Annotated in this window: 45 protein-coding genes, 1 pseudogene and 1 riboswitch (1 of these 47 only partly in view); of the genes and pseudogenes, 17 read left to right on the forward strand and 29 right to left on the reverse strand. The window is 71.3% G+C overall.

Features of this window, described 5'->3' with window-relative positions:
- Both lspA and ACZ60E_RS24620 read right to left on the reverse strand, forming a co-directional pair.
- A protein-coding gene (lspA, locus tag ACZ60E_RS24615) for a signal peptidase II (RefSeq protein WP_385836248.1) crosses the window boundary here: on the reverse strand, positions 1-199 show its 5' portion. Its footprint begins 425 nt before the window's first position; only the first 199 of its 624 coding nucleotides appear in the window; its start codon is at positions 197-199; the stop codon falls past the left edge of the window.
- A gap of 114 nt (positions 200-313) precedes the next feature.
- Positions 314-1,405 carry a TraR/DksA family transcriptional regulator gene (locus ACZ60E_RS24620; RefSeq protein ID WP_469443115.1) on the reverse strand — a complete coding sequence of 364 codons (1,092 nt, stop codon included), beginning with the start codon at positions 1,403-1,405 and terminating at the stop codon, positions 314-316.
- Positions 1,406-2,015: 610 nt separating this feature from the next.
- Between ACZ60E_RS24620 and ileS the strand changes: the two genes are divergently transcribed.
- A complete protein-coding gene (gene ileS / locus ACZ60E_RS24625) occupies positions 2,016-5,180 on the forward strand; it encodes an isoleucine--tRNA ligase (protein WP_384809296.1) in 3,165 nt (1,054 codons plus the stop codon).
- A 347-nt stretch (positions 5,181-5,527) separates the two neighbouring features.
- Here the strand turns inward: ileS and ACZ60E_RS24630 are convergent, their stop codons facing one another.
- The 16 genes from ACZ60E_RS24630 to rsmH form a co-directional block, all read right to left on the reverse strand.
- Entirely contained in the window at positions 5,528-6,760 is a 1,233-nt protein-coding gene (locus ACZ60E_RS24630) for a DivIVA domain-containing protein (protein WP_384809300.1), read from the reverse strand.
- Between the two features lie 55 nt (positions 6,761-6,815).
- Positions 6,816-7,100 (reverse strand): YggT family protein, encoded by a 285-nt coding sequence (locus ACZ60E_RS24635; RefSeq protein WP_107017493.1) that lies wholly within the window; start codon positions 7,098-7,100, stop codon positions 6,816-6,818.
- 50 nt (positions 7,101-7,150) lie between these two features.
- On the reverse strand, positions 7,151-7,792 hold the full coding sequence (locus tag ACZ60E_RS24640) for a cell division protein SepF (RefSeq protein WP_384809302.1): 642 nt from the start codon (positions 7,790-7,792) through the stop codon (positions 7,151-7,153).
- 127 nt (positions 7,793-7,919) lie between these two features.
- Positions 7,920-8,654 (reverse strand): YggS family pyridoxal phosphate-dependent enzyme, encoded by a 735-nt coding sequence (locus tag ACZ60E_RS24645; protein WP_469443117.1) that lies wholly within the window; start codon positions 8,652-8,654, stop codon positions 7,920-7,922.
- A gap of 6 nt (positions 8,655-8,660) precedes the next feature.
- On the reverse strand, positions 8,661-9,398 hold the full coding sequence (gene pgeF, locus ACZ60E_RS24650) for a peptidoglycan editing factor PgeF (RefSeq protein ID WP_469443119.1): 738 nt from the start codon (positions 9,396-9,398) through the stop codon (positions 8,661-8,663).
- Complete coding sequence (ftsZ, locus tag ACZ60E_RS24655; RefSeq protein WP_384809308.1) at positions 9,395-10,591, reverse strand: cell division protein FtsZ; 1,197 nt, start codon at positions 10,589-10,591, stop codon at positions 9,395-9,397. Before ftsZ ends, pgeF begins: the two co-directional genes overlap by 4 nt.
- Before the next feature lie 274 nt (positions 10,592-10,865).
- Positions 10,866-11,669 carry a cell division protein FtsQ/DivIB gene (locus tag ACZ60E_RS24660; RefSeq protein ID WP_469443120.1) on the reverse strand — a complete coding sequence of 268 codons (804 nt, stop codon included), beginning with the start codon at positions 11,667-11,669 and terminating at the stop codon, positions 10,866-10,868.
- A 23-nt stretch (positions 11,670-11,692) separates the two neighbouring features.
- Complete coding sequence (murG, locus tag ACZ60E_RS24665) at positions 11,693-12,781, reverse strand: undecaprenyldiphospho-muramoylpentapeptide beta-N-acetylglucosaminyltransferase (RefSeq protein ID WP_384809312.1); 1,089 nt, start codon at positions 12,779-12,781, stop codon at positions 11,693-11,695.
- 6 nt (positions 12,782-12,787) lie between these two features.
- A complete protein-coding gene (ftsW, locus tag ACZ60E_RS24670) occupies positions 12,788-14,146 on the reverse strand; it encodes a putative lipid II flippase FtsW (RefSeq protein ID WP_384809314.1) in 1,359 nt (452 codons plus the stop codon).
- 162 nt (positions 14,147-14,308) lie between these two features.
- The gene (gene murD, locus ACZ60E_RS24675) at positions 14,309-15,766 is read right to left on the reverse strand and encodes a UDP-N-acetylmuramoyl-L-alanine--D-glutamate ligase (protein WP_469443123.1); all 1,458 of its coding nucleotides are present in this window, start codon (positions 15,764-15,766) and stop codon (positions 14,309-14,311) included.
- Complete coding sequence (gene mraY, locus ACZ60E_RS24680) at positions 15,748-16,818, reverse strand: phospho-N-acetylmuramoyl-pentapeptide-transferase (RefSeq protein ID WP_384809417.1); 1,071 nt, start codon at positions 16,816-16,818, stop codon at positions 15,748-15,750. The genes murD and mraY overlap by 19 nt, the downstream gene beginning before the upstream one ends.
- The gene (locus tag ACZ60E_RS24685; protein ID WP_469443124.1) at positions 16,818-18,230 is read right to left on the reverse strand and encodes a UDP-N-acetylmuramoyl-tripeptide--D-alanyl-D-alanine ligase; all 1,413 of its coding nucleotides are present in this window, start codon (positions 18,228-18,230) and stop codon (positions 16,818-16,820) included. Before ACZ60E_RS24685 ends, mraY begins: the two co-directional genes overlap by 1 nt.
- Before the next feature lie 4 nt (positions 18,231-18,234).
- Positions 18,235-19,911: a UDP-N-acetylmuramoyl-L-alanyl-D-glutamate--2,6-diaminopimelate ligase gene (locus tag ACZ60E_RS24690; protein WP_469443125.1), complete on the reverse strand. Its 1,677-nt coding sequence runs from the start codon at positions 19,909-19,911 to the stop codon at positions 18,235-18,237.
- Between the two features lie 87 nt (positions 19,912-19,998).
- Positions 19,999-21,975: a peptidoglycan D,D-transpeptidase FtsI family protein gene (locus ACZ60E_RS24695; RefSeq protein ID WP_469443167.1), complete on the reverse strand. Its 1,977-nt coding sequence runs from the start codon at positions 21,973-21,975 to the stop codon at positions 19,999-20,001.
- Between the two features lie 5 nt (positions 21,976-21,980).
- Positions 21,981-22,526 (reverse strand): cell division protein FtsL, encoded by a 546-nt coding sequence (gene ftsL, locus ACZ60E_RS24700; protein ID WP_469443128.1) that lies wholly within the window; start codon positions 22,524-22,526, stop codon positions 21,981-21,983.
- A 96-nt stretch (positions 22,527-22,622) separates the two neighbouring features.
- The gene (gene rsmH / locus ACZ60E_RS24705) at positions 22,623-23,579 is read right to left on the reverse strand and encodes a 16S rRNA (cytosine(1402)-N(4))-methyltransferase RsmH (protein ID WP_453794094.1); all 957 of its coding nucleotides are present in this window, start codon (positions 23,577-23,579) and stop codon (positions 22,623-22,625) included.
- A gap of 452 nt (positions 23,580-24,031) precedes the next feature.
- Between rsmH and ACZ60E_RS24710 the strand changes: the two genes are divergently transcribed.
- The 4 genes from ACZ60E_RS24710 to ACZ60E_RS24725 all read left to right on the forward strand — a co-directional run bounded on the left by ACZ60E_RS24710 (position 24,032) and on the right by ACZ60E_RS24725 (position 29,669).
- Positions 24,032-24,580: a beta-class carbonic anhydrase gene (locus ACZ60E_RS24710; protein ID WP_384809326.1), complete on the forward strand. Its 549-nt coding sequence runs from the start codon at positions 24,032-24,034 to the stop codon at positions 24,578-24,580.
- Positions 24,581-24,784: 204 nt separating this feature from the next.
- Positions 24,785-25,822, forward strand: a complete 1,038-nt coding sequence (locus ACZ60E_RS24715; protein ID WP_384809328.1) for an AAA family ATPase — start codon at positions 24,785-24,787, stop codon at positions 25,820-25,822.
- Complete coding sequence (locus ACZ60E_RS24720) at positions 25,822-27,174, forward strand: DUF58 domain-containing protein (protein ID WP_384809330.1); 1,353 nt, start codon at positions 25,822-25,824, stop codon at positions 27,172-27,174. The genes ACZ60E_RS24715 and ACZ60E_RS24720 overlap by 1 nt, the downstream gene beginning before the upstream one ends.
- A complete protein-coding gene (locus ACZ60E_RS24725) occupies positions 27,171-29,669 on the forward strand; it encodes a transglutaminase TgpA family protein (RefSeq protein WP_469443131.1) in 2,499 nt (832 codons plus the stop codon). Before ACZ60E_RS24720 ends, ACZ60E_RS24725 begins: the two co-directional genes overlap by 4 nt.
- Positions 29,670-30,028: 359 nt before the next feature.
- Here ACZ60E_RS24725 and ACZ60E_RS24730 read toward each other — a convergent pair whose 3' ends face one another.
- From ACZ60E_RS24730 to ACZ60E_RS24740, 3 genes are all read right to left on the reverse strand, one after another.
- Entirely contained in the window at positions 30,029-30,433 is a 405-nt protein-coding gene (locus ACZ60E_RS24730; protein ID WP_189779038.1) for a DUF3040 domain-containing protein, read from the reverse strand.
- A gap of 278 nt (positions 30,434-30,711) precedes the next feature.
- On the reverse strand, positions 30,712-31,536 hold the full coding sequence (locus ACZ60E_RS24735) for a class I SAM-dependent methyltransferase (RefSeq protein WP_384809334.1): 825 nt from the start codon (positions 31,534-31,536) through the stop codon (positions 30,712-30,714).
- Positions 31,537-32,093: 557 nt separating this feature from the next.
- Complete coding sequence (locus tag ACZ60E_RS24740; protein WP_384809336.1) at positions 32,094-32,705, reverse strand: SAV_6107 family HEPN domain-containing protein; 612 nt, start codon at positions 32,703-32,705, stop codon at positions 32,094-32,096.
- Between the two features lie 197 nt (positions 32,706-32,902).
- On the opposite strand from ACZ60E_RS24740, the gene ACZ60E_RS24745 reads away from it, so the two are divergent.
- The 5 genes from ACZ60E_RS24745 to ACZ60E_RS24765 all read left to right on the forward strand — a co-directional run bounded on the left by ACZ60E_RS24745 (position 32,903) and on the right by ACZ60E_RS24765 (position 39,133).
- Positions 32,903-33,736 (forward strand): ATP-binding cassette domain-containing protein, encoded by an 834-nt coding sequence (locus ACZ60E_RS24745; protein ID WP_469443134.1) that lies wholly within the window; start codon positions 32,903-32,905, stop codon positions 33,734-33,736.
- Positions 33,708-35,798: a YhgE/Pip family protein gene (locus tag ACZ60E_RS24750; RefSeq protein ID WP_469443136.1), complete on the forward strand. Its 2,091-nt coding sequence runs from the start codon at positions 33,708-33,710 to the stop codon at positions 35,796-35,798. Before ACZ60E_RS24745 ends, ACZ60E_RS24750 begins: the two co-directional genes overlap by 29 nt.
- 11 nt (positions 35,799-35,809) lie before the next feature.
- The gene (locus ACZ60E_RS24755; RefSeq protein ID WP_384809340.1) at positions 35,810-36,451 is read left to right on the forward strand and encodes a TetR/AcrR family transcriptional regulator; all 642 of its coding nucleotides are present in this window, start codon (positions 35,810-35,812) and stop codon (positions 36,449-36,451) included.
- A gap of 446 nt (positions 36,452-36,897) precedes the next feature.
- Positions 36,898-37,515 (forward strand): DUF4126 domain-containing protein, encoded by a 618-nt coding sequence (locus ACZ60E_RS24760; protein ID WP_384809342.1) that lies wholly within the window; start codon positions 36,898-36,900, stop codon positions 37,513-37,515.
- A gap of 103 nt (positions 37,516-37,618) precedes the next feature.
- Positions 37,619-39,133, forward strand: coding sequence for a phytoene desaturase family protein (locus ACZ60E_RS24765; RefSeq protein WP_469443138.1), 1,515 nt, complete (start codon positions 37,619-37,621; stop codon positions 39,131-39,133).
- A 52-nt stretch (positions 39,134-39,185) separates the two neighbouring features.
- Here ACZ60E_RS24765 and ACZ60E_RS24770 read toward each other — a convergent pair whose 3' ends face one another.
- The 6 genes from ACZ60E_RS24770 to ACZ60E_RS24795 form a co-directional block, all read right to left on the reverse strand.
- On the reverse strand, positions 39,186-40,184 hold the full coding sequence (locus ACZ60E_RS24770; RefSeq protein WP_453794087.1) for an SCO2102 family sporulation regulator: 999 nt from the start codon (positions 40,182-40,184) through the stop codon (positions 39,186-39,188).
- Between the two features lie 57 nt (positions 40,185-40,241).
- Positions 40,242-41,165, reverse strand: coding sequence for a methylenetetrahydrofolate reductase [NAD(P)H] (gene metF, locus ACZ60E_RS24775; protein ID WP_453794086.1), 924 nt, complete (start codon positions 41,163-41,165; stop codon positions 40,242-40,244).
- 134 nt (positions 41,166-41,299) lie between these two features.
- Complete coding sequence (gene thiE, locus ACZ60E_RS24780; RefSeq protein ID WP_469443140.1) at positions 41,300-41,950, reverse strand: thiamine phosphate synthase; 651 nt, start codon at positions 41,948-41,950, stop codon at positions 41,300-41,302.
- 93 nt (positions 41,951-42,043) lie between these two features.
- Complete coding sequence (locus ACZ60E_RS24785; RefSeq protein ID WP_107017464.1) at positions 42,044-42,415, reverse strand: Rv2175c family DNA-binding protein; 372 nt, start codon at positions 42,413-42,415, stop codon at positions 42,044-42,046.
- 499 nt (positions 42,416-42,914) lie between these two features.
- Complete coding sequence (locus tag ACZ60E_RS24790; protein WP_469443143.1) at positions 42,915-44,144, reverse strand: NAD(P)/FAD-dependent oxidoreductase; 1,230 nt, start codon at positions 44,142-44,144, stop codon at positions 42,915-42,917.
- Positions 44,145-44,223: 79 nt separating this feature from the next.
- Positions 44,224-44,568, reverse strand: coding sequence for an avidin-fold protein (locus ACZ60E_RS24795; protein ID WP_453794083.1), 345 nt, complete (start codon positions 44,566-44,568; stop codon positions 44,224-44,226).
- 51 nt (positions 44,569-44,619) lie between these two features.
- Positions 44,620-44,733, forward strand: a riboswitch (TPP riboswitch).
- Here ACZ60E_RS24795 and thiO point away from each other — a divergent pair.
- From thiO to ACZ60E_RS24820, 5 genes are all read left to right on the forward strand, one after another.
- Positions 44,731-45,939 (forward strand): glycine oxidase ThiO, encoded by a 1,209-nt coding sequence (gene thiO / locus ACZ60E_RS24800; RefSeq protein WP_469443145.1) that lies wholly within the window; start codon positions 44,731-44,733, stop codon positions 45,937-45,939. It overlaps the preceding riboswitch by 3 nt.
- Complete coding sequence (gene thiS / locus ACZ60E_RS24805; protein WP_384809356.1) at positions 45,936-46,142, forward strand: sulfur carrier protein ThiS; 207 nt, start codon at positions 45,936-45,938, stop codon at positions 46,140-46,142. The genes thiO and thiS overlap by 4 nt, the downstream gene beginning before the upstream one ends.
- A 3-nt stretch (positions 46,143-46,145) precedes the next feature.
- Positions 46,146-46,940: a thiazole synthase gene (locus ACZ60E_RS24810; protein WP_366786943.1), complete on the forward strand. Its 795-nt coding sequence runs from the start codon at positions 46,146-46,148 to the stop codon at positions 46,938-46,940.
- A 183-nt stretch (positions 46,941-47,123) separates the two neighbouring features.
- Complete coding sequence (pknB, locus tag ACZ60E_RS24815) at positions 47,124-49,046, forward strand: Stk1 family PASTA domain-containing Ser/Thr kinase (protein ID WP_469443147.1); 1,923 nt, start codon at positions 47,124-47,126, stop codon at positions 49,044-49,046.
- A 94-nt stretch (positions 49,047-49,140) separates the two neighbouring features.
- Positions 49,141-50,010 (forward strand): deoxyribonuclease IV, encoded by an 870-nt coding sequence (locus ACZ60E_RS24820; protein ID WP_384809360.1) that lies wholly within the window; start codon positions 49,141-49,143, stop codon positions 50,008-50,010.
- A 17-nt stretch (positions 50,011-50,027) separates the two neighbouring features.
- Here the strand turns inward: ACZ60E_RS24820 and ACZ60E_RS24825 are convergent, their stop codons facing one another.
- Positions 50,028-50,303: a hypothetical protein gene (locus tag ACZ60E_RS24825; protein WP_469443149.1), complete on the reverse strand. Its 276-nt coding sequence runs from the start codon at positions 50,301-50,303 to the stop codon at positions 50,028-50,030.
- A gap of 57 nt (positions 50,304-50,360) precedes the next feature.
- Here ACZ60E_RS24825 and ACZ60E_RS24830 point away from each other — a divergent pair.
- Positions 50,361-50,564: pseudogene (locus ACZ60E_RS24830) on the forward strand (DUF4396 domain-containing protein); the annotation flags it as partial.
- A 92-nt stretch (positions 50,565-50,656) separates the two neighbouring features.
- Here ACZ60E_RS24830 and ACZ60E_RS24835 read toward each other — a convergent pair.
- Positions 50,657-51,289 carry a sulfite oxidase-like oxidoreductase gene (locus ACZ60E_RS24835; protein WP_469443150.1) on the reverse strand — a complete coding sequence of 211 codons (633 nt, stop codon included), beginning with the start codon at positions 51,287-51,289 and terminating at the stop codon, positions 50,657-50,659.
- 183 nt (positions 51,290-51,472) lie between these two features.
- On the opposite strand from ACZ60E_RS24835, the gene bfr reads away from it, so the two are divergent.
- Positions 51,473-51,952: a bacterioferritin gene (bfr, locus tag ACZ60E_RS24840; protein ID WP_384809366.1), complete on the forward strand. Its 480-nt coding sequence runs from the start codon at positions 51,473-51,475 to the stop codon at positions 51,950-51,952.
- The last annotated feature ends 148 nt before the right edge of the window (positions 51,953-52,100 follow it).

A 52,100-nucleotide genomic window follows, 5' to 3' on the forward strand; every position in this document is an offset into this window, starting at 1 on the left:
TCAGGTCCAGCGCGTACGCCAGGGCGGCGACGGTGAAGAGCACGGCGATCCGGCGCCTGCCCCTGGGCGCCACGGCCTCGTCCGAGGTCGCGCCGCCGTCGGACTGCTCCGGCTCGGCTTCCGCCGCGCCCGGGGTTTCCGGCGTATCCGGCGTATCCGGCGTATCCGGCGTACCGATGATGCGCTCCGCCTCTGCCACGTGAGTAAGTCCCTCGACCTAGGTGCCTGACTGAGCACGAGGGTACGGCACGGTCCGCCGCGGCCAGGTGCCCAGGAGGCACACCGGGCGGATCGGTGCGCGATCAGCGGGACGTCAGTAGCGGCGCTCCTGCTTCTGCTTGCACTCGACGCACAGCGTGGCCCGCGGGAAGGCCTGCATCCGGGCCTTCCCGATGGCGTTGCCGCAGTTCTCGCAGAGCCCGTACGTACCCGCGTCCAAGCGCTCCAGGGCGCGCTCGGTCTGCTCCAGCATCTCCCGCGCGTTGGCCGCGAGGGCCATCTCGCTCTCGCGCGTGATGTTCTTGGTGCCGGTGTCCGCCTGGTCGTCGCCCGCGCCGTCCCCGGAGTCGCGCATCAGCCCCGCCAGGGACTCCTCGGAGTGCGTGATCTCGGCCCGCAGCCGCAGTGCCTCGGAGAGCAGCTCGTCGCGCGCCTCCGTGGCCTCCTCCGGCGTCCAGGGGTCCTCGCCGGGGCGTACCGCGAGCTCGCCGGGCTCCGCCGCGGCCACCCGTGCCTTGGGAACCGCGGTGGGCTTGTCCGCCGCCGCGGCCGTGCCAGAGGTCTTCTTCGCAACCACCGTCGTGGCTCCCGTCGTCTCGGCGGCCTGTGCCGCTGCTCCGTCGGCCGCGGAAGCGACCGCCTTCGTGGCCGTGCGTGTGCCCTTCGCGGCGGCCGCCTTGCGGGGCGCCCGCTTCACCGGCTCGGCGGACTTCCCGGCCGTCTTCTTCGCGGGCGCCGCCCCGCCGACGGCCTTCTCCGCGGAAGCCGCCGTCTCCTCGGAGACCGCGGCCCTGGCGGAAGCCGTCTTGGCCGAAGCCGTCTTGGCGGCGACCGTCCTCCCGGCAGCGGCTTTCCTGGCAGCCACCTTCTTTGTGGCCACCTTCTTGGCAGCCGCCTTCGTAGCGACCGTTTTCGTACGAGGCTTCTTCGTAGAGGCCGGTTTCGCGGCGGCCGTCTCCGTAGAGACCGTCTCTGTGGAGACCGTCTCTGTGGAGACCGTCTCCGTGGAGGCCGTGCCCTCGCTCGCCTCTGCGCTCGTCGTGGAGGCAGCCCTGCTCGCACCGGCGGTCTTCCCGGTGGCGCTCTTTCTGCCGCTGACATCCTCGGCAGCCGCCCCGGAGTCACCGGCCGCCCCCATGGATCTGCCGGACGCCGACTGCTGTACGGCGGTCTTCTTCGCCACCATGGCCGCGGCCCCTTCACATTTTGTGACCTTGCACGCGAATCGTGCTGGGACGATAAATCGACTTGGGTCCCGCGGCAACGGGGCACGCCGCCCGATCCGCCCGCCCCGCGCGTACCGCGCAGCGAGTCTGCAAGCGTTGTGCCCAGCTCCCCGCCGGGTAATCCGCCGCGTCGGCCGTCCCGGGACGCGAACTCCGGCGCGTCGGCATTCGGGTCAGTGCCCACCGCTTCCAGGCGTCGGCGCCCCTCCCCCGCGGGCCCCGCAAAACCGGTCGGCCGCTGTCGGCCCGGCGCCGTACACTGGGCGGAGCGAGAAGCATGGATGGGGACGAGTAGCGGCGTAAGCGGCCAGGAGCGACCCGGGGACGGTGTGAGCCCGGGGGCGAGCGCGACGCGAAGATCACCCCGGAGCCGCCGGAAGAAAGCCGCAGCGAGCCCGCAGCGGCCGGTAGAACCGGTTTCGCGACCCCAATGAGGGGGCCCACCGGCGTGCGGAAAGCGGCGGAGGGCCAAGGAGGGTGGTACCGCGGGAGCGCGCCGCACACGGCGCAGGTGACAGCCCAGCTCTCGTCCCTCCGGACGGAAGGCAGAAGTCCGCCGGAGGAAGTTCGTTGGATACGCAGCCGAGTACACAGCCGCAGTACCGCCAGGTGCCGGCCCAGATCGACCTGCCCGCTCTTGAGCACGCCGTGCTCGACTTCTGGAGCGAGCAGAAGATCTTCGCCAAGACCCTGGAGCAGTCCGAGGGCCGCCCGGAGTGGGTGTTCTACGAAGGCCCGCCCACGGCCAACGGCATGCCGGGCGCCCACCACATCGAGGCCCGCGTCTTCAAGGACGTCTTCCCGCGCTTCCGCACCATGCGCGGCTACCACGTGGGCCGCAAGGCCGGCTGGGACTGCCACGGCCTCCCGGTGGAGCTGGCGGTCGAGAAGGAGCTGGGCTTCAACGGCAAGAAGGACATCGAGGCGTACGGCATCGCCGAGTTCAACGCCAAGTGCCGTGAGTCCGTGACCCGCCACACCGACGCGTTCGAAGAGCTCACGACCCGCATGGGCTACTGGGCCGACCTGAACGACCCGTACCGGACGATGGACCCTGAGTACATCGAATCCGTCTGGTGGTCGCTCAAGGAGATCTTCAACAAGGGCCTGCTGACCCAGGACCACCGCGTCGCCCCCTGGTGCCCGCGCTGCGGCACGGGCCTGTCCGACCACGAGCTGGCGCAGGGCTACGAAACGGTCGTCGACCCCTCGGTGTTCGTCCGTTTCCCGCTCACCTCCGGTCCGCTCGCGGGCGAGGCCGCGCTCCTGGTGTGGACGACGACCCCGTGGACCCTGGTGTCCAACACGGCGGTCGCCGCGCACCCCGACGTGACGTACGTGGTCGTGACGGACGGCCGGGAGAAGCTCGTCGTCGCCGAGCCGCTCGTCGGGAAGTCCCTCGGTGAGGGCTGGGAGACCACCGGCCTGTCCTTCACGGGCGCCGAGATGGAGCGCTGGACGTACCAACGCCCCTTCGAGCTCGTCGAGTTCCCGAAGGACGAGCCCGCCCACTACGTGGTCAACGCGGAGTACGTGACCACCGAGGACGGCACGGGTCTCGTCCACCAGTCCCCCGCCTTCGGTGAGGACGACCTCAAGGTGTGCCGCGAGTACGGGCTGCCGGTCGTGAACCCCGTGCGCCCCGACGGCACCTTCGAGGAGGACGTCCCCCTCGTGGGCGGTGTCTTCTTCAAGAAGGCCGACGAACAGCTCACCGAGGACCTCCAGAACCGCGGTCTGCTCTTCAAGCACATCCCGTACGAGCACAGCTACCCGCACTGCTGGCGCTGCCACACCGCGCTCCTCTACTACGCGCAGCCGTCCTGGTACATCCGCACCACGGCGGTCAAGGACCGGCTCCTCCAGGAGAACGAGAAGACCAACTGGTTCCCGGACTCGGTCAAGAACGGCCGCTACGGGGACTGGCTGAACAACAACATCGACTGGGCGCTGTCCCGCAACCGCTACTGGGGCACCCCGCTGCCGATCTGGCGCTGCGAGGACGACCACCTCACCGTCGTCGGCTCCCGCGCGGAGCTCACCGAGCTGACGGGCAGCGACCAGTCGGAGCTGGACCCGCACCGCCCGTTCATCGACGAGGTCACCTTCGCCTGCCCCCAGGACGGCTGCGGGCAGACGGCCACGCGCGTGCCGGAGGTCATCGACGCCTGGTACGACTCGGGTTCGATGCCGTTCGCGCAGTGGGGCTACCCGTACAAGAACAAGGAGCTCTTCGAGAGCCGCTACCCGGCGCAGTTCATCTCGGAGGCCATCGACCAGACCCGCGGCTGGTTCTACACGCTGATGGCCGTCGGCACGCTGGTCTTCGACAAGTCGTCGTACGAGAACGTGGTCTGTCTCGGCCACATCCTCGCCGAGGACGGCCGCAAGATGTCCAAGCACCTGGGCAACATCCTGCAGCCGATCCCGCTGATGGACCAGCACGGCGCGGACGCCGTGCGCTGGTTCATGGCGGCCGGCGGCTCCCCCTGGGCGGCCCGCCGCGTCGGCCACGGCACCATCCAGGAGGTCGTCCGCAAGACGCTCCTCACGTACTGGAACACGGTCGCCTTCCAGGCCCTGTACGCGCGCACCGCGGGCTGGGCGCCCAGCGCTGCCGACCCGGCCCCGGCGGACCGCCCGGTCCTCGACCGCTGGCTGCTGTCCGAACTCCACGCGCTCACCGACCAGGTGACGCAGGCTCTGGAGTCGTACGACACCCAGCGCGCCGGCAAGCTGCTCTCGGCCTTCGTCGACGACCTGTCGAACTGGTACGTACGCCGGTCCCGTCGCCGCTTCTGGCAGGGCGACAAGGCGGCCCTGCGCACCCTCCACGAGGTCGTCGAGACGGTCACGCGGCTGATGGCCCCGCTGACCCCGTTCATCACCGAGCGGGTCTGGCAGGACCTCGTGGTGCCGGTGTCCGCCGACGCCCCGGAGTCCGTGCACCTGTCGACCTGGCCGGAGGCGGACCTGTCCGTCATCGACCCGGAGCTGTCGAAGCAGATGGTGCTCGTACGCCGTCTCGTGGAGCTGGGCCGTGCCACACGCGCGGAGTCGGGTGTCAAGACCCGCCAGCCGCTGTCCCGCGCGCTGGTGGCGGCGACCGGTTTCGGTTCCCTCGACCGTGAGCTGCACGCGCAGATCACCGAGGAGCTGAACGTGAGCTCGCTCGCGTCGCTGTCCGAGGTGGGCGGCTCGCTGGTCGACACGACGGCGAAGGCGAACTTCCGCGCGCTCGGCAAGCGGTTCGGCAAGGGCGTCCAGGCGGTGGCGAAGGCCGTCGCCGAGGCCGACGCGGCGGCGCTGTCCCTGGCCCTGCGCGAGGGCACGGCGTCGGTGGAGGTCGACGGCGAGACCGTCACGCTCGCCCCGGACGAGGTCATCATCACAGAGACCCCGCGCGAGGGCTGGTCCGTCGCCTCGGACTCCGGGGCCACGGTCGCGCTCGACCTGGAGCTGACGGAGGAGCTGCGGCAGGCGGGTCTGGCCCGGGACGCCATCCGGCTGATCCAGGAGGCCCGCAAGAACAGCGGCCTCGACGTGGCCGACCGGATCGCCCTGCGCTGGACGTCCACGGACCCGAAGGTCATCGCGGCGCTCACCGAGCACGCCACCCTGATCTCGGACGAGGTCCTGGCCACGGACTTCGCCCAGTCCGAGCCGGACGACACGTACGGCCCGCCGTTCACGGACGAGCCCCTGTCCCTGACATTCCACCTCCGCAAGGCGTAACCGCACCCCCAGCGGGCGGACGCCGCCGCGCCCACCCCCACCCCCACCCCCCTGCGGGCATGCGCACCCCAATCCGGCCCCCGCCCCCTGCGGGCATGCGTGCCGCTAGGGGCGGCACGGGTGGGCGCAGCGGCACCCTGCAAGCGCAGGCCCGCGAAAACGGCGTGACCCGAGCACCAGCACCGAGCACCGAAAAGGCCCCGGCCCACCAGAACTCCTGGTGGCCCGGGGCCTTTGCCGTCACCCCCCGCCGTCACCCGCCGCAGAGGCAACAAAAGGGCGGAGCCCCCGGAAAACCGGGGGCTCCGCCCTGAACGCTGCCGACGCCTAAGGCGTACGGGAGGCCGTCAGTTGTCGTCCTCGTCGATCAGAAAGCCACGCATCGGCGAAGGCGCCTGCTGCATGGGCGAAGGCCCCTGCGGCCGAACCGGCGCCATCGGCTGGGTCATGGCCGGCGACATCTGCTGCTGGCCGCCGTAGGACTGCGCACCGGGACCGGGGCCGCCCATCGGGTTGCCACCGTAGGACGGCGCGCTCGCCCCGGCCGGAGCCATGGACGGGCTCGGCGACGACGGAAGCGAGGCGGTCGCCGGCGTACGCGGCGGAGCCAGCGAGTCGTCGGCCTGGGTCTCCAGCTGACGCAGCTGCGACTCCAGGTAGGACTTCAGACGCGTACGGTACTCGCGCTCGAAGCCCCGCAGGTCCTCGACCTTGCGCTCCAGCGTGGCGCGGGCGGACTCCAGGGAGCCCATCGCGACGCGGTGCTTCTCCTGCGCGTCCCGCTCCAGGGCGTCGGCCTTGGCACGGGCGTCGCGCTCCAGACCCTCGGCACGGCTGCGGGCCTCGCCGACGATCTTGTTGGCCTCGGAACGGGCCTCGGCGATCGCCTGGTCGGCGGTCTGCTGGGCCAGCGAGAGCACACGGGCGGCGCTGTCGCCACCGGGGCCCTGACCGGGCTGCCCCATCTGCGGGCCGTGCCCGCCCATCGGACCACCCATGGGACCGCCCATCGGGCCGCCCATCTGCTGGGGCATCTGCTGCTGCATCTGTCCCTGCATGGGGCCGGGACCCTGTCCCATGCCGCCCTGGCCCATCGGACCCTGACCCATACCGCCCTGACCCATGCCGCCCTGGCCCATCGGACCCTGGCCCATCTGGCCCTGACCCATCTGGCCGGGACCCTGCTGGCCACCCTGGGCGCTGGGGCCCGCGGGAAGCTGCGGGGCACCGCTCGGCAGCTGCGGCGGGCCGCCCATGGGGCCGCCCATCTGCTGCGGCGGACCCGATATGCCGGCGGGCACGGGAGCGCCGGGACCGCCGCGCATGCCCTGTGGCGGGCCCTGCTGTTGCTGGGGATCCTGCTGTTCGGGAGGCTTGCGCATGCCCTGTTGCTGGTTCTGCGCGGCGGCGCGTGTGGCGGCGGCCAGCTTGGCGCGCAGGTCTTCGTTCTCGCGGAGCAGGCGGGTCAGTTCGGCTTCGACCTCATCGAGGAAGGCATCGACCTCGTCCTCGTCATAGCCTTCTCGGAGGCGGACGGTCGTGAACTGCTTGTTCCGCACGTCCTCGGGGGTCAACGGCATCTCTTCACCTCAACGTAGTCGTCGGCATCGTCGGCGTTCGGCAAGACCGTATCGTTCACAGCCGGCTCACAACGGAGATCAGGATGTAGACGATGATCATCAGTACGAAGAAGGACAGGTCGAGCGCCACGCCCCCGAGACGTAGCGGCGGAATGAACCGCCGCAGAAGCTTGAGCGGTGGATCAGTGACAGTGTAGGTCGCCTCAAGAACGACCACCATCGCCTTGCCGGGTTGCCATGAGCGGGCGAACTGGAACACGTAGTCCATGACCAACCGGAAGATCAGCACGATGAGGAAACACATCAGCACGACGTAGAGAACCTGCCCGACCACGCTCATGATTCCGTGCGTCCCTCTCCCCTGTTTCCCTGCTGTTCCGGTCCTGCGTCTCAGCTCTGGTTGAAGAACCCGCCCTCTGCGATGCGAGCCTTGTCCTCCGCCGTGACATCGACGTTAGCAGGCGACAACAGGAACACCTTCTGCGTCACCCGCTCGATGCTCCCGTGGAGGCCGAACACCAAACCGGCCGCAAAGTCGACAAGTCGCTTGGCGTCCGTGTCGTCCATCTCGGTCAGATTCATGATCACCGGGGTGCCCTCACGGAAGTGTTCCCCGATGGTACGGGCCTCGTTGTAGGTCCGGGGGTGCAGCGTGGTGATCCTGTACGGCTCTCGTTCCGACACGACCTTGGGCATGATCACCGGTGCGTTCTTCTCCAGGCTTTGACGTTCTTGTGTGATGGACGCCACGGGGGCGATGCGGGCCGGGCGGCCGGATTCCGCGCCCAGCGAAGCGGAATGGGGCACGGGCTCGCGCTGCACCGGTGGATGCACCACTCGTACCGGTTCGTCCCTTTGGGACTGGTGTGCCTGGTGCGACTGATGCGACGGCTCATGCCGTCGGCGGTCCCGCTCGGGCTCCGGGTCAAGCTCGGGCTCGAAGTCGTCATCGGGGTCGAAGCCCCTGCCGTCGTACCCATCGTCCTCCACGAGGCCGAGGTAGACCGCCATCTTGCGCATCGCGCCGGCCATGCTCTGAGTCCTCCGCTCTGTGGTGGATCGGCTGACTGTTGCCAAGTGCCCGCGATCCACGAGGTCGTCTGCCCGCCAGCGGCGGTAATGACCATATTTTCTGCTGTGGTCCGACTTCTTGGCGACGTTACCCGAGCCTGGGGCGGACGCCGAGTACCGCGGTGCCGACGCGTACATGTGTCGCTCCGGCCGTCACCGCGTGTTCGAGGTCCGCACTCATCCCTGCCGAGACCATGTTGGCAGCCGGATGAGCGCGGCGCAGGTCAGTCGACAAATCCATCAGGCGCTCGAACGCCGCCTGTTCACGCCCGGCGTACGGGCCGGTGAGCGGAGCGACGGTCATCAGTCCGTCGAGCCTCAGACCCGGCGCCCGGGCGACGAGTTCGCCCAACTCCTCGACGCCTTCGGCCGATACACCACCGCGCTCCCCCAGTCCACCCTTTCCCGCCGCGGACTGCTCCGCGTCGAGCGCAACCTGGATGAGGCAGCCCACCTCGCGCCCGGTCCGCACCGCTTCCTTGGACAGGGCGGTGACGAGCCTGGCCCGGTCGACCGACTGCACGACGTCGGCGTAACCGACCACGGAACGCACCTTGTTGGTCTGCAGCTGGCCCACGAAGTGCCAGGACAGGGGCAGCCCGGAACAGGCCGCGGCCTTGGGCGCGGCGTCCTGGTCCCGGTTCTCGGCGACGTGCCGCACACCGAGTTCCGACAGGATCCGCACATCGTCGGCGGGGTAGGTCTTGGTGACCACGATCAGGGTCACCTCTTCACGCTTGCGTCCGGCCGCCGCACAGGCGGCGGCGATACGCTCCTCCACGTCCGCCAGATTCCCGGCGAGTTCGCTCCTGCGGTCCGTCATTCCCGATCAGTCCAGCCACACATAGCCCGCGAGCCGGCCGGTGAGGCCGTCCCGCCGGTACGAGAAATGGTCGTCCGACTCGATCGTGCAGACCGGCGACTGCTCCCGGTCGCGCACCCCGAGCCGCTCCAGCTGCGCGTGCACCCCCGCGGTCACGTCGACCGCCGGAGTGCCCCACGTGGTCTCGGCGTACGCCGCGGGCTCGGCGGCCGCGACCTCGGCCCGCATCGCGTCCGGCACCTCGTAGCACCGGCCGCAGACCGCGGGGCCGGTGCGGGCGACGATCCGGGCCGGTTCGGCGCCGAGTTCCACCATGGCACCGACCGCGGCGGGTACGACCCCGGCGACCATGCCCGGCCGTCCCGCGTGGGCGGCGGCCACGACCCCGGCGACGGGGTCGGCAAGGAGCACGGGGGTGCAGTCCGCGGTGAGCACGGCGAGGGCGAGGCCCCGGCGGGCGGTGACGACGGCGTCGACCTCCGGCACCGGGCGCTCGCCCCAGGGCTCGTCGACGACGGCCACGTCGGGTCCGTGGACCTGGTTCATCCAGACGACCCGCGCGGGGTCGAGGCCGAGCGACTTGGCCGCCAGTTCACGGTTGGTCCCTACGGAACCGGGGTCGTCGCCGACCGCCCCGCCGAGATTGAGCTCTCCATACGGAACGGCGCTCACCCCGCCCCACCTGTCGGTGAAGGCGAAGTGCGCGCCGCTCACGGTGCTCACCGAGGAGCGCCGTCCTATCACTTGAGGAAGTCCGGCACGTCCAGCTCTTCCGCCGCGCTGTCGGAGTACGTCCGCGACGGCGGGACCGGCGGGGAGACGGGCGGCAGTTCGTTGCTCGCCGGCTCCGGAGCGGGCTCCGGCGCCTCCTTGGGCGTGACGCTGCCGAGCGAGCCGAAGGACGGGCGGCTGTCGCCCGCCCGCGCCGGCACGGGCTCGTCGCGCTTGGCGGAGGACGAGCCGAGCACGGTGTCCCGCTTGGACGGGGGCTGGCCGCCGTCGAAGCCGGCCGCGATGACGGTGACCCGTACCTCGTCGCCGAGCGCGTCGTCGATGACCGCGCCGAAGATGATGTTGGCCTCGGGGTGCGCGGCCTCGCTCACCAGCTGGGCGGCCTCGTTGATCTCGAACAGACCGAGGTCGGAGCCGCCGGAGATCGAGAGCAGTACGCCCCGGGCCCCGTCGATGGAGGCTTCGAGGAGCGGCGAGGAGATCGCCATCTCGGCAGCCGCCACCGCGCGGTCGTCGCCGCGGGCCGAGCCGATACCCATGAGGGCCGAACCGGCCTCGGACATCACGGACTTGACGTCGGCGAAGTCGAGGTTGATCAGACCGGGGGTGGTGATGAGGTCGGTGATGCCCTGGACACCGGAGAGCAGGACCTGGTCCGCCGACTTGAACGCGTCGAGGACCGAGACCTGGCGGTCCGAGATGGACAGCAGCCGGTCGTTGGGGATGACGATGAGGGTGTCGACCTCTTCGCGGAGTTCCGCGATGCCGTCCTCGGCCTGGTTTGCGCGGCGCCTGCCCTCGAAGGTGAAGGGGCGGGTGACCACGCCGATGGTGAGTGCGCCGAGCGAGCGGGCGATGTTGGCCACCACCGGCGCGCCGCCGGTGCCGGTGCCGCCACCCTCGCCGGCTGTCACGAAGACCATGTCGGCCCCCTTGAGGACCTCCTCGATCTCCTCGCGGTGATCCTCCGCGGCCTTGCGGCCGACGGCCGGATTGGCTCCGGCGCCTAGTCCGCGGGTGAGTTCGCGGCCGACGTCGAGCTTGACGTCGGCGTCGCTCATCAACAGCGCCTGGGCGTCCGTGTTGATGGCGATGAACTCGACACCCTTGAGACCGACCTCGATCATCCGGTTGATGGCATTGACACCACCGCCGCCGACACCGATGACTTTGATGACTGCGAGGTAGTTCTGCGGTGCTGCCACGTCGAAGGCCTCTCGCCTCGATTACGTGTCGTCGCCTCGCACGGTCGCGATCCGACGACTGATGCCGAATGGGACGGTCCGAACGCCGACCCGAACCCTAACGCTGAAGTTTAGGGTTACCAGTGTGCCTGTTCCCTGGACTCTTCCGAACAGGACACTAAGTCGACAAGTGGCGCACGTTCAACGAACACGCCGAACCTCCCGTTTTTCTTTTCACCCTATGTGATCAGCCATGTCGCTGCCCAACCAGGGTGCTGGCCTGCGCAGATGTGCGTCAACTCCCTGATGACGCAGGGGCGGTGGGAACACTCACGTCGAAGTGTCCCGCCCCTGGAGCGGCTTTCATGAGAGCAATGAGCGTATGCGCCTTGGCGCGGCCCTTCTCACCACTGCCCCAGTCGACGGTGCGGTCGCCGCTCAACTCCAGGGTGACGGAGTCGTACGAACGGACCTTGACGACCTGGGTGACACGGGCGACCGCGGCCGGAAGTGAACTGGCCACGAGCACCGCCTCGCGCACCAGCCGGTCGGTGCCGAAGCGGCGCAGGCCCGCCGAGTGGGACGCCGTCAATTCCAGTACGGGTACGCCCTGCGGGGCCCGCGGAACCGTGGCATATCGCACACCCTTGGCGTCCACTTCGACAAACTTTCCGCCCTTTTCGACAATCAGGACCGGCCTACGCTCAGTTACTTTCAGCCCGATTCCATGCGGCCAGGAACGGACGACGTCAACCGAGTCAATTCGGGGCAATTTCCGGAGCAGTGCCGCCTCGATCTCATCGGTGTCGACCGAAATCAACGGCGATCCGACCGGGACGTCGGCCGCCTCGACGACCTGTCCGGCCGTCAGGACCCGCGTCCCGGTGGCCGATACCCGCTCCACGCGCGTCCACTGGGAGCCGTAGAGGATCCAGACCCCGCCCGCGGCGAGCAGGGCCAGACAGACCATCACAACAATGAGCGTACGAGGCCTCGGCGGCCTCTTCAGCCTCTTGAGAAGGGGCGGCCGGGGCGGGCCGGAGGCAGGATCCTGTCGGTCCTGCCGTGCGCCACGTTCGGCGGTGGTCGGTCCGGCCACGCTCCCCTGCCTTCTGCCACGCGCTAGCGGCGTGACGCGATCGCCTCGTACACCATCCCGACGAGCAGGTCGTCGGCGTCCCTGCGGCCGAACTCGGAGGCCGCGCGGGACATCTCGAACAGCCGGTGCGGGTCGGCGAGCACGGGCAGGACGTTGCCCTGGATCCAATGCGGCGTCAGTTCCGCGTCGTCGACCAGCAGTCCGCCGCCGGCCTTGACCACCGGCTGGGCGTTCAGCCGCTGTTCGCCGTTGCCGATGGGCAGCGGGACGTAGACGGCGGGCAGCCCGACGGCGGAGAGTTCGGCGACGGTCATCGCACCCGCGCGGCAGAGCATCATGTCGGCCGCGGCGTACGCGAGGTCCATCCGGTCCACGTACGGTACCGGGATGTACGGGGGCATCCCGGGCATCTGGTGGACCTGCGGCAGTTCGTTCTTCGGGCCGACCGCGTGCAGGATCTGGATACCGGCCTGCTGGAGGTACGGGGCGGTCTGCTCGATCACCTGGTTGAGGCGGCGGGCGCCCTGCGAGCCGCCGGAGACCAGCAGCGTCGGCAGGGAGGGGTCGAGCCCGAACGCGGCGCGGGCCTCGGGGCGCACGGCGGCCCGGTCCAGCGTGGCGATGGAGCGGCGCAGCGGGATGCCGATGTAGCGGGCGTTGCGCAGTTTGCTGTCCGGGGTGGAGACGGCGACCTGGGCCGCGTACCGGGAACCGATCTTGTTGGCGAGTCCCGGCCTGGCGTTGGCCTCGTGGACGATGATCGGGACACCGAGGCGCTTGGCCGCGAGATAGCCGGGCAGGGCGACGTAGCCGCCGAAGCCGACGACCGCGTCCGCCTTGGTGCGTTCCAGGATCTGCTCGGCCGCCTTGATCGTGCCGCGCAGCCGTCCCGGGACGGTGATCAGCTCGGGGGTGGGCTTGCGCGGCAGCGGTACCGCGGGGATCAGCCCGAGTTCGTAGCCCCGTTCCGGTACCAGCCGGGTCTCAAGTCCGCGCTCCGTGCCCAGGGCCGTGATTCCCACGGTCGGGTCCTGCCTGCGCAGGGCGTCCGCGAGGGCGAGCGCGGGCTCGATGTGGCCGGCGGTCCCCCCACCGGCGAGTACGACATGCACCGAAATTCACCGCTCTCCGGACGAACGCGCCGAGGCACGCCGTCGCATCGTGTTCCACTTCCGAGGCCCCCGGACAGCGGAGCCTCTCACCGCAGCCCGCTTTCTGCCAAAGCGGGGTTGCCGCATCGCGAGTGCCGTCCGCGCAGCGGGATCCTCACGCGCGAAGGCGATCAGGAGCCCGATGGCGAACATGGTCGGCAACAGGGCGGAACCCCCGTAGGAGAACAGCGGGAGCGGGACTCCGGCGATCGGCAGCAGACCGAGCACCGCACCGATGTTGATCACGGCCTGAGCCGTGATCCAGGTGGTCACGCCACCCGCGGCGTACCTCACGAAGGGGTCCTCCGTGCGTCCGGCCACGCGGATACCCGCATAGCCTAGAGCCGCGAAGAGTGCGAGTACCGACAGAGTGCCCGCCAGACCGAGTTCCTCACCTGTGATGGCGAAGATGAAGTCGGTGTGGGCCTCGGGGAGTTGACCCCATTTCTCCACACTCGCCCCCAGGCCCGAGCCGAAGAGGCCGCCGGACGCGAGGGCGTAGATCCCGTGCACCGCCTGCCAGCAGGAATCGCCCGGACCCGGTTCGGTGGCGCCGAGGCAGGCGAGGCGTGCCATGCGGTTGGGGCTGGTCCTGATGAGGATGAAGCCGAGGGTCAGCGCGATGGCGAGGACGCCGCCGAAGAGCCGGGTGGGCGCTCCCGCGAGCCACAGCAGGCCGAAGAGGATCGCGGTGAGGATGATCGCCGTGCCCATGTCGCCGCCGAGCATGATCAGCCCGAGCAGCATGAAGGCCACCGGCACGAGCGGCACCAGCATGTGCTTCCACTGGGTCAGCAGCCGCTTCTCCTGCTTGCGGGCGAGCAGGTCGGCCCCCCACAGGACGAGGGCGAGCTTGCCGAACTCGCTGGGCTGGAGCTGGAAGGGGCCGCCGACCGAGATCCAGTTCTGGTTGCCGTTGACCGCGACTCCTATCCCCGGCACCTGGACGAGGATCATCAGGAAGACCGAGCCGAGCAGCATCGGGTACGCGAGCGCCCGGTGCAGCTTGGAGGGCATCCGGGAGGCGGCGAGCAGCAACAGGCCGCCGAGCACGGCCGCGAGGAACTGCTTGCGGAAGAAGTAGCTTCCCGGCAGCGACAGCTGGAGCGCGGTGATCTGGGAGGCGGAGTACACCATCACCAGGCCGAGCACGGTGATCAGCAGGCTGCCGCCGAGGATCAGGTAGTACGCGGTCAGCGGGCGGTCCCAGGCACGGCGTGCGCGGCCGTAGAGGCGCCCTACGGGGTTGTCTCGCGGCGGGCGGGGGGCCGGGGGCCGCCGGGGGGCCCGCTGGACGGGAGGACGCCCTGTACGGCTAGTGGGCACGACGGGCTCCTCTCGGGACGGGAGGGCGTGTGGGTGCGGGACCGCGGGCGGGGCCGCACGGCGCGGCGCCGGCGGCAGAGGGCTGTCGGTCCACCGACCACGATGGCGTCACGTGTCGCTCCCAAGGATCCCGGGCGCCCGGGCCGGCCCGGGGGCCTGCCGTCAGGCGCCCGCGGCGCCGAGTTCGCGGACCGCTTCCGCGAACATGTCACCGCGCTGGTTGTAGTTGGCGAACATGTCCATGGAAGCGCAGGCCGGTGCCAGGAGCACCGTGTCGCCGGCGCGGGCGAGTCGTGCCGCCTCCTGGACCGCCGCGGGCATCGCACCAGTGTCGGTCCGGTCGAGGTCGACCACCGGTACCTCGGGCGCGTGTCGCGCGAGGGCTTCACGGATGAGGGCCCGGTCCGCGCCGAACAGCACGACGCCCCGCAGCCGCTTCGCGGACCGGACGACGAGTTCTTCGAAGGTCGCGCCCTTGGCGAGGCCGCCCGCGATCCACACGATCGACTCGTACGCGGCCAACGAGGCTTGTGCGGCATGCGTGTTGGTGGCCTTGGAGTCGTCGACGTACGCGACGCCGTCCACGTCGGCCACGTGCTCGATGCGGTGGGCGTCGGGCCGGAAGGCCCTCAGGCCGTCCCTGACGGCCTTGGGGGGCACTCCGAAGGCGCGGGCCAGGGCCGCCGCCGCGAGGGCGTTGGCGATGTTGTGCGGGGCGGGCGGGTCGACGTCCGCGATCTCCGCGAGTTCCTGGGCCTGCTTGTGCCGGTCGTCGACGAAGGCGCGGTCGACCAGGATGCCGTCGACGACGCCGAGTTGGGAGGGTCCCGGGGTGCCGAGCGTGAAGCCGACGGCCCGGCAGCCCTCCTCGACGTCCGCCGCGCGCACCAGGTCCTCGGTGGCCTTGTCGGCCACGTTGTAGACACAGGCCACCTGATTGCCCTCGTAGACGCGGCCCTTGTCGGCGGCGTACGCCTCCATGGAGCCGTGCCAGTCGAGGTGGTCGGGTGCGAGGTTCAGGACGGCCGCGGAGTGGGCGCGCAGCGAGGGCGCCCAGTGCAGCTGATAGCTGGACAGTTCGACGGCGAGCACGTCGAGATCGGCGTACTCCTCGTCTGTGCCCAGCACCACGTCGACGATCGGCGTGCCGATGTTGCCCACCGCGGCCGTACGCAGGCCCGCGGCGGCCAGGATCGAGGCGAGCATCCGGGTCGTGGTGGTCTTGCCGTTGGTGCCGGTGACGGCCAGCCAGGGGGCGGCCTTGCGGCCGTCGTGGCCGCGCAGGCGCCAGGCGATCTCGACGTCGCCCACGACGTCCACGCCCGCCTGTTCGGCGGCCAGGAAGAGGGGGCTGCCGGGCTTCCAGCCGGGCGAGGTGACCACCAGGTCGGTGCCCTCGGGCAGCGTGTCGGCGTCCGCGAGGCGTACCGCGATGCCCTGCTGTTCGAGGGGGACGGCCCGCTCCCGGTGCGCCGGGGAGTCGCCGCCGTCGACGACCGTGACCGACGCGCCGAGGCCGGCCAGGGCGCGGGCGGCGCTGATGCCGCTCACGCCGAGACCGGCGACGGTGATGTTCATGCCCTGCCAGGCGGAAGCGGTGGTCACTTCTTGGCTGCCCATCCCGCGTAGAAGAGGCCGAGTCCGACGATGACGCACATGCCCTGGATGATCCAGAAGCGGACCACCACAAGGACTTCGGACCACCCCTTGAGTTCGAAGTGGTGCTGCAGCGGTGCCATCCGGAAGACGCGTTTGCCGGTCAGCTTGAAGGAGCCGACCTGGATGACCACCGACATGGTGATGAGGACGAAGAGGCCGCCGAGCAGAGCGACCAGGATCTCCGTGCGGGAGCAGATCGCGAGGCCGGCGAGCGCGCCGCCGAGCGCCAGGGAACCGGTGTCCCCCATGAAGATCTTGGCGGGCGAGGTGTTCCACCACAGGAAGCCGAAGCAGGAGCCCATGAGGGCGGCGGCGACGACCGCGAGGTCCAGTGGGTCTCGTACCTCGTAGCAGGCGCCCGGGTTGGTGAGGGTCTGCGCGTTGGCGCAGGACTCCTGGAACTGCCAGACGCCGATGAACGTGTAGGCGCCGAACACCATGGTCGCGGCGCCGGTGGCGAGGCCGTCCAGACCGTCCGTCAGGTTCACGCCGTTCGACATCGCGAGGATCATGAACAGCGCCCAGGCCACGAACAGCACCGGGCCGATGGACCAGCCGAAGTCCTGCACGAAGGAGAGTCTGGTGGAGGCCGGGGTGTTGTTGCGGTTGTCCGCGAACTGCAGGGCGAGGACCGCGAAGCCGATGCCGACGATCAGCTGGCCGGCCATCTTCGCCTTGGCCCGCAGGCCCAGCGAACGCCGCTTGACGATCTTGATGTAGTCGTCCAGGAAGCCGACCACGCCCATGCCCGTCATCAGGCCGAGCACCAGCAGTCCCGAGAAGGTCGGCGGCTTCCCCGTGATCACCTTGCTGAGGAAGTACGCCAGCAGGGTGGCCAGGATGAAGGCGATACCGCCCATGGTCGGCGTACCGCGCTTGGCGTGGTGCTCGCGCGGGCCGTCGTCACGGATGTACTGGCCGTAGCCCTTGCGGGCCAGCAGCTTGATCAGCAACGGAGTACCGATCAGGGTCAGGAAGAGACCGATGACTCCCGCGAACAGGATCTGATTCATCATCGGACGGCGACCTCACCCTCGGTGCCCTCGACGAGCGCCTGCGCGACCCGTTCGAGACCGACCGACCGGGACGCCTTCACGAGTACGACGTCTCCCGGGCGCAGCTGACTGCGCAACAGGTCGACCGCCGACTGTGCGTCGGACACGTGCACCGACTCCTCACCCCACGAACCCTCGTTATATGCGCCCAGTTGCAGCCAGGACGCTTCCCTGCCCCCGACCGCGACGAGCTTGCTGACGTTGAGCCGGACGGCGAGCCGTCCGACCGCGTCGTGCTCGGCGAGCGCCTCGTCCCCGAGCTCGGCCATCTGACCGAGCACCGCCCAGGTCCGCCGCCCCTTGCCCATGGCCGCGAGCGCCCGCAGGGCGGCTCGCATGGACTCGGGGTTCGCGTTGTAGGCGTCGTTGACGATAGTCACGCCGTCCGGGCGCTCGGTGACCTCCATCCGCCAACGGGAGAGGGAGCCCGCCTCGGAGAGCGCGGTGGCGATCTCGTCTGCGGACATGCCCAGCTCATGGGCGACGGCGGCGGCGGCGAGCGCGTTCGACACGTGGTGCTCACCGTACAGGCGCATGGTCACTTCGCTGCACCCGGTGGGTGTGTGAAGGCTGAACGAGGGCTGTCCGTTCCCGGTGAGCCGCACGTTCTCGGCCCGTACGTCCGCTTCGCCGGACTCTCCGAAGAGGAGCACGCGTGCTTTCGTACGCGAGGCCATGGCCCGTACGAGGGGGTCGTCGGCGTTCAGGACGGCGACGCCGCCCTCTTCGGCGGGGGGCAGGCTCTCCACCAACTCGCCCTTGGCCTGTGCGATCTGCTCGCGGCCGCCGAACTCGCCGATGTGGGCGGTGCCGACGTTGAGGACGAGGCCGATCTTCGGGGGCGTCAGATCCGCGAGGTAGCGGATGTGGCCGATCCCGCGGGCGCCCATCTCCAGGACGAGGAAACGTGTTTCCCCGGTGGCGCTGAGCGCGGTGAGCGGCAGTCCGATCTCGTTGTTGAGCGAGCCGGGCGTGAAGACCGTCGGCGCCTTGGTCCGCAGCACCTGGGCGATCAGGTCCTTGGTGCTGGTCTTGCCCGCGGAGCCGGTGAGCGCGACCAGCGTCGCGCCGAGCCGCTCCACGACGTGGCGGGCGAGGGCGCCCAGCGCCCGCTGGACGTCGTCCACGACGATGGCGGGCACCCCGACGGGCCGGGTGGCCAGGACGGCCGCGGCGCCCGCCTCGACGACGGCGGCGGCGAAGTCGTGGCCGTCCACGTGCTCGCCCGCGAAGGCGACGAAGAGACTGCCTGGCCCGGCTTCCCGGGAGTCCCTGACGACCTGTCCGGTGACCTGGACCGACGTATCCGGTATGTCGTGGGTCTGCCCGCCGACGACTGAGGCGATCTCGGCGAGAGAGAGGGCGATCACAAGTTCATCCCTGGGTCTTCTGGATAGCTGCGCGGAGCACCTGGCGGTCGTCGAAGGGACGGATCACCCCGGCGATGTCCTGGCCCTGTTCATGGCCCTTGCCCGCGATCAGCACGGTGTCGCCCGGCTGTGCGCGGGCGACGGCCGCGGCGATCGCGGCGGCCCGGTCCTCGAAGACCTGGACCTCTCCGCGCTCGTGCGCCGGCACCTCCGCGGCGCCCGCGAGCATCGTGGCGAGGATGGCGAGGGGGTCCTCGCCGCGGGGGTTGTCCGAGGTCAGTGTGGCGGTGTCGGAGAGCCGGACCGCGGCGGCGCCCATCGGCATCCGCTTGGTCTTGTCCCGGTCGCCGCCGCAGCCGAGGACGATGTGCAGTCTGCCCTCGGTGACCTTGCGCAGGGCCTTCAGGACGGATTCGACGGCGTCCGTCTTGTGCGCGTAGTCGACGACCGCGAGGTACGGCTGTCCGGCGTCCACGCGCTCCAGGCGGCCGGGCACGCCCGGTACGGCGGCGATGCCGTCGGCGGCGGTCTGCGGGTCGATCCCGGCGGTGGCGAGGGCGACGATCGCGGCGAGCGTGTTGGCCACGTTGAAGGTGCCCGCGAGCGGCGACCTGGCGGTGATCCGCTCGCCCTTGGGGCCGATCGCGACGAAGACCGAGTCCATCGGGCCGACCCGGACGTCCTCGGCGCGCCAGTCGGCGTCGGGGTGCCCTTCCGCGGAGAACGTCACCACGGGGACGCCGGCCTCCTTGACGAGCCTGCGGCCGTATTCGTCGTCGAGGTTGACCACGCCGAGCCTGCTGCGCTCCGGCGTGAACAGCTGCGCCTTGGCCTGGAAGTAGTCCTCCATGCCCGAGTGGAACTCCATGTGTTCCGGGCTGAGGTTGTTGAAGACCGCGATGTCGAAGACGCAGCCGTCGACCCGGCCGAGGACCAGGGCGTGGCTGGAGACCTCCATGACGACCGCCTCGACGCCGCGTTCGCGCATGACCGCGAACAGCGCCTGGAGGTCGGTGGCCTCGGGGGTGGTGCGCTCCGACTTGATGCGCTCGTCACCGATGCGCATCTCGACGGTGCCGATCAGCCCGGTGCTGCGGACGCCCTTGAGACCGCCCTCGACGAGGTACGCCGTGGTGGTCTTGCCGGACGTGCCGGTGATGCCGATCTGCAGCAGGTCGCGGCCGGGGTGGCCGTAGATGGAGGCGGCCAGCTCGCCCATCGAGCCGCGCGGGTCGTCCACGACGAGGACCGGCAGGCCGGTGGCGCGGGCCCGGTCGGCTCCCGTCGGGTCGGTCAGCACGGCGACGGCGCCGAGGCCGGCGGCCTGTGTCACGAAGTCGGCGCCGTGCATCCGGGCGCCGGGCAGCGCGGCGTAGACGTCGCCCGGGCGGACGGCGCGGGAGTCATGGGTGATGCCCGTGACCCCGGCGTCGGCCGCGGCGCTCTCTGGGTGGTCCGCACCCAGCTGACCGGTGAGCTCCGCGAGGGGTGTGGCGGGGTTCTGAACCGGTCGCGGCGGCCCCGGATATGTCACAGGGACGCCCTTCTGGGTGGTTTGGGACTGATCAGCGTGTGGCACGGCGGTGAGCGTACCGGGCACACCCCCGCCGGAGCGAAGCGAGGTGCGTGGCGGAACGGGCGGCGGGCCGTCGTTGCCTGGGTCGGGAGTGATCGTTGTCACGAGCTTGTTCCTGGTCGGTGTTCCGGGCGGTGCACGGGGTGTTCCGGGCGGTGCCGAGGGGGGCCGGCGAAGGCGTGCCGGCGTCGGTCAGGGCGTGAAGGTGACGGGAAGTCTGTCGGCGCTGTCCCCGGTGGGCGGTACCTGGAGGGTCTTCAGTGCGAATTCCAGGACCTCCTTGTAGACGGGTCCGCAGATCTGGCCGCCGAAGTAGCTGCCCTTGGTGGCGTTCTGGATGGCGCAGTACACGGTGACGCGGGGGTTGTCGGCGGGTGCGAAGCCCGCGAAGGACGAGGTGTAACCGCGGTAGCGGCCGGTGGCCGGATCCACACGGTTGGCCGTGCCGGTCTTGCCCGCCACGCGGTAACCGGGGATACGCGCCTTGGCGCCGGTGCCCTCCTCGTCGTCCACGACGGACTCCAGCATGTGCGCCAGGGTCTTCGCGGTCTTCTCGCTGACGACTCGTGTCTTCTTGGCCTCGGCGGCCGGGGTGAACTGCCCGTCGGCGCCCTTCGTGCCGCGGACGAGTGTCGGCTCCACGCGTACGCCGCCGTTGGCGATCGTCGAGTAGACCGAGGCCGCCTGCATCGCGTTGACGGACACGCCCTGGCCGAAAGGAATCGTGTACTGCTGGGAGGTCGACCACTGGTCGGCGGGGGCGAGGATGCCCTTCGTCTCGCCGGGGAAGTCCAGACCGGTGTATCCGCCGATGCCGAACTTGCGCAGGTACGAGTAGAGGACCTTGTTGGCCGCCTCCTGGGTCTTGCCGAGCTGTCCGGTGGCCAGGATGGTGCCGATGTTGCTGGACTTGGCGAGGACGCCGTTGAGCGTCAGGTACCAGGTCGGGTGGTCGATGTCGTCCTTGAAGAGCCGGTCGCCGCGGTGCAGCCGGTTGGGCACGGTGACATGCGTGGCGGGGGTCGCGGCGCCCTCCTCCAGGACGGCGGCCATCGACATCACCTTGGCGGTGGAGCCGGGCTCGTACGCGTCCTCCAGGCCCCAGTTGTGCAGGGCTCCCCCGTCGGCCCTGGACAGGTCGTTCGGGTCGAAGCCGGGCGAGTTCGCCATCGCGAGGATCTCGCCGGTCCTGTTGTCCTGCACTATGACGTACCCGCGGTCCGCCTTGGACTTCTCGACCTGCTCGGCGATGGCGTGCTGCGCGGCCCACTGGATGTCGCGGTCGATCGTCAGCTCCACCTCGGAACCGGCCACCGCGGGCTTCTCGGTGGAACCGGCGGTCGGTACCTGCCGTCCGCCGGACTGGGCGTAGCGGATCTCGCCGTCCTTGCCGGACAGGTCTCCGTTGAGCTGCTGCTCGATACCGCCGCCGCCCTTGCCGTCGGCGTTGACCCAGCCCAGTATCCCGGCGCCGAGTTCGCCGTTCGGGTAGACCCGCTTGCTGCTGGGTTCCTGGAGGACGCCCGCCAGGATGTTCGCGGGACCGCCTTCGCCGGCCTTCTCGGCGAGGGTGCTCTTCAGGTCCTTGATCTGCGTCCAGACCTGGGGGGTCTGACGGCGGGCGAGCACTACGTAGCGGGTCTTCTCCGTCCGGAGCTTGCCGGCGAGTTCGTCGGTGTCCTTGCCGAGGATCGGGCCGAGCAGGGCGGCGGCCTGCTCGGGGGCGTCACCGGTCTTCGTCGCCTTCCTGGTGAAGAGCGTGGGGTCGGCGGTGATGTCGTTGGCGTCCACGCTGATCGCCAGGTCGACGCCGTTGCGGTCGGTGATCCCGCCGCGCGCGGCGGCCAGGGTGCGGCTGAGGTACCGGTTCTTCTCGGCCTTGGCGGTGTACTCGCTCGCGTCGACCGCCTGCACCTGGAGGAGCCGTACGACGAAGGCGATCAGTACGAGGGCCAGGGCGAGGCTGACCAGGCGCAGCCGCGGCCGGGGGCTGCCCAGCCGGATGACGCGCGGCGTCTTCGTGCGGGGCGGCGCGGGGCGGCGGACGGGCCGGGCGCCGGGGCCGGGGCGGCGCTGGCTGCCGGGTTTGGCGGGGCGGGCGGACCCGCCGGGTTTCGAGGACCGGGCGGGCGCGGGCACCCTGCGGCGCGGGGGTTCCCTGTCGGACACTTCCGTCACCTGCCGGGAATCGTAGAGGTCGGCGTGGGCTGCGCGGCGCTCTCCGTGGCCGGCTCCGGCGCCCCGGTGGGTGCCGGGGTCCCGGTGGCCGTCGGGGTGGGCTCCGGGGACGTCGCGGCCGGTTCCGGGTCGAGCGCCTCGGGCGGCCGGATCACGGGCACGCGCACGGACGACTGCTCGGCGGCCGCGCTGGGGACACCGCGGACGGTGCCGTCGGGGTTGAGGAAGGCCGGGTCGCCGCCGGGCACCATGCCGAGTTCACGGGCGCGGCGCTGAAGGGCGTCGGGGGCGGAGTAGGCGTCCACGTCCCGCTGGAGCGCCTGTTCCTCGTCGGTGAGGCTCTTGGTGTCCTTCTGGAGGTCGTCGAGCTGGAACGATCCCTCGCTGAGGGCGGAGTTCAGCACCAGGAGCCCGATGAGACCGCCGCCGAGCAGCAGCACGACCAGGAGGACGAAGGGGGTACGGGCGGCCTGTCCGGAGCCGGTCGGGAAGAGCCGCGCGAGCCGGGCCGCTCTCCCCCTCAGTTCGGGTTTCTTATTCACTCACCCTCCAGGTGAGTTCGGGTTCCTGGCCGGTGGGTCCGGATTTCCGGCCCCAGTGCCCGGTGAGTTCGGTCGTCCAACTCACGCACCCTTCCGTCACTCGGCGTCCTCCCTGATGCGCTGCGCCCCGCGCAGCCGCGCGGGAGCGGCCCGCCGGTTCTCCGCGACCTCTTCCTCGGTGGGGAGTTCGGCACCGCGCGTGAGGAGCTTGAGCCGGGGCTGGTAGCGCTCGGGGACGACCGGCAGTCCGGGCGGCGCGGTGTTGGCGGCGCCCGCCGCGAGCACCTGCTTCACCAGCCGGTCCTCCAGGGAGTGGTACGACAGCACGGCGATCCTGCCGCCGACGGCGAGGGCCTTCACGGCGGCGGGGATCGCCCTCTCCAGGACGGTGAGTTCGCCGTTGACCTCGATGCGCAGCGCCTGGAAGGTGCGCTTGGCGGGGTTGCCGCCGGTGCGCTTGGCCGCCTGCGGCAGGGAGTCGCGGATCAGCTCGACGAGCCGCGCGCTGTTGGTGAACGGCTCCTTGTCGCGCTCGCGGACGACCGCGGACACGATCCGCTTGGCCTGCTTCTCCTCGCCGTACGCCCGCAGGATCCGTACGAGTTCGCCGGGCGCGTAGGTGTTGAGCACCTCGGCCGCGCCGATGCCGGTCGTCTGGTCCATGCGCATGTCGAGCGGCGCGTCCTGGGCGTAGGCGAAGCCGCGGTCCGCCTCGTCGAGCTGCATGGAGGAGACGCCCAGGTCGAAGAGGACGCCCTGGACGCTCGTGAGGCCCAGGCGGTCGAGCACGTCGGGGAGTTCGTCGTAGACCGCGTGCACCAGCTCGGCCCGGTCGCCGAAGGGCGCGAGCCGTTCCCCGGAGAGGCGCAGTGCCTCCTTGTCGCGGTCGAGGGCGACCAGACGGGCCTCGGGGAAGCGGGCGAGCAGGGCCTCGCTGTGGCCGCCGAGGCCGAGGGTGCAGTCGACGACGACGGCTCCCGGTGCCTCCAGTGCGGGGGCCAGCATGTCCAGACACCGCTGGAGCATCACCGGGACATGTCGACTCTGGCTCAAGGGGCCCTCTCAGGTCCGCGCGGCCGGTACGCACCGCCGGGTCCCCGCCCGCCCGTGGTCGTCACGGGAGACACCCCTCGGCTTGCCGAAGGGAAGGCCTGCCGGCGCCGGAAGCGTCAGCCGACCGGGAGCGGGAGGAGGCCGAGCCGTACGTACGCGCCGCGCACGCGAGGAGATCCCGGCATGTCGCCGGGCCTCCGGGGTTTAGCAGTCCAGCAGGGAGGACAGCTCGCCTCCCGCTTCGCGTCACTTTAGTCCACGGTGTCTCGCGGTCAATGAACCGGCCTGCGCGTCGCGACTCTCCCCCGCGATCAAGCGAAAACCCGGTGTTTTCCACCCGAACGGGTGCACTCGGTCCACCCTTGTGGGTTACCTCACAACAACGCTCATTGATGTTCTTTGTCCCCTCTCACAGCGGGCCCGAACAGCACGTGCCCCTTACCGTCATAGGTATGACGACTTCCGCATCCGTTCCCACCGAGCCCGAGGCCGCCACGTCCCGCCCCGGCACCGTCACGGACCGCCTCGTCGACGCCAACGAGCGGTACGCCGCCGCGTTCACCGACCCGGGCATGGACGCCCGGCCGGTCCTGCGCGTCGCGGTCGTGGCCTGCATGGACGCCCGTCTCGACCTGCACGACGCGCTCGGCCTCGAGCTCGGCGACTGTCACACCATCCGCAACGCGGGCGGCGTCGTCACCGACGACGTGATCCGCTCGCTCACCATCAGCCAGCGCGCGCTCGGCACCCGCAGCGTCGTACTCATCCATCACACCGGCTGCGGCCTGGAGTCCCTCACCGAGGAGTTCCGCCACGACCTGGAGATGGAGGTCGGCCAGCGCCCGGCATGGGCGGTCGAGGCGTTCCGCGACGTCGAACAGGACGTCCGGCAGTCCATGCAGCGCGTGCGGACCTCCCCGTTCCTTCTGCACTCCGACGACGTACGTGGTTTCGTGTTCGACGTGAAGACGGGCCTCCTGAGTGAGATAGACCCCACCTGACGCCAGTTGGACCCGGCCATAAAGCGCAAGACCCGACATATCACGGCCAGTTATCCACAGGCGGATGACACGAACCGGTAACGGCAACAAGAATGCGTGTGTGGCGTCGCGCGGAACTTTTCAAGCGTGGCGTCCGTGTTCGGGGTGGGCCGGTTCGCATCACAGCGTGTCGGCCCGGAGAAAGAACGGGCCGAGGAGGGCCGGGTGACGACCTATGACGATCGAGCGAGCCTCACAGATCTGACCGCCACTGTGGAGAGAGTCCGCAGTTCGGTGGAGGAAGTGATCGAGGGCAAGCCTGAGGTCGTACGGCTTTCGCTGACCGTGCTGCTCGCCGAGGGACATCTGCTCATCGAGGATGTCCCCGGCGTCGGCAAGACCATGCTGGCCAAGGCACTGGCGCGGTCCATCGACTGCTCGGTGCGACGTATTCAGTTCACGCCCGACCTGCTGCCCTCGGACATCACAGGGGTGTCCATCTGGGACCAGCAGAACAGGGAGTTCGAGTTCAAACCGGGGGCGATCTTCGCGCAGATCGTGATCGGCGACGAGATCAACCGCGCGTCGCCCAAGACCCAGTCGGCGCTCCTGGAGTCCATGGAGGAGCGCCAGGTCACCATCGACGGGCACACCTACGAGCTGCCCAGCCCCTTCATGGTGGTGGCCACGCAGAACCCGGTCGAGATGGAGGGCACCTATCCCCTGCCGGAGGCGCAGCGGGACCGTTTCATGGCCCGGGTCTCCATCGGCTATCCCAGCGCGGAGGCCGAGCTGCAGATGCTCGACATCCACGGCGGGGCCTCCCCGCTGGACGACCTGCAGCCGGTGGCGCACGCGCACGAGATCCTGAAGCTCATCGACGCGGTCCGCACGGTCCACGTCGCCGACCCGGTCCGCCGGTACGCGGTCGACCTGGTCGGTGCCACGCGCAGCCACCCGGATCTGAGACTCGGCGCCTCGCCGCGCGCAACGCTGCATCTGCTGCGCGCCGCGAAGGCTTCCGCCGCTCTCAGCGGCCGGGACTACGCACTGCCGGACGACGTGCAGGCGCTGGCCGTGGCGGTCCTGGCACACCGGCTGCTGCCCACCGCCCAGGCGCAGTTGAACCGTCGTACGGCCGAGCAGGTCGTCCTGGAGATCCTCCAGCGCACGGCCGTGCCCTCGGCGCCCCAGGCGCCGGGCGGCCCGGCGATGGGCCGGGGCACGTCCGCCTTCGGCCAGCAGCCGCCCCGGAGGCTGTGATGACCGGCGGGGGGATGCCCGCGGCGTCGGCCGAGGAGGACCAGGGCGGGATGCGCACGGCTCTCGCCGGGCTCACCACGCGCGGGCGGTCGTTCCTGGCCGCCGGCATCGCGGCCGCCATCTGTGCGTACGTCCTGGGGCAGAGCGATCTGCTCCGGGTCGGACTCCTGCTCGCCGTCCTGCCGCTGATCTGCACGGCCGTGCTGTACCGCACGCGCTACCGGGTCGCCGGCAGCCGCCGGCTCTCCCCCGCGCGGGTGCCGGCCGGCTCGGAGGCACGTGTCCATCTGCGGATGGACAACGTCTCGCGGCTGCCCACCGGTCTGCTGATGCTCCAGGACCGGGTGCCGTACGTGCTGGGGCCGCGGCCCCGGTTCGTACTGGACCGGGTCGAGGCGGTCGGCCGGCGCGAGGTGTCGTACCGCGTGCGTTCGGACCTGCGCGGGCGCTACCCGCTGGGCCCGTTGCAGCTGCGGCTCAGCGACCCCTTCGGCATGTGCGAGCTGACCCGCTCCTTCTCGACGTACGACACCCTCACCGTCGTCCCGCGCGTGGAGCCCCTGCCGCCGGTCCGGCTGACCGGCGAGGCGAAGGGGTACGGCGACGGGCGGCAGCGCTCGCTCGCGCTGGCGGGCGAGGACGACGTGATCCCGCGCGGGTACCGCTACGGCGACGACCTGCGCAGGGTCCACTGGCGGCTGACCGCGCGGTACGGCGAGCTGATGGTGCGCCGCGAGGAGCAGCCGCAGCGGTCCCGCTGCACGGTGCTCCTCGACACCCGGGGCATCGCCTTCGACGGGGCGGGCCCCGACTCGGCCTTCGAATGGGCCGTCTCGGGCACCGCGTCGACGCTGGTGCACATGCTCGAACGGGGCTTTTCCGTACGTCTCCTGACCGACACCGGCACCTCGGTGCCCGGCGAGGGCGCCGACGGGTTCGCCGGGGCCAGCCAGGAGTCGGCGGACGCGGCCGGGCTGATGATGGACACCCTCGCGGTGATCGACCACTCCGACGGTACGGGCCTGTCCCGGGCGTACGAAGTGCTGCGTGGTGGCAACGAAGGACTTCTGGTGGCCTTCCTCGGCGACCTGGACGAGGAACAGGCGTCGGTGCTCGCCAAGATGCGCCAGCGCAGCGGCGGGGCGATCGCCTTCCTGCTGGACAGCGGGGCATGGGTGCGGGGCGCCCCCGACGAACAGGGCGAGGAGCGGCTTCGGATGCTGCGTGAGGCGGGCTGGACCGCTGTGGCCGTCCCACCGGGCGTCGGCCTGGCCGACCTGTGGCGGGAGGCGGACCGACAGCGCAACGGGGTCGCGTCCACGGGCAGCACGGCAGGAGGCGGTGGCTCATGAGCGGGCGCGCGCGACTGGCGCTGTGCGCCGCGGCGGCGACCCTGATGGCGTCCTGCGCCCTGCTGCCGCTGGTCGATCCGGCGTCCTGGTTCCTCCAGGCGGCGTTCCTGGTCGCGGTGCAGACCGGGGTGGGCGCGGCGGCCCGGCGGGTACCGCTCGCACGGCCGCTGACGATCGCGGTGCAGGCGCTGGTGACCCTGATGCTGCTGACGCTGTCGTTCGCCCGGGAGCACGCCGTCGCCGGGCTGCTGCCCGGCCCCGACGTCTTCCGTTACTTCGGTGAACTGCTGCAGGCGGGCGCGGACGACGTCAGCAGGTACTCGATCCCGGCTCCGCTCTCCGACGGCATCCGTCTGATGATGGTCGGCGGGGTCGTGGTGATCGGACTCGCGGTGGACGCGCTCGCGGTGACGTTCCGCAGCGCCGCCCCCGCCGGACTGCCGCTGCTCGCGCTGTACTCCGTCGCCGCGGGCCTCGCGGACGGCGGCGCCGGATGGATCTGGTTCCTGCTGGCGGCCACCGGCTATCTGGTGCTGCTGCTCGCCGAGGGGCGTGACCGGCTCTCGCAGTGGGGGCGCGTCTTCGGCGGCGGGCCCCGCACACCGGGCGGAGATCCCTCGGGCGGCGCGACCGCGCCCGTCCGGACGGGACGGCGCATCGGCGCCGTCGCGCTCGGTGTCGCACTGGTCGTTCCGCTCGCCCTGCCCGCGCTCGACGGCGGACTGCTGGACGCCGCCCGTACGGGCGTCGCCGCGGGTTCCGGCGGGGGCAACACGATCTCCGCGGTGAACCCGCTGGTCTCGCTCAGCGACAGCCTGAACGTGGACGAGGACCGTGAGGTCATGTCCTACCGCACCAACTCCGAGGAGACGCAGAACCTCTATCTGCGCATAGTCTCGCTCGACGAGTTCGACGGCACGGCGTGGAAGCCGGCCAAGCGGCACGTCGAGGACGTGCCGGGGTCGTTCCCGACGCCGCCCGGTCTCAGTGACGACGTCCAGCGCACCGAGGTGCAGACGAGGATCTCGGCGGCCGACTGGTACGCGCAGGACTGGCTTCCGCTGCCCTACCCGGCCAGCCAGATCGACATCAACGGCAAGTGGCGGTTCGAGCCCGTGGGCCGCACGCTCGTCGGCGACCACGGCCAGACGACCCGCGGCCAGGAGTACACGGTCAAGAGCCTGATCGTGCAGCCGACCGCGGATCAGCTCGCGAACGCGCCCGAGGCGCCGGAGGTCCTGAAGCGCGAGTTCACCAAGGTGCCGAACTCGCTGCCGCCGGTGGTGGCCGCGACGGCACGGGAGATCACGGCGGACTCGTCCAACGACTACGAGCGCGCGGTGAAGCTGCAGGACTGGTTCGCCCTGGAGGGCGGCTTCACGTACGACACGGAGGTGAAGGTCGGCAGCGGGTCGCAGGCGATAGCCCGCTTCCTCAGGGACAAGGAGGGCTTCTGCGTCCACTTCTCCTTCGCGATGGCCTCCATGGCCCGCACGCTGGGCATTCCGGCGCGGGTCGCGGTGGGCTTCACGCCCGGTTCGCCCAAGTCGGACGGCACGATGTCGGTGGGGCTGCGGGACGCGCACGCCTGGCCCGAGCTGTACTTCGAGGGCGTGGGCTGGACCCGCTTCGAGCCGACACCGAACCGGGGCTCGGTCCCCGAGTACACCCGCACGGACACGCCCGGCGCGACGGTCCCCGACCCGGACGCGCCCTCGCGTTCCTCGTCCACGGCGCCCTCCACCGCTCCTTCGGGCAGCGAGGAGTGCACGGCGGCCGAGAAGAAGCTGGAGCAGCCCTGCGCCAGCGACTCCCCACAGGCGGCGTTCGGCGCGACGAACGACGATCCGCCGTGGTGGCTGTCCCTGCTCCTCTGGCTCGCGGGCGGACTCGCCGTGGGCACGCTGCCGCTGCTGCCGATGCTGTGGCGGATGCGGACCCGGTCGGTGCGGCTCGGTTCGCACAACTGGATCACGACGGACACCGGGGGCTCCGGGTCTGCGGCCGGGCAGGACGCCGGTGGCGACGGAGTACGGGACGTCCGGCTCGAATCGCACGGCCGGGGCGACGCCCGTACCGCGGCCGTCGCGCTGGAGGCCTGGCGGGAGGTCAGTGACACGGCGTGGGACTTCGGTATCCCGCCCGACGAGTCGCAGACACCGCGCAAGGCGGCGGCGCGGATCGTCCGCGTCGGGCAGCTGGAGCCGGAGGCCGCGGCCTCCGTCCACCGGATCGCCGACGCGGTGGAGCAGGTGCTGTACGCGCCGAGCCCCCGGCCGGCCCCGGGACTGGGCGCCGACGTCCGCCGGATGACCCAGGGCCTGCGGGCCACCGCCAGCCGGGGCACGCGCCTGCGCGCACTGCTCGCACCGCGCTCGGCCGTCCGGGTGGTGTGGGCGGCCTCCGAGAGGTGGCACGCGCTGAAGTACCGTGTGGCGACCCGCTGGACGGCCCTGATCCGACGGCCGTCGGGACAGGGCAGCAGCGGAGGCTGACCGGCTGCCGCCGAGGCAGCGAAGAGGGGGTGCCGACCCGGACCGCGGGTCGGCACCCCCTCTTCGTCGTACGGCTCCACGCTGGGCGGGCTTGGCACTGGGCCGACTTTGAATCGCCGCCACGCAGCCGCGCAGCCACCCCGTCACGCAGCCGCGTCCTCGGCCGGTCTCGGCTCCCGCCCGGCCGCGGCGGCCCACCCCGTGGCGGCCGGACGCGCCGAGGGCGGGCGCGCTGAAGCCAAGGGCAGGCGCACTGAAGCCGAGGGCAGGCGGGCTGAAGGCGGGCGCGCTGAAGGGGCGGCCACCTCGGCGGTGGTCGCCCCTTCTTGCGTGCGTCTGTCCGGCCGGAACCCTGTGGGTTACTGGCCGCCCTGCTCGTCACGGCGCCGCTGCCAGCGCTGTTCGATGCGGTCCATCATGGAGCGCCGCTGCCGACCCTGACGACGGGCCTGCGGAGCACCCGGCGCACCCGCTGCGGGCTGTTCACCCGGCTTGGGGGCCTTGCGCCAACCGGTGACGGCGAGCACCGCGCAGCCCAGCATGACGAGAAAACCCACCACGCTGACCCAGATCTGCTGTGCGACCATTCCGGCCATGAGGAGCGCGATACCTACGAGGAAGCCGGCGACCGCCTGGTAGACCCGTCGCCGGGTGTACGTACGCAGCCCGCTTCCCTCAAGCGCTGTCGCGAACTTGGGATCTTCGGCGTACAGCGCTCGCTCCATCTGCTCGAGCATTCGCTGCTCGTGCTCCGAGAGCGGCACGGCGTCCTCCTCATCGTGCAGTCGCCGGGGCGACGACCGGGGGTCCCCTTCAGGATAGGCAGGGAATCGCCCCCGTGAAACCCGCCCCTCTGCGCCAATTCGCCAACCGGAACCCGCCATGGCTTTCCGATCCACTGAGGCGTAGATTCCCCAGCGACCGGCCCGTCATGCCGGACGGTCTCCCCCGATCATACGGCTCCGAGCGCCCGATCGGGGGGCCTGTGGCGTACTCCATCTGCTGTCGCGCCCCTGATCAGCGGTGCGACGCGGGTGGCAGCTCACCCCTCAGCCGACTCCCGCGTCTCACCGAGCACATGAAGCTGCGTGGCAACAGAGTGGAACGCGGCGAGTTCGGCGGCTGCGGTCTCCAGTTTCAGCAGGGCGTCCAGGGCCCCCGGCTGGGTGTCCACGAGGACCCCGGGGACCAGGTCCGCGAAGACCCGCACACCGTGCACCGCGCCCACGGCCAGGCCCGCGCCCTCGACCAGAGCGGTGAGCTGATCGGCCGTGAAGCGGTGCGGAACAGGATCACCCTCGCCCCAGCGGCCGTCCGGGTCACTCAGGGCCTGGCGGGCCTCCGTGAAGTGCCCGGCGAGGGCCCGCGCGAGCACGGCTCCGCCGAGTCCGGCGGCGAGCAGGCTGAGGACGCCGTCGGGGCGCAGCGCGCCGACGGCGTTGCGCAGACCCTCGGCGGGGTCGTCCATGTACTCAAGGACGCCGTGGCACAGCACCGCGTCGTAGCCGCCCCGCTCGACGACGTCGAAGAGGCCGTGGGCGTCGCCCTGAACGCCCTGGACACGGTCGGCGACGTCGGCCTCGGCCGCCCGGCGCTCCAGCGCGAACAGCGCGTTCGGGCTGGGGTCCACGACGGTGACGCGGTGGCCGAGCCGGGCCACGGGCACCGCGAAGTTGCCGCTGCCGCCCCCGGTGTCGAGCACGTCCAGCGACTCCCGGCCCGTGGCCTTGACCCGGCGGTCGAGCGCGTCCTTCAGGACGTCCCAGACCACGGCGGTACGGAGCGAGGCGCGGGGACTGGAGGGGCCGGAGCGCGGCGACGCCGATCGAGGGCGGGGGGAGACGGGCGGGCGCATCGGGTCCGACACGGCAGTTGACTCCTCGGCGCGGCACCGCCTCGGTACGGCGGAGCGATGGGCATACCTCCCCCGCCGTGTCCGGCGCCGGGGAGATTCAGGCGTCCCAACCCTATTGCCTCATACCCGCTGCCCGGCCCCCCGTCTCGCGCGCCGGACGAAGGGCCCCTCACCGACCCTGACCGCCGGACGGACATCCAGACGGACGTCGGCACGGACGTCGGCACGCACATTGGCGCGCCCGTCGGCGCGGACATCCGGACGACCGTCCGGGCAGGCGTCCGCGCGCATGTCGGCGCGCTCGTCCGGGCGAACGTCTGGGCGGGCGGCCGGGCACGCGTCCGAGCGGCCGGTGCGACCGCCGGGCGGGCCTCGACCGTCCACGCGCCGCCGCCGTCGGCGGCGCGCTCGCCGGAGCCGCAGCTGAACCGCGCGGCCGAATCCGCACCCAGCCCCAGGCCCAGGCCCAGGTACGAGTCCGAACCCAGGCCCGCATCCAAGCCCGCATCCGGCTCCAGGCCTGCTTCCAGCTCCAGGCCCAGTGGGCCCAGTAGGCCCAGTCATAGCCATCAGCCCGCGTCCGGGACGTCCCGCACGTCCCGGGGACCCGGCATGATCCGTGCCTCCTGGGCGGCCTGGCCCACATGGCCGACCTGCCCGCCCTGCCCGGCCTCGTGCCGCGGCTGGGGCAGCACCGGCTGGAGCACCAGCATGCGTTCGACGAGGCGGAGGAACATCGCCACGTCACGCAGCAGGTCGTCGGCGTCGCGGATGCTGGCGGCGCCCTGGATGCCGGCCTCCGCGCGGGCCCGGCGGCGGGCTCCCGAGGCGAACAGCACGCTCCACTCGGCGAGTTCGGGCGCTATCTCGGGCAGCACTTCCCAAGCGCTCCGGATCTTGGCCCGGCGCCTCTCGGTGGTCTCGGGCCGGCCACGGGCGGCGAGCACGGCCGCGGCGGTGCGCAGCGCGGCCAGGTGTGCCGTCGCGTACCGGTCGTTGGGCATTTCCAGCAGGGCCGCTTCGTCGAGTCCGGCGCGGGCCTGGGCGAGCAGATCGAGGGCGGCGGGCGGGGCCGTGGCACGGCGGAGCACGGGGTGCACGTCGCTCGCCGGTCCGGTCAGTGAGGGGGCAGGGCCGGTGGCGCGGCGCCGGTGGGCGGCGGCTGCGGAAGAGCTGGCCATGACGAACCTCCTGTCGTCGTGACGGCACACCCCGACGGGAGATGCCGTATGTGCCTATCGTGCGGTATGCCACTGACAATCCGTTCTGACCTGCGCTTTTGCTTCACTCATAGGTTCGGAGTAGTTTTTGCACTGACCAGTCAGTTCAAAAACTTTGCGCCTCGACCGGTGCGGCAGCCGGTCGAAGGACCCGGAGGGTGGGGGAAGTTGTGGACGGTCCGCACGGACTCGGCGTCAGGGCCGAGGACTTCGGGCTCAAGGGACCCCGCGGCTGGGCGTTCCGCGGTGTCGACGTCGACGCGGAGCCCGGCTCGCTGATCGCGGTCGAGGGACCGTCGGGCTCGGGCCGTACGTGCCTGCTGCTGGCGCTCACCGGGCGGATGAAGCCCACCGAGGGACACGCGAGGGTGGGGCACTGCGAGCTGCCGAAGCAGATGGCGGCGGTCCGCAGGTTGAGCGCGCTGGCCCATGTGCCCGGCGTCACCGACCTGGAGCCCGCCCTGTCCGTCGGCGAGCACCTCCGGGAACGCGCCCTGCTCCAGCGGCGGTTCGGCGGCCCCGTACGCGGGCTGCTGCGACCGCGCCAGGAGCGGCTGACGGAGGCCCGGCTGCGGGTCGACAACGCGCTGGCCGCCGCCGGACTCGACCCGGAGACACTGCCCAAGGGTTCCAGGACCGCAGTGCGTGACCTGGAACGCCTGGAGGCGCTGCGGCTGTCCGTGGCCCTCGCCCTGATCGGCCGCCCCCGGCTCCTCGGGATCGACGACACCGACCTGAAGCTCTCGGACGCCGAACGGACCGAGGTCCGGGCGCTGCTGCGCTCCCTGACCGAGGCCGGGACCACGGTCGTGGCGGTGTGCAGCGAGGCCTCTGAGGGCGCGGTCGTGGTGTCCACCGGATCCGTCGGCACACCCGCCCGCGACGGGAACCGGAAGAACCAGAACCACGACCACAGCAGGCCCGACGACCGCCAGACCGACGACCACGACAAGGAGACGGTTGATGCGCTCGCCGAAACTGGCCGCGCTTGAGTTGAGGCGCTTCGGCAGGGGCAGGCTCCCGCGCGCGGCGCTGGCCGCGCTCCTGTTGCTGCCCCTGCTGTACGGCGCCCTCTACCTGTGGTCGTTCTGGGACCCGTACGGCCGTCTCGACCGCATCCCCGTGGCGCTGGTGAACGACGACCGGGGAGCCACCGCCGCCGACCAGAAGGTCGTGCTGGGCGACGAGATCACCAAGGGGCTGCACAAGAGCGACACCTTCGAGTGGCACGAGGTGAGCGCCGCCGAGGCCCGCGAGGGTGTCGAGAACGGCGACTACTACCTGTCGCTGACCATGCCGTCCGACTTCAGCAGGAGGATCGCCTCCAGCTCGGGCGACTCCCCGGAGACGGGCGCCCTCCAGGTGCGTACGAACGACGCGAACAACTACATCGTCGGGCAGATCTCGCGGACGGTCTTCAGCGAGGTGCGCACGGCCGCCTCGACCAAGGCGTCGCGGTCGTTCCTCGACAAGATCTACGTCTCGTTCTCCGACCTCCACGGGAAGACCCAGAAGGCCGCCGAGGGGGCCGACACCCTCTCCGGTGGCATCGGGAAGGCGAAGAAGGGCTCGAAGGACCTCGCGGACGGCCTCGCGGACGCCGAGAAGGGCAGCGGAAAGCTCGCCGCCGGGCTGAAGAGGCTCGACACGGGAGCGGGCGACCTGGAGGACGGCTCGCGGCAGGTCTCGGAGGGCACACAGACCCTCGCGGACAAGGTCAACGGCGTCGCGGACAAGGTGGGGCCCTTCCTGAAGGGCAACGAGAAGGAGATCGGCGACACCGCCCGGCTCGTCGCGGACTCCGCCTCGGTCGTCCGCGGCAACCTCGGCACGCTGGCGAGGACCGCCCCGGCCGCCGCCAAGAGTGCGCACACCGCCTCCGACACGCTGAACGGCGTCTACAAGGCGCGCTGCGAGGACCAGGACCTGCCCCTGCCCGATGCCGCCTGCCCGGACCTGAAGAAGGCCAGGGACGCGGCGGCGGACGTGGCGAAGGTCGCCGACGACGTCGAGACGCTGGTGGCCGGGCAGAACGGCGACCTGAAGACGCTGGACAAGCACCTGGCCACCCTGGAGAAGCAGGCGCGGGCGCTGGCCGACCGCTCACCGCATCTGTCCGAGGACCTCGCCACGGCCGTCTCGAAGATCAACCAGCTCAACAAGGGGGCCGGGAAGGTCGCCGAGGGGGCCGAGACCCTGCACACGGGGCTCGGCACGGCCAAGAAGGGCGCCACCGACCTCGACAGCGGGATCGGCAGGCTCGGGACGGGCGCGAACGACCTCGAAGGGGGCATGTACAAGCTCGCCGACGGCTCGGGGAAGCTCGCCGGCGGACTCCACGACGGCGCGGGAAAGATCCCGGACTACGACAAGAAGGACCGTGATCAGCGCACCGGGGTCATGGCCGATCCCGTACAGCTCGCTTCGAAGGACCTGCACAAGGCGCCCAACTACGGCACCGGTTTCGCCCCGTACTTCATTCCGCTCTCCCTGTGGGTGGGTGCGATGGTCGCCTACATGCTGATCCCGCCGCTCAACCGGCGCGCGCTCGCCGCGGGCGCCCCCGCCTGGCGGATCGCGCTGGCGGGCTGGCTGCCGGTGGCCGCGCTGGGAGTGCTGCAGACGGTCGCGCTGATGTCCGTACTGCACTGGGCGATCGGTCTGGAGGCGGTGCGGGCGGCCGGCACGGTGGCCTTCCTGTTCCTGGTGACGGCCTGTTTCTCGGCGATCGTGCAGTGGCTCAACGCACGCTTCGGAGCGGCCGGCCGGATCCTCGTCCTCGCGCTCTTGATGCTCCAGCTGACCTCGGCCGGCGGCACGTATCCCGTGCAGACCAGCCCGGGCTTCTTCAACGCGATCCACCCCTTCATGCCGATGAGTTACGTCGTCGACGCCCTGCGGAGACTCATCACGGGCGGCGGTCTGGGGCCCGTCTGGCAGGCCTGCGCCGTCCTCACCGCGTTCACCCTGGGCGCCCTCGCGCTCACCGCGGTGTCCGCGCGGCGCCGACAGGTGTGGACCCTCGACCGACTTCACCCGGAGCTGAGCCTGTGACAATCGGGGCCATGGAAAGCAGCAGGACGGTGGACAGCGGCGGCGGCCGGCGGCAGGCGACCCGGCAGAAGCTCTACGAGGCGGCGGTGACCCTCATCGCCGAGCAGGGCTTCTCCGCCACCACCGTGGACGAGATCGCCGAGCGTGCCGGAGTGGCGAAGGGCACGGTCTACTACAACTTCGCGAGCAAGTCCGTCCTCTTCGAAGAGCTGCTCCGGCACGGGGTGGGACTGCTCACCGCCTCGCTGCGGGAAGCGGTGGAGCAGACCGACGAGGAGGGCGGCAGCAGGGTCGACGCGCTGGACGCGATGATCCGGGCGGGCCTCGTCTTCATCGGCCGCTACCCGGCCTTCACCCAGCTGTACGTGGCGGAGCTGTGGCGCACCAACCGCGCCTGGCAGTCCACGCTGATGGTGGTCAGGCAGCAGGCCGTGGCGGTCGTCGAGGACGTCCTGCGCGACGGCATCGCGAACGGTGAGCTGAGCGACGAGATCGACACCCCGCTGACGGCGGCGGCGCTGGTCGGCATGGTGCTGGTGGCGGCCCTGGACTGGCAGGCGTTCCAGCCGCAGCGCTCCCTGGACGACGTCCACGCGGCACTGTCCCTGCTGCTCCAGGGGAGGGTCGGCGGCGGGCGCCTCGGCCCCGAGTGACCCAGGTGGCCCAAGTGACACAGAGGCACAGAGGCACAGAGGCACGGCAGATGCCGAAGACACGCCGGACACAGGTGAACGCCGGTCCCGAGTGGCCGCGTCCCCCGCGGGCCACGCCGGACCGGCGCCCCTCCTGTGTTCCCCCGTGCGTCCCCCCGTACATCCCCCGGTGGTCCCCGACGGTTCCCCCCGTTCCGGTCTCCCTCGGGCCCCCTGCCTCGCTCCCGCCGAGTGATCGGCGGAAGGAGCGGTAGAGGGCGCCGCGCCGTTCCGCCGCCCCGTGTCGGCGGTACCGGAGCCGCGCCCCTTTCCGTGCCTCCACTCTCTCGTTCGCGCAGGTGGGAACCCATCCGCGCGCGTACTCAACTCACTCCCTAGGTACGCGTACTCAGCCCTGCGCACTCATGCCCAGGACGCGCCGTTGCCGACTGGTTACGATCGCGTCCGTGTCCGTACTCCCCCTGGTGTTCACCAGCGGCTGGGCCAGCGGTGTCAACGCGTACGCGGTGGTGCTGCTCCTCGGCCTCTTCGGCGCGACCGGACTGACCGACGAGGTCCCCGAGTCGCTGCAGCGTCCTGAAGTCCTCGTCGTGGCCGGCGTCCTGTTCGTCTGCGAGGCCTTCGCCGACAAGATCCCCTACGTGGACTCGGTGTGGGACACCGTCCACACCGTGATCCGCCCGGTGTCGGGAGCCGTCGTCGCGGCGCTGCTCGCCGGGCAGAGCGGTTCGCTGTCCGAGCTGGCGGCCGGGGCGATCGGCGGCTCCTCCGCCCTGGCCAGCCACACCGTCAAGGCCGGGACGCGGATGGCGATCAACACCTCGCCGGAACCGTTCAGCAACGTCGTGATGAGCACCGCGGAGGATCTCGGGGTCGCCGGGATCCTGACCTTCGCGATGTTCCACCCCGAGGCCGCGGCGATCATCGCGGGTGTCCTGCTGCTGGCCGGTCTGCTGGCGCTCTACTTCCTGGTCTCGCGGATCAGACGGTTCCGGCGGCGCCGGGCCCAGCGCCGTGAGGAGAAACGGCTCGTGGACCGGCTCGGGCCACCACCACCCGGCTGACCCCGACCACCCCGGCCCGCTTCGGCCGCCCCCGACTGCCCCCGGCGGGCGGGCTCCCGGGGCCGCGGGCCCGTTGTCGGTGGCGGCCGATAAAGTCCCTGGCATGGCACGGATTGTGGTGATCGGCGCCGGGATGGGCGCGATGGCGGCCGCTGCCCGGCTGGCCGTCGCGGGCCACCGGGTGACGGTGTACGAGCGGGCGGCGACGTACGGCGGAGCGGTGGGCCGCTTCGAGCGCGAGGGGTTCGCCTTCGACACGGGCCCCGGGCTGCTCCAGCTGCCCGCGGTCTACCGCGATCTGTTCGTGAAGACCGGCAAGGAGCCCCTGGAGGCGTGCGTCGACCTGGTCCAGGTCGACCCGGCGGCGCGGCACGTCTTCGCCGACGGCACGGAGGTCTCGCTGCCCAACGCCTCGCGCGCGGGGGTCGTCTCGGCCCTGGACGGGGCACTGGGCGCGGGCGCGGGTGAGCGCTGGGGCGACTTCCTGGTCCGGGCCCGCGAGGCCTGGGACCGGACGCGCAGGCCGCTCCTGGAGGAGCCGCTGTGGGCCGACTGGCAGGTGCTGGGCGAGCGTGAGCCCTACCCGGCGCTGCGGCAGCGGCGCCTGCTGCGCACCCGTACGGCGGCCCGCCTCTCGGAGGTCGGCGCCTGGGAGCTGGGCGACCCCCGCCTCACCGCCCTCCTGGAGAGCTACGCGCTGGCGTCGGGCCTCGACCCTCGCGCGGTCCCGGCGAGCGCGGCCGTCCTGCCGTACATGGAGCACGCCTTCGGCGCGTGGTACGTGCGCGGCGGAATCCGCGAGCTGGCGCGGGCCGTGCACGAGCGGTGCGTGGCCCGGGGGGTGGAGTTCGTCTTCGGGGCCGAGGTCGTCGCGGTCACCGAGAAGGACGGCCGGGCGACCGGCGTGGAGCTGCGCGACGGGACCGTCACCGAGGCGGACTTCGTGGTGGGCGGCCCGCCGGAGCTGCTGACGAGCCTGACGGGCCGCGACGATCTGTACGGGGACGACGCACCCGGGCCGCAGCCCGCCGCCCCGTCCTGCGGCAAGGCCGTGGTCTGCCTCGCCCTGCGCGGCCCTCGCGAGACGGGCGCCGCGCACCGCACGGTCGTGCACACACCGGACCGGACCGAGGAGCTGGACCACACCTTCAAGGCGGGTACGGCGGCGCCGCGGCCCACGGTGTGGGTGGACCGTCCCGACGATCCGCTGCTACGCCCGGACGACGCCCACGAGTCCGTGGTGCTCACGGCGACCGTGCCGTCCCTCAAGCAGTACGACTGGGCGGCGGCCGGTGCCGCCGACGCGTTCGCGGACCGCATGGTCGCCGCCGCGGAGCGGGCCGTGCCGGAGCTGCGCGGGCGCGTGCTGTGGCGCGAGGTGCGGACGCCCCTGCACACGGAGCGGGAGACCGGGGCCCCGGGCGGCGGGGTGCCCGCTCCCGCGCTGGCCGGCGAGGGGGGCACACGTCTGCGACCGGGCAACGCCACCCGTGTACCGGGCCTGTTCGCGGTCGGCGGCTGGGCGCACCCCGGCGGCGGGCTTCCGCACGCCGGGATGTCGGGCTCGCTGGTCTCCGGACTGATCGTGGAGGGACCGGACTTCAGGGGTTCGCAGTGAGGGTGGCGGTGCCACCCGGGTCGACCCGGGTGGGACGGCGCCGGTACCGGAGTCAGTACCGGTACTGCTGCTCGTCGTACCCGCCCTGCTGCTGGTGGCCGTTGCCCTCGTACGGATAGGGCTGCTCCGGCGGGAGTTCGCCGCCGTACTGGTCCTCGGTGGTCCGCTGCTGCGGCACCCAGACCCCGCCGGGCGGAGTGTTCTCGGCACCGTTGTAGGCGCCCGCCGCGTACTGGTCCTGCTCGTAGCCACCCTGCTGACCCTGCTGCCCGTACTGCTGCTGCGAGGTGTCGTAGGACTGGCCGTAGGAGGCGGCGTCGTAGGACTGCGAGCCGACGTACGGGTCGGAGTAGGGGGCGTACTGCTGCTGCTGTCCGGTGTCGTAGCCGTACTGCTGCTGGTCGTAGCCCGAGTAGCCGTCGTACCCGTAGTTCTGGGCGAACTGGTCCTGGGACTGGCCCTGGTCGGTCTGGCCGCCCTGCGCCTGTGCCTGGGCGGATGCGGCGTACGCGGCGTCGGCGGCCGCGGCGTAGGCGGCTTCGCTGTAGACGCCGTACTGGCCGGTGTCGTCGGGCAGCGGCTGCGGCTCGTAGACGGCGGTGGCCTCGGCGGCGTTCGCGGGGCGCTGCCCGAAAACCGATTCCTCACGCCCGAAGGCGTCGTCCGCGCCGAAGCTCTCGCTGCGGCCGAAGTCGTCCTGCGGATACGTTCCGCTCTGTCCGGCCTGGAGGTCCGTGACCTCCAGGGTCGGTTCCTGGCGGTCGGGTTCGCCGCGGCGGCGCTTGGTGATGCCCGGCCGTCCGGAGACGGCCCAGCCGGCCGCGAAGCCGCTGCGGAACGACAGCGTGACGTAGGTCTGCCCGACGGCGAAGGCGGCAGCGCCCAGACCGATGACCACCACCGACGGGATCAGGACACCGAGGACCACCCCGAGGAAGCCGCCGAAGGCCAGCAGCCGCCAGCGAAGCCGTGCCTTGTACTGCAGCAGGACCTCGCCCAGCAGCCACAGCGCGACGATGCCGAATGCGATGTAGAGGACCGTCCAGCCCATGTACGCCCCTCTCCCAGATGGCCGCTACGCAGTGTGTCGTATCACGATGCGACCGGTCTAGGCCTGCTGTGGGTGATGCAGGCCCAGGTTCTCGTAGATTTCCAGCGTCGCGGTGGAGTTGTTCAACGTAATGAAATGCAGTCCGGGGACTCCCTCGGCCAGCAGCGTCGCGCAGAACTCCGTGGCGAACTCGATCCCAATGGAGCGTACAGCCGCCGGATCGTCTTTGGCTGTGAGGATCCGCTCTTTCAGGGCATCCGGGAACGAGGCGTTGCTGAGTTGGGGCAATCGCTCCAACATCTTCACACTGGTCACCGGCATGACCTCGGGGATGACCGGCGTCTCGCAGCCCGCCGCGTCGACCCGGTCACGCAGCCTGAGGTAGGCGTCCGGGCGGAAGAACATCTGCGTGATCGCGTAGTCCGCGCCCGCCCTGCACTTGTCGACGAAGTTCGCCACGTCCGCGTCCCAGTCCGCGGACCTCGGATGCATCTCCGGGAAGGCCGCGACACCCACGCAGAAGTCGCCGGACTCCTTGATGAGCTGGACCAGTTCGGCCGCGTACGTGAGGCCCTGGGGGTGCGCCACCCAGTCGGCCATGGGGTCGCCGGGCGGGTCGCCGCGCACGGCGAGCATGTTCCGGATCCCGGCGTCCGCGTACTGGCCGATGATGTTGCGCAGTTCCGCGATGGAGTGGTCGACCGCGGTGAGGTGGGCGACCGGGGTGAGCGTCGTGTCGGCGACGATCTGCTCGGTCGCCTTGACCGTGCCGGCGCGCGTGGTGCCGCCCGCGCCGTACGTCACGGAGACGAAGCTGGGGGCGACCGCCTCGACCCTGCGCAGCGCGTTCCACAGGTTCCGCTCGCCTTTTTCGGTCTTCGGCGCCCAGAACTCGAACGAGAAGGTCGTCTTGCCGGTCGCGAGCATGTCGCGCACGGTCCGTGCGCGGTCAGTCCTGGTGGAAGCAGATCCGAGGGCCATACCCGCAGGTTAGCCAGGGGGAGACGGTCCCCCAACCGGATGTGGAGAATTTGCCCGATTTGTCGACTTGTTGTCCACTCCTCGGACAACCGGCGCTCGACCGATCCTGGATCGGCGCGTACGGAACCTGCGGTTCACGCCGTCCGGAGCCGCTTGGCGAACTCCGCCGCCGCCGTTCCCGGGTCGTCGGCCTCGGTGATCGCCCGTACGACGACGACGCGGCGGGCGCCCGCTTCCAGCACCTCGTCGAGGTTGCCGAGGTCGATGCCGCCGATCGCGAACCAGGGGCGGTCCGTGCCGAGCGCGGCCGTGTGCCGGACCAGGTCGAGGCCCGGTGCGTGGCGGCCGGGCTTGGTGGGGGTCGGCCAGCAGGGGCCCGTGCAGAAGTAGTTCACGCCGTCCTGGACCGCGGCGGCCGTGGCCTCCGGTCCCGCGTGTGTGGAGCGGCCGATCAGGACCTCGTCGCCGAGGATCGCGCGGGCCGCGGGGACGGGGAGGTCTCCCTGGCCGAGGTGCAGGACGTCGGCTCCGGCGGCGTGGGCGACGTCGGCGCGGTCGTTCACCGCGAGGAGCTTGCCGTGCCGGCGGCAGGCGTCCGCGAACACCGCGAGGTGCTCCAGCTCCTCGGCCGCCTCCATGCCCTTGTCCCGCAGCTGCACGACGTCCACGCCGCCCGCGAGGACCGCGTCCAGGAAGGCGGCGAGGTCGCCCTGGCGCCTGCGGGCGTCCGTGCAGAGGTAGACCCGGGCGTCGGCGAGCTGCGCGCGTGCGGTGGATTCGGGCATGCGTGGGTCCCCCGTGTGGTGTCGGTGGCGTACGGGCCGCCGGGCCGTTGCGGTCCTGGGCCCGCGGCCCGTACGCCGTGCGGCGTGATCAGCTCAGACGGCGAGCGCCTGGGCGCGGCGCTTCACCTCCGTGCCGCGATTCTCGCTCAGAGCCTGCGCGGGGGTGCCGGGCAGGCTCTCGTCGGGAGTGAAGAGCCACTCAAGCATCTCTTCGTCGTTGTAGCCGTCGTCCCTCAGGAGCGTCAGGGTGCCTGCGAGGCCCTTGACGACCTTCTGTTCGTCCACGTCGATGAAAGCGGCGGGGACGTGCAGCGCGCGGTTCTCACCACGGCGTACGGCGATCAGCTGGCCTTCCCTGACCAGCTGCCGGACGCGCGTCACCTCGACGCCGAACTTTTCGGCGATGTCGGGGAGAGTGAGCCAGGCGGGGACGAGAGCATCGATCTTTGCGTCAATCTCGGTCACGGGTACAAGCCTGCCATCTCCCACTGACACCCGGTACCCGGGCGGTCCGCTCGGCCCTGACCGGGCGCGTACCGGTCGGGCGCCGGGTGGGGGCCGGTGGGGGTTGGCCGCGCAAGTTCCCCGCGCCCCTCCGTCGGACGCCGGGTGCGGCCCGTCCGTGGCCGGTCGCGCCGTTCCCCGCGCCCCTTGGAGGGCTCGGCCTGTGCGCTCCGGGATGCGTCGCCGCGTCGCTCGTCGGCCGCGGGCCGGTGGGGGTTGCTCGCGCCGTTCCCCGCGCCCCTGAACCCCTCGGTCGTTCGCCGGGGGCGGGCCGGTGGGGGTTGGCCGCGCCGTTCCCCGCGCCCCCGAACCCCTCGGTCGCTCGTCGGGTGCGGGCCGGTGGGGGTTGCTCGCGCCGTTCCCCGCGCCCCTCACGGGGCTGGGGCGCAGCCCCGCTTTTCAGGGGCGCGGGGAACTGCGCCGTCCGCCCCCACCGGGGTCGCGGACGACGAACCGCCGGTTAGAGTGCCGCCCCCTTCAAGGGGCGTGACGGGTCCGTCAGGAGATTCGGGTCCATTCGGGTGCCGGACTCGATCAGCCGGCGCCCCTGCGCAAGGTCCCGCGGCCTCCCCACCGCCAGGACCGCCACCAGCCGCCCCTCCCGGAGCCAGCACACCGACCAGGAGGGCCCCGCCGGATCCCCCCGCCAGAGCAGCGCGTCGGCGGCCCCGTGATGCCCCGCGTACTGGACGAAGCGGCCGAACTGTTCGGACCAGAAGTACGGCACCGGGTCGTACGGCGCGGGCGTCTCCCCCACGATGTTCGCCGCGACCGTGCGCGGCCCCTGGAGCGCGTTGTCCCAGTGATGGACCAGCAGCCGCTCCCCGTACCGGCCCGACGGGAACGACGCGCAGTCGCCGACCGCGTACACGTCCGGCAGGGAGGTGCGCAGATGGTCGTCCGCGACGACCTCCCGGTGGGCGCCGAGTTCGATCCCCGACCCGGCCAGCCAGGACGTGGCGGGCCGCGCCCCGATCCCGACGACCACGGCACCCGCGGGCAGCCGCGAGCCGTCGTCGAGCACCACCGCGCCGGGCTCGACGCGCTCCACGCGCGCGTGGGTGCGCAGCGACGCCCCGCTGTCCGCGTACCAGGCGGTCATGGGCGCGGCCACCTCCTCGGGCAGCGCACCGACGAGCGGCCGGCCGGCGGCCTCGACGACGGTCACCGAGCACCCCGCCTCACGCGCCGCCGTGGCGAACTCCGCGCCGATCCACCCGGCGCCCACCACCACGATGTCGTACTGCCGGGCGAGGACGGGCCGCAGCCGTTCGGCGTCGTCGAGGGTGCGCAGCAGATGGACTCCGGGCACGCCCTCGGCGCCCGGCAGCCGGACGGGTTCCGCTCCGGTGGCGACGACCAGGACGTCGTACGGGACGCGTCCCTCGGCCGTGTCGAGTTCGCGGGCGTCCGGGCGGACACCGGTCGCTTCGAGGCCCAGGCGCAGTTCCACGTCGAGGGTCTCGAAGTCGACGTCGAAGGCGGATCCCTCGGCCTTGCCGAGCAGTACGGCCTTGGACAGCGGCGGCCGGTCGTACGGCTGGTGGGGTTCCGCGCCGATCAGGGTCACGCTGCCGGGAAAGCCCTGTTCCCGCAGGGCGACGGCGGTCTGGACCCCTGCCATGCCGGCGCCGACGATCACGACGCGTACGCGCGCCGCCGGGCCCGGTTCCTGTGTCAGCTCGCTCACCCGGTCACCATAGACAGTCGGTGAAATCGTCGGTCAGGGGCGCGGTCGGTGAGCTGTTGCACACCGCCGGATCACGGCGTCAGCCGAGGGTGACCTCTTCGACCACACTCGTCCCGCTGCCCTCCTGGGACTCCCACTCCCAGGTCTCCGCCAGCCGCACCCGGCCGTCGGGGGTCTCGCCGACCTGGGACACACAGTGCCCGGAGGAGGTGGTTCCGTCCGTCTTCAGCTGTACGTACCGGAAGTCGAGCCGGTCGCCCTCGCGGGTGCCGACGAGGTGGCCGCGTACGACGTCACCGCCCGTGTAGTCGGCCCAGACCACGCCGTCCCGCTCGCGGTACGCGAACCGGGTGCGCGTACCCACCTGGCCCGGTGCCTGGTCGGCCACGGGGGCGAGAACGAGTCCGTCGAGCGAGCGGGCCATGCCGTGAGGCTCCCTACTGGGGTGCGGGACGAAGAGCTAGGGTGGCCAACGTAAAGCACTCGCGGGAGCCCGGGCGTACCGGGCTGAGAGGGAGGCTGGGACGGCCTCCGACCGTACGAACCTGATCCGGGTCATGCCGGCGAAGGGAGGGGCTGGACGCCCATGTCGCGTACACCGCAAGCACCCCCGAGCACCCCGACCACCGACGTCCTGGTCGTCGGAGGCGGGATCATCGGTCTGGTCACCGCCTGGCGGGCCGCGCAGCGCGGGCTGACGACCGCGCTGGTGGATCCCGAACCGGGCGGCGGCGCCGCGCAGGTCGCGGCCGGGATGCTGGCCGCCGTCACCGAGCTGCACTACGGCGAGGAGACCCTGCTCGGCCTCAACCTGGCCTCGGCTGAGCGTTATCCGGACTTCGTCGCGGAGCTGACCGAGGCGTCCGGCCAGGATCTCGGCTACCGCAGGTGCGGCACGCTGACCGTCGCGCTCGACGCCGACGACCGCGCCCATCTGCGCGAACTGCACGCCCTGCAGAGCCGGTCGGGCCTGGAGTCGGAGTGGCTGAGCGGCCGCGAGTGCCGCCGCCTGGAGCCGATGCTCGCGCCCGGGGTGCGCGGCGGACTGCGGGTGGACGGCGACCACCAGATCGACCCGCGCCGGCTCGCCGCGGCCCTCGTCACGGCCTGCGAACGGGCCGGAGTGGTCCTCCACCGGACGTGGGCCGAGCGCCTGACCGTCGCAGGGGGCCGTGCGGCCGGAGTCGTCACGACGGACGGCACCGAGCTGTCCGCGGGGCAGGTCGTCCTCGCCGCGGGCAGCCTCAGCGGACGTCTCGCGGGTGTGCCCGAGGACGTACTGCCACCGGTACGGCCCGTGAAGGGGCAGGTGCTGCGGCTGGCCATGCCGGAGCCCGCCCCCGCGCTCAAGGGCCCGAGCGCGCCCTTCCTGAGCCGGACCGTGCGCGCCATGGTTCGCGGCAGCCACGTCTACCTGGTGCCGCGCGAGAACGGCGAGCTGGTCGTCGGCGCGACCAGCGAGGAGCTGGGCTGGGACACCACGGTGACCGCGGGCGGCGTGTACGAACTGCTGCGGGACGCCCACGAACTCGTCCCCGGCATCACCGAACTGCCGCTCACCGAGACGCGCGCCGGACTGCGCCCCGGCTCCCCCGACAACGCGCCCCTGCTCGGTCCCACCCGGCTTCCCGGGCTGCTCCTCGCGACCGGCCACCACCGCAACGGCGTGCTGCTCACCCCGGTCACCGGCGACGCCCTGGCACACGCCCTGACCACCGGTGAACTCCCGGCAGTGGCGCTCCCGTTCACCCCGGACCGGTTCGACGCCGCCGCACTCACGGAGCAGCCCGCATGAGCGTGACCGTCCTCGTCAACGGGGAACGGCGGGAACTCGCCGCCGACACCGCCCTCGACACCCTCGTGACCGCTCTCTGCGCGGCCCCCTCCGGTGTCGCCGCCGCGCTCAACGAGACCGTCGTGCCGCGCACGCAGTGGCCGGCGACCCTCCTGCGCGAGGGAGACCGCGTCGAAGTACTCACCGCCGTCCAAGGAGGCTGACCCATGGCCGACGACCCCTTCGTCCTCGGCGGTACGTCCTACACGTCCCGGCTGATCATGGGCACCGGCGGTGCCCCCAGCCTCGACGTCCTGGAACGCTCGCTCGTCGCGTCCGGCACGGAGCTGACGACGGTCGCCATGCGGCGCGTGAGCCCCGGGTCGCACGGCTCGGTCCTGTCCGTGCTCGACCGGCTCGGCATCCGCGTACTGCCCAACACCGCGGGCTGTTTCACCGCCGGGGAGGCCGTCCTGACGGCCCGCCTCGCGCGCGAGGCGCTCGGCACGGACCTCGTCAAACTGGAGGTCATCGCCGACGAGCGCACCCTGCTGCCCGACCCCATCGAGCTGCTCGACGCCGCCGAGACCCTCGTCGACGACGGCTTCACGGTCCTGCCGTACACGAACGACGACCCGGTCCTCGCCCGGAAGCTGGAGGACGTGGGCTGCGCCGCGATCATGCCGCTCGGGTCGCCCATCGGGTCGGGGCTCGGGATCCGCAACCCGCACAACTTCCAGCTGATCGTGGAGCACGCGCGCGTGCCGGTGATCCTGGACGCGGGAGCGGGTACGGCGTCGGACGCGGCGCTCGCCATGGAGCTGGGGTGCGCCGGGGTGATGCTCGCCTCGGCGGTGACCCGGGCGCAGGAGCCGGTCCTCATGGCGGAGGGCATGCGGCACGCGGTCGAGGCCGGGCGCCTCGCGTACCGGGCGGGGCGCATTCCGCGCCGCCACTTCGCGGAGGCCTCGTCCCCGTCGGACGGAATCGCGCGACTCGACCCGGAACGCCCCGCTTTCTGACGCTTCATGGGGGTCTCCCGGGCTTTCCGAACTTTGGCCGGAACGCGTGTCCGAATCCGTACCGAATGTGTACGCCGTACCGGGTCGGCCGGCATGCGAGGTGCGTCACAGCTCGGCTTCAGTACCGCCCCGGAATCGCCCGCACGGGCGGCTCCGTCAGTGGTGGCTCGTACACTCACCTGCGTGGATACGACCCTTCAAGACCCCTTGGTCGGGCATGTGCTCGACGGTCGGTATCGCGTCGACGCCCGCATCGCGGTCGGCGGGATGGCCACGGTCTACCGGGCCGTGGACACCCGTCTCGACCGGGTGCTCGCGCTCAAGGTGATGCATCCGACCCTGGCGGCCGACGCCTCGTTCGTCGACCGTTTCATCCGCGAGGCCAAGTCGGTGGCCAGGCTCGCCCATCCGAACGTGGTGCAGGTCTTCGACCAGGGGACCGACGGCCCGTACGTCTATCTGGCGATGGAGTACGTGGCCGGATGCACCCTTCGTGACGTACTGCGCGAGCGCGGGGCGCTCCAGCCGCGGGCCGCGCTGGACATCCTGGAGCCGGTCCTCGCCGCGCTCGGCGCCGCGCACCGCGCCGGGTTCGTGCACCGCGACATGAAGCCGGAGAACGTCCTGATAGGGGACGACGGCCGGGTGAAGGTCGCGGACTTCGGTCTCGTACGGGCCGTGGACACGGTCACCCACACGACGGGCGCCATCCTGGGCACGGTGTCGTATCTCGCGCCGGAGCAGATAGAACACGGCACGGCCGACCCCCGCGTGGACGTGTACGCGTGCGGCATCCTCCTCTTCGAGATGCTGACCGGCGACCGTCCGCACTCGGGCGACTCACCCGCCGCGGTGCTCTACAAGCACCTCCACGAGGACGTGCCCGCCCCGTCGGCGCTCGTGCCGGGCCTCGCCTACGAACTCGACGAGCTGGTCACCTCGGCGACCGCGCGCAACCCCGGGGTCCGCCCGTACGACGCGGTGGCGCTGCTCGCCCAGACCCTGGACGCGCGCACCGCCCTGAACGACGACCAGCTGGACGCCGTGCCCCCGGGCGCCCTCGCCGGGGACCGGTCCGGCGCCGACAACCGTACGAGCGTGATCCCGCGCTCGCTCTCCGTGCCCCGGCTGCTGCCGGTGAACGAGGACGACGCGGAGCTGCACCGCACGAGCTTCCTGCCGTCCCCGCCGCCCGAACCGCCGCGGCGCGTCCGCACGAGGGCACCCCGCCGGGGTGTGCTCGCGATCGTCGCCGCGGTGCTGCTGGTCCTCGGCGTCGGCGCGGGGGTCTGGTACATCAACTCCGGTCAGTTCACCGAGGTCCCCGCGGTGCTCGACAAGACGGAGGCGCAGGCCAGGAAGAGCATCGAGGGCGCCGGTCTCGGCGTGAGGACGAAGAAGGCGTACAGCGACACCGTCAAGCTCGGCAGGGTCATCAGCACCGACCCGAAGCCCACCACCAGGATCCGCGACAACGGCTCCGTGACCCTGACGATCTCCAAGGGCCCCAACACGGTGCGGGTCCCGGACCTCAAGGGCTACGCGCTCGACAAGGCCAGGGAGCGGCTGAAGAAGGAGGGCCTCGCGCCGGGCATGGTCACCAAGTCCTTCAGCGAGGACGTCACCGCGGGCTTCGTGATCGGTACGAAGCCGGGGGCGGGCACCGAGCGCCGCGGCGGTTCGGCGATCGCGCTCGTCGTCAGCAAGGGCAGTCCGGTGGACGTGCCCGACGTGCTCGGCGACGACGTGGACGACGCCCGGCAGGAGCTGGAGGACGCGGGCCTGACGGTCGAGGTCGTCTCCGGACGGATCACCTCCGACTACGACGCCGGTACGGTCGCCGAGCAGACGCCCGCCGCCGACAAGCAGGCGACCCGGGGCGACACCGTCAAGCTGACGGTCTCCAAGGGCCCGCCGCTGGTCGAGGTCCCGGACGTCGTGGGCGACAGCGTCGACGACGCCAAGCAGGAACTGCAGGACGCCGGTTTCGAGGTCGAGGTGGACCGCGGTCTGCTCGGTCTCTTCGGCGACACGGTCGACAGCCAGTCGACCGAGGGCGGCGAGCAGGCACCCAAGGGCTCTAAGATCACCATCAAGATCCGCTGAGCGGCCGGGTGTCCCATCGTCCGGGCCTCGGGGCAGGGCTTGTGGGGACATGGCCGCCGACCGGGCCGCCGGGACCGCGTGACACCCTTGGCGGGTGAGCACTCAGCAGTCCCGCAACCCCGTCGGCGGCCATGTCCCCGTCGCCGGAGGCCTCGCCTCCGTAGGCCTCTCGTACGCGCGTGAACTGGCCGCGGAGACCGTCCAGGTCTTCGTCGCCAACCCGCGCGGCTGGGCGACACCGCCCGGCAACCCGGCCCAGGACGAGCAGTTCCGCGCCGCCTGCGCCGAGGAGTCCATCCCCGCGTACGTCCACGCGCCCTATCTGATCAACTTCGGCTCGCACACCGAGGCGACCGTGGAGAAGTCGGTGGAGTCGCTGCGGCACTCGCTGCGCCGGGGGCGGGCGATCGGGGCGCTGGGCGTGGTCGTGCACACGGGCTCGGCGACCGGCGGCCGGGAGCGCTCGGTGGCGCTCCGGCAGGTGCGCGAACATCTGCTGCCGCTGCTGGACGAGCTGACCCACGACGACGACCCGTTCCTGCTGCTGGAGTCGACCGCCGGCCAGGGTTCCTCGCTCTGCTCGCGGACCTGGGACTTCGGGCCGTACTTCGAGGCGCTCGACGCCCATCCCAAGCTGGGTGTCTGCCTGGACACGTGCCACATCTTCGCCGCGGGCCACGACCTGACCGGGCCCAGCGGGATGCACCAGACCCTCGATCTGCTGGTGGACACGGTCGGCGAGGGCCGGCTGAAGCTGATCCACGCCAACGACTCCAAGGACGTGGCCGGCGCCCACAAGGACCGCCACGAGAACATCGGCGCCGGTCACATCGGCGAGGACCCGTTCCGCGCCCTGATGACCCACCCCGCCACCGAGGGCGTACCGCTGGTCATCGAGACACCCGGCGGCAAGGAGGGCCACGCGGCGGACGTGGAGCGCCTGAAGAAGCTCCGGGACGGCTGAGCGGGCCCCCGGGCCGGTCAGGGCTCTTCGTCGAGCAGTACGTGCGACGTGTCGACAACGTGCACGACGAGCACCACCAGGAGTCCGTCACTGATCACGTACTCGATGGCCATGGAGCGGGTCAGGGCGAGCGAGCGGGTGTTCTCGTCATGCGAAATGGGCGACGAGATCTTGACACGCGGGTCTTGAGCCAGTGCGGCAAGTCCCCGCTGGAGCACGTCGAGGCGGTCGCTCGGCAGGCTGTCACGGACTCGCGCGGCGGCCTCCGAGAAAATCACGTTGAAGACAGCCATGGCAGAACTCCCCGCGCAGTTATGGGCGACCGGTTTCCGAGTTTACCGTGGCGGCCGCTGCCGATCGCCGTGATGGAGCTGATCGACAACGGCGTGATCGTCGTCTGGCCGGGCGCGATGGACGCCGGGCTCGGGGACGCGCTGTTCTGGTGGGTGCCGGCGATCGCGCCGGCCGCCGCGTTCGTGGTCACGACGCCGGTCAACAAGTGGATGATCGGTCGCGGCAAGGGTCACGCCGTGGTGCACCAGTACCACCACTGACCAGGAGAAACAGCGGAACGCGGAACGGGCGGAACACGGACGGCCGGAGCACGGGACGACCGGAACGCGGGACGGTCAGCTGTTCGGGACGGTCAGAGTTCGGGGCCGTCCCCGGGCTCCTCCTGGTAGGAGTAGCGCTGCTCGCGCCAGGGGTCGCCGACGTTGTGGTAGCCGCGCTCCTCCCAGAAGCCGCGGCGGTCGGCGGTCATGTACTCCACGCCGCGGACCCACTTGGGGCCCTTCCAGGCGTACAGCTGCGGCACGACGAGACGCAGTGGGAAGCCGTGTTCCGCGGTGAGCAGTTCACCGTCCTTGTGGGTGGCGAAGATCGAGCGCTCGGACGCGAAGTCGTCGAGGCGCAGATTCGAACTGAAGCCGTACTCCGCCCAGACCATGACATGGGTGACGGCGGGCGCCGGCGGGGCGATCTCCAGGATCGTCCGGGTCGGCACCCCGCCCCACTCCGCGCCGATCATGCTGAACTTCGTGACGCAGTGCAGATCGGCCACGACCGTGGCGTACGGCAGTGCGGTGAACTCGTCGTGGGTCCAGCAGCACTTCTCGCCGTCGGCGGTGCCGCCGAAGATCCTGAACTCCCAGCGCTCGGGACGGAACTTCGGTACGGGCCCGTAGTGCGTGACCGGCCAGCCCCGCTGCAGTCGCTGCCCCGGCGGAAGCTCCGACTGCGCTGCTTCTCCAGATTCACGACCCACCGGCTGACCCATGACTCCATCCTGACAGACCCGGGAAGGTGGACATGACCAGGTCCGTACCCACTCGGTCAATCGCGACAACTGGGACTAAGCCTGTACTTACTTACTAAGCATGCACTTACTGGACGATCTTCAACGCCGGTGCAATCATGCGGCGCAACCCACCAGTTCCCCCGCCCGAAAGGAGCCTTCGCGATGCAGGGCGACCCCGAGGTTCTCGAATTCCTCAACGAGCAGCTGACCGCCGAGCTCACCGCGATCAACCAGTACTTCCTGCACGCGAAGATGCAGGAGAACTTCGGCTGGACGAAGCTGGCGAAGTACACGCGGCACGAGTCCTTCGACGAGATGAAGCACGCGGAGCTGCTGACCGACCGCATCCTCTTCCTCGACGGCCTGCCGAACTACCAGCGGCTCTTCCACGTCCGGGTCGGACAGACGGTCACCGAGATGTTCCAGGCGGACCGCCAGGTCGAGGTCGAGGCGATCGACCGGCTCCGGCGCGGTATCGACGTGATGCGCGCCAAGGGCGACGTCACGTCCGCGAACATCTTCGAGTCGATCCTCGCCGACGAGGAGCACCACATCGACTACCTGGACACCCAGCTGGAGCTGGTGGAGAAGCTGGGCGAGGCGCTCTACATCGCGCAGCTCATCGAGCAGCCGGAGAGCTAGGCCCCGGGACGCCAGGACGTCACGACGGGAGGGAGCCGGGGCTGGACGAGCTTAGGGCTCGTAAAGAATCAACACGGTGGTTTTGTCTCTGTCGTGAGAGCGATGCCGTGCGCGGTTGCGTAGACGTGGAGGCCGGTGAGGGTGGTCA

Source organism: Streptomyces sp. NPDC102514 (assembly GCF_055584525.1).

Excerpts from the sequence above, each read along its gene's own strand:
- ACZ60E_RS24725 (WP_469443131.1), top strand. The coding sequence starts at position 27,171 with ATGAGCGGGCGCGCGCGACTGGCGCTGTGCGCCGCGGCGGCGACCCTG.
- ACZ60E_RS24740 (WP_384809336.1), bottom strand. The coding sequence starts at position 32,705 with ATGGCCAGCTCTTCCGCAGCCGCCGCCCACCGGCGCCGCGCCACCGGC.
- ACZ60E_RS24755 (WP_384809340.1), top strand. The coding sequence starts at position 35,810 with ATGGAAAGCAGCAGGACGGTGGACAGCGGCGGCGGCCGGCGGCAGGCG.
- ACZ60E_RS24825 (WP_469443149.1), bottom strand. The coding sequence starts at position 50,303 with ATGGCTGTCTTCAACGTGATTTTCTCGGAGGCCGCCGCGCGAGTCCGT.
- ACZ60E_RS24640 (WP_384809302.1), bottom strand. The coding sequence starts at position 7,792 with ATGGCCGGCGCGATGCGCAAGATGGCGGTCTACCTCGGCCTCGTGGAG.
- murD (WP_469443123.1), bottom strand. The coding sequence starts at position 15,766 with ATGGGCAGCCAAGAAGTGACCACCGCTTCCGCCTGGCAGGGCATGAAC.
- metF (WP_453794086.1), bottom strand. The coding sequence starts at position 41,165 with ATGGCCCTCGGATCTGCTTCCACCAGGACTGACCGCGCACGGACCGTG.
- thiS (WP_384809356.1), top strand. The coding sequence starts at position 45,936 with ATGAGCGTGACCGTCCTCGTCAACGGGGAACGGCGGGAACTCGCCGCC.
- ACZ60E_RS24810 (WP_366786943.1), top strand. The coding sequence starts at position 46,146 with ATGGCCGACGACCCCTTCGTCCTCGGCGGTACGTCCTACACGTCCCGG.
- bfr (WP_384809366.1), top strand. The coding sequence starts at position 51,473 with ATGCAGGGCGACCCCGAGGTTCTCGAATTCCTCAACGAGCAGCTGACC.
- ACZ60E_RS24770 (WP_453794087.1), bottom strand. The coding sequence starts at position 40,184 with ATGGGCTGGACGGTCCTCTACATCGCATTCGGCATCGTCGCGCTGTGG.
- ACZ60E_RS24710 (WP_384809326.1), top strand. The coding sequence starts at position 24,032 with ATGACGACTTCCGCATCCGTTCCCACCGAGCCCGAGGCCGCCACGTCC.
- ACZ60E_RS24835 (WP_469443150.1), bottom strand. The coding sequence starts at position 51,289 with ATGGGTCAGCCGGTGGGTCGTGAATCTGGAGAAGCAGCGCAGTCGGAG.
- ACZ60E_RS24750 (WP_469443136.1), top strand. The coding sequence starts at position 33,708 with ATGCGCTCGCCGAAACTGGCCGCGCTTGAGTTGAGGCGCTTCGGCAGG.
- ACZ60E_RS24635 (WP_107017493.1), bottom strand. The coding sequence starts at position 7,100 with ATGAGCGTGGTCGGGCAGGTTCTCTACGTCGTGCTGATGTGTTTCCTC.
- mraY (WP_384809417.1), bottom strand. The coding sequence starts at position 16,818 with ATGAATCAGATCCTGTTCGCGGGAGTCATCGGTCTCTTCCTGACCCTG.
- ACZ60E_RS24795 (WP_453794083.1), bottom strand. The coding sequence starts at position 44,568 with ATGGCCCGCTCGCTCGACGGACTCGTTCTCGCCCCCGTGGCCGACCAG.
- ACZ60E_RS24645 (WP_469443117.1), bottom strand. The coding sequence starts at position 8,654 with ATGACGGACCGCAGGAGCGAACTCGCCGGGAATCTGGCGGACGTGGAG.
- ACZ60E_RS24765 (WP_469443138.1), top strand. The coding sequence starts at position 37,619 with ATGGCACGGATTGTGGTGATCGGCGCCGGGATGGGCGCGATGGCGGCC.
- ACZ60E_RS24630 (WP_384809300.1), bottom strand. The coding sequence starts at position 6,760 with ATGCCGTTGACCCCCGAGGACGTGCGGAACAAGCAGTTCACGACCGTC.
- thiE (WP_469443140.1), bottom strand. The coding sequence starts at position 41,950 with ATGCCCGAATCCACCGCACGCGCGCAGCTCGCCGACGCCCGGGTCTAC.
- ACZ60E_RS24720 (WP_384809330.1), top strand. The coding sequence starts at position 25,822 with ATGACCGGCGGGGGGATGCCCGCGGCGTCGGCCGAGGAGGACCAGGGC.
- ACZ60E_RS24620 (WP_469443115.1), bottom strand. The coding sequence starts at position 1,405 with ATGGTGGCGAAGAAGACCGCCGTACAGCAGTCGGCGTCCGGCAGATCC.
- thiO (WP_469443145.1), top strand. The coding sequence starts at position 44,731 with ATGTCGCGTACACCGCAAGCACCCCCGAGCACCCCGACCACCGACGTC.